The sequence below is a fragment of the Pseudoduganella aquatica genome (assembly GCF_009857595.1).
Classification (GTDB): Bacteria; Pseudomonadota; Gammaproteobacteria; order Burkholderiales; family Burkholderiaceae_D; genus Rugamonas; species Rugamonas aquatica_A.
Genome location: NZ_WWCU01000004.1, coordinates 1 through 57,671, shown reverse-complemented (window position 1 = coordinate 57,671; position 57,671 = coordinate 1). Strand labels below are relative to the sequence as shown.

The window sequence follows — 57,671 nt, the reverse complement described above, 5'->3', positions numbered from 1 at the left end:
GCGCGTCGCGTTCGGTGTAGAGCGGCAAGGCTGGCGTGTGGCGGGAATAGCTGTGCCGGTTGGCGTGGTTGGCCTCCTCCTCCAGCAGGCGGCCGCTGTCCGGCAGCAGCAGCTTGCACAGATCGTAGGTGGCCTCGCTGCAATATATCCTGCCCCGGAATCCGTCCCGCACCAGCAGCGGCAGATAGCCGCTATGGTCGAGATGGGCGTGGGTCAGCACCACCGCGCCGACGTCCGCCGGCGCCACCGGCAGCTTGTTCCAATTGCGCAGGCGCAACTGCTTGTAGCCCTGGAACAGGCCGCAGTCCAGCAGCATGCTGGCGCGGCCAGACGTGAGCAGGTATTTCGAGCCGGTCACTGTGCCGGTCGCCCCCAGGAATTGCAGTTGCATGGTCACTCCCTCCAACGCGCGCTGAAGCAGCCACATCACTTTATCGGGCGCCAGTGGGCGCGTCAGTAGCAAAATTTGATGCAGATCAAGACTAGCGCCAAAAACGCCGGCCAGGCGCACGCCCCACCCAATTGGCACGGCTGATGAAGGCGAATTTGATCTGCATCATGAAAGCTGCGGATTGCATTTGGTAGTCTGAAGTACTCTCCCATCGATTGCATGCGGCGAATTTCAAGGAGCTTGCCATGTCGTATAAATCCATACTGGTCCACGTTGATCAATCCCCCCACGCCAGCGCGCGCATCGAGTTCGCCGCCGAGCTGGCCCGCACCCATGAGGCGCACCTGACAGGCGCGGCGCTCACCGGCCTGGCCATGGACATCTACCGCAGCGGCGGCATGACCTGGGGCGCGCCGGTGCCGCAGGACGTATTCGACACGGTCAAGGAGGACAACCTGCAGGCGCTGGCGCTGTTCGAGAAGCTGGCCCAGGCGGCCGCCATCAGCTACGAAAGGCGCTACACCGACGACGATCCCGATTTCGGCCTGGTGCAGCAGGCGCACTACGCCGACCTGGTGGTGCTGAGCCAGAGCGACCCGGACTCCGGCGGCCCGCGCATGCTGCACACCCTGCCCGAATACGTGGCGCTGAACGGCGGCAGGCCGGTGCTGATGGTGCCCTACTCGGGCACATTCCGGCACCTGGACCGACACGCGCTGGTGGCCTGGGACGGCAGCCGCGCGGCCACGCGCGCCATCACGGACGCGTTGCCGCTGCTGCAGCGCAGCGGCCAGGTCACGCTGGCGGTGTTCGACGCGGAGCGGCAGTACGGCGTCCACGGCGACCTGCCCGGCGCCGATATCGCGCTGTTCCTCGCGCGGCACGGGGTCAAGGTGGAGGTGCAGCAGCACGCCACGGCGGGCGGCATCGACATCGGCGGCGCGCTGCTGTCGCTGGCCGCCGACCTCGGCGCCGACCTGCTGGTGATGGGCGCCTACGGCCACCAGCGCTGGAGCGAGATCATACTGGGCGGCGTGACGCGCCGTATCCTGCAATCGATGACGCTGCCCGTGCTGATGTCGCACTGAGCGGCGTTCGTCCCATCCCGGCAAGGAATTTCCATGGCCTATAAGAGCATCCTGGTGCACGCCGGCCAGTCCTTGCCGGCGGCCGGGCGCATGGCGCTGGCGGCGCGGCTCGCGCTGGCCTGCGATGCGCACCTGACAGGCCTGGCCTGCACGGGCCTGTCCCGCTACGCGCACGCCGGCGACGTCGCGCGGCTGCCGCCGCAGGCCGCCGAACGGCTGGCGTTGTGGCGTGCCGACGCTCACGCCGGCCTGGCGGCGTTTGAAGCCGCCGCAAGCCATTGCGGACTGATGCAATATGCGCCGCGCCTGGCGGAAGATACGGCGGAGGAAGCGCTGCTGCACCAGGCGGCATTCCACGACTTGCTCATCCTGGGCGCCAGCGGCCCCGACGAGGATCCGCATGGCGTCATCCGCGATCTGCCCCAGAATCTGCTGCTGCGCTGCGGCCGTCCGCTGCTGCTGGTGCCCGGCCAGGACGCCGCCGGAATGGCCGGGCTGCCCTTCCGCCACCCGCTGCTGGCCTGGGACGGCAGCCGTGAAGCGGCGCGTGCCATCAGCGACGCCTTGCCTTTGCTGAAAATGGCGCAGACCGCGACGCTGCTCCAGCTCAACGATCCGCATTCCGCGCGCGGGGACGAACCGGCGCCCGCCCCGGCCATGGCGCACTACCTGGCGCGGCACGGCGTCCGTGCCGACGTGCGCTGCGAACACACCAGCGGGCCGGTGGGCGACGCCCTGGCAGCCATCGCCAAGGAATCCGGCTGCGGCCTGCTGGTGATGGGCGGCTACGGACACCGCCGGCTCACCGAGACCCTGCTGGGCGGCGTCACCAGGACAGTGCTCGGCCGCGTGCCGCTTCCTGTCCTGATTTCGCACTAGCCGATCGTGCTTTCCGGCAGCGCCGGCCCGGCGGGCTGCGTGGCCGGATAACCTACGGTCTGCGCCAGGATGACGCGCTGCGCCGGCAGCAGCCCCATGACGCTGGCCAGCTCCGCCTGGTCGAACCAGGCGCGCGCCACCGTCGCCATGCCTTCCGCCGCGCAGAACAGATACACGTTCTGGCTGATATGGCCCGCGTCTATGCCGGCGTGCAGCAGGCGTTCGGCGTGGTCTTCGCTGGCCAGCCGCTCCAGATTGGCCACGTAGAGCAGATTGACGGGTGCGCTGGCGACGAAGTCCTGCTTCCCGGTCGCGGCGCGGATATCCTCCCGGCCGCAAAGGATGAGGCTGGGCGCGGCCGCGTCGTAGCGGTACCAGCCGCTGGCCATCGCCACGTAGACGTCGATCTCCTGGGCGTTGGACACCGACGGCGCCGTGCGGCAGCGCTCGGCGGGCCGGTTGATGCCGAACGCCGCCCACAGCAGCCGCGACAGCCGGTAGCGCGACAAGTCCCTGGAACTGAACAGGCGCTGCGACTTGCGCATATTGAGCATATCGACCAGGGCGATGCCCAGCGGTCCGATGTCCGCGTCCAGCTCGAATGCCTTCGCGCCCACCAGGCTCAGCGAACCGCCCTGCGCGGCGTCCTCCGCAGCGGCGGCGCCTTCGTGGCCGTGCCGCGGCGCCGGCCCGGCAACCGGCAGTTGCCGCAGCAAGGCCTGGATCAGATTGGCACGGCTGACCATGCCATCCAGGCGGCCGCCGCTCACCACCGGCAGGCGCTTGAGGTCATGCGCCTCCATCAGCGCCGACACCTGCTCCAGCGGCGTATCCGGCGCCACGCAGATCACGGCCGTGCTCATCGCGTCCCCGGCCAGGCAGTCCGCCGCGGTCCAGCCGCCCTTCCCGGCGCGGCGCAACAGGTCGCTCTCGGTCAATATTCCCAGCAGCTTGCCGTCCGCATCCACCACCGGCAGTCCGCTGATGCGGTGCTTGAGCATCAGGCCGACCACACGGTGCAGCGTGGCCTCCGGCCCCACCGTCACCAGCAGGCGGGCCATGACATCGGCGGCTATCATGGCCGCCTCCAGGGGGAAGTGCTGTGCATGCTTGACTCCTGCAGGTGAATAATCGTTGTCCACTATGACCGCTGACCGCGCCCGCATCCATGATCTGGATCAAATTTCCGCGTGCCGCCGCCGCGAGGCGGCTTCCGGCGGCATTGGCCGAATTTGATTTAGATCAACAAACCGCCATGTCCGCCTTGCTACCATGAATTCCCCGCCCCTCCCGCGTGAACTCCATGAGCCAAACGTCCGAACAGCAGCATGCAGGCCTGGCCAGCGCGGAAGCGGCCCGCCGCCTGCTGCGCGACGGCCCCAACGCCATGCCCACGGACGGCGCAGGCTGGAAGCGCATCCTGGGCCGGACCGCGCGCGAACCCATGTTTGTGCTTCTGCTGGCGGCGGCCGTGCTGTACCTGATACTGGGCGAGCCGGCCGAAGGCATGGTGCTGCTGGCCATGTTCGCCGCCACGCTGGGCATGACCTTGTACCAGGAAGGCAAGACGGCGCGCGCGCTGGAAAGCCTGCGCAAGCTGAGCAATCCGCAGGCCCTGGTGCTGCGCGACGGCCAGCGCCGGCAAATCGACAGCAACGGGCTGGTGGAAGGCGACCTGCTCCTGCTGTCCGAAGGCGACCGCGTGCCCGCCGACGGCCAGCTCCTCTCCGGCCCCGGTCTGCTGTCCGACGAGTCGCTGCTGACCGGGGAAGCAGTGAGCGTGCCCAAGCAGCCGGTGGCCGAGCCGCTGCCGCCCGCCCCGCCCGGCGGCGACGGCCTGCCTTTCGTCTACGCCGGGAGCCTGGTGGTCCAGGGCCACGGCATGGTGCGCGTGACCGCCACCGGCCCGCGCAGCGCGGTCGGCGGCATAGGCGCCGCCCTGCATGGGCTGGAGCCCGAGGTCGCGCCGCTGCAGCGCCAGGTCCAGCAGCTCGCGGGCCGTTTCGCCGTGCTCGGCATGGGCCTGAGCGTGCTGCTGGTGCTGCTGGCCGGTTTCAAGCATGGGCAGTGGCTGGAAGCGCTCTTGGCCGGCATCGCCCTGGCCATGTCCGCCTTGCCCGAGGAGTTTCCCGTGGTGCTAACCGTGTTTCCGGCGCTGGGCGCCTGGCGGCTGGCGCACGCCAAGGTGCTGACCCGGCGCCTGGCCGCGCTCGACACCCTGGGCGCAGCCACCGTGCTGTGCATGGACAAGACCGGCACACTGACCGAAAACCGCATGGCGGTGGCGGCCCTGCAAACTGACGATGGACAGCGCCTGGACCTCGCTGCGCCAGGCTCGGCGCCAGCCCTGCCCGAAGCATTCCACCTGACGGCTGAATGCGCCGTGCTCGCCAGCAGCGCCGGCGCCGCCGACCCGATGGAACAGGCCATCCACCGCCTGGGCGCGGCGGCCCTGGCCGGCAGCGTCCACTTGCACCCGGACTGGAAATTGACGCATGAATACGGCTTCTCGCCGGCCACGCGCTGTGTTTGCCATGTCTGGCACAGCGGCAGCGGCTATGTGATGGCCGCCAAGGGCGCGCCGGAAGCGATCGCCGCGCTCTGCCGCATGAACGGGCCGGAAACGCGCGCCATGCAGCACGCCGCCGAGGCCATGGCAGCCAGCGGCTTGCGCGTGCTGGCGCTCGCCGGCTCGCGGACTGAAGCGATGCCGGCGGCGGGCTGGCCCGCCAGCGCGGCCAGCCTGGACCTGCAATACGCCGGCCTGATCGCCCTGCGCGACCCCTTGTGCGCCGATGTGCCCGCAGCGGTACAGGCTTGCCGCGCGGCCGGCGTGCGGCTGGTGATGGTGACCGGCGACTATCCCGCCACGGCGGCCGCGGTGGGCCGCCAGGCCGGCATGGAAGCCGGCGGCATACTGTCCGGCGACGAGATGGCGCAGCTGGACGACGCGGACCTGGCCGCGCGCCTGCGCAGCGTCAGCATCTGCGCCCGCATTGCGCCCGAGCAGAAACTGCGCATCGTGCGCGCCCTGCAGGCCGGCGGCGAGATCGTGGCCATGACCGGCGACGGCGTGAACGACGCGCCCGCCCTGCGCGCCGCCCACGTCGGCATCGCCATGGGCGGGCGCGGCACCGACGTGGCGCGCGAAGCGGCCGCCATGGTGCTGCTGGACGACCGCTTTGCCTCCATTGTGCAGGCCATAGCGGCGGGCCGGCGCATCTATGCCAATATGCGAAAGTCGCTGGCCTATGTGATGGCAGTCCATGCGCCGATAGCCGGCATGGCGCTGTTACCGGTGCTGCTGGGCTGGCCCATCGTGCTCTACCCCATGCACATCGTATTCCTGGAGCTGATTATCGACCCGGCCTGCTCGCTGGCGTTTGAAAACGAGCCGCCTGATCCTGACTTGATGCAGCGCCCGCCGCGCCAGGCCGGCGCGCCTATCTTCGGCCGCAAGGAACTCTGGCTGGCGATGCGGCAGGGCCTGTACACGCTGGCGCTGACCGTGGCGGCCTACGCTTGGGCCTTGTCCGCCATGCCGCCCGAAAGCGCGCGCACCATCGGCTTTGCAGTGCTAGTGACAGGCAACCTGCTGCTGATGCTGGCCAGCCGTAACAGCGGATCGGAGCGCCGCCTGCTGCTGCGCGGCGAGAACCGCATGCTCTGGACCTTGTGCGGCGCCGCAGTGGTGCTGCTGGCGGCGGCCATCTATGTGCCGCCTTTGGCCGGGCTGTTCCGCCTGGCGCCGCTGGGGCCAGGTGCGCTGGCCGCCGTGGCCGGCATAGGCGCGGTCCAGCTGGCAGTGCTTTCGCTGCCGCGAAATAAAAAAAGCCCCTGAAGCCAGGGGCTTCAGGGGCTCTTGTAGCGAAGAAGCTAGTCTTACACTCGCACGGAATCGGCCACGTTACGGAATTCTTCGATCTGGTCGAAGTTCATGTAACGGTAGATGTCGTCCGCGTTGTCGGCGATCACGCCGATGTGCGACATGTATTCCGCCTTGGTCGGAATGCGGCCCAGGGCCGAGCACACCGCTGCCAGTTCGGCCGAGCCGAGGTAGACGTTGGTGTCGATGCCCAGGCGGTTCGGGAAGTTGCGGGTCGAAGTCGACATCACGGTGGCGCCCTTGCGGATCTGCGCCTGGTTACCCATGCACAGCGAGCAGCCCGGCATTTCCATGCGCGCGCCGGTGCGGCCCAGGGTGCCGTAGTGGCCTTCGGAGGTCAGCACTTGCGCGTCCATCTTGGTCGGCGGAGCGATCCACAGGCGCACTGGAATATCGGACTTCCCTTCCAGTACCTTGGAGGCGGCGCGGAAGTGGCCGATGTTGGTCATGCAGGAACCAACGAACACGTCGTCGATCTTCGCGCCGGCCACGTCGCCCAGGGTCTTCACATCGTCCGGGTCGTTCGGGCAGGCCACCACCGGCTCGTGGATGTCGGCCAGGTCGATTTCGATCACGGCGGCGTATTCCGCATCCGCGTCCGGCGCCAGCAGCTCAGGGTTGGCCAGCCATGCTTCCATGGCCTTGATGCGGCGCTCCAGGGTGCGCTTGTCCAGGTAGCCGGTCGCGATCATCCACTTCATCAGCGTGATGTTCGAGTTCATGTACTCGATGATAGGCTCTTTATCCAGGTGCACCGTGCAGCCGGCGGCGGAACGCTCTGCCGACGCGTCGGACAGTTCGAACGCCTGCTCGACCTTCAGCTTGGGCAGGCCTTCGATTTCCAGGATGCGGCCGGAGAAGATGTTCTTCTTGCCCTTTTTGTCCACGGTCAGCATGCCCTGGCGGATGGCGTACAGCGGAATGGCGTTGACCAGGTCGCGCAGGGTGACGCCGGGCTGCATCTCGCCCTTGAAGCGCACCAGCACGGATTCAGGCATATCCAGCGGCATCACGCCGGTGGCGGCGGCGAAGGCCACCAGGCCGGAACCCGCAGGGAAGGAAATACCGATGGGGAAACGGGTGTGCGAGTCGCCGCCGGTGCCCACGGTGTCCGGCAGCAGCAGGCGGTTCAGCCACGAGTGGATCACGCCGTCGCCCGGACGCAGGGCCACGCCGCCACGGTTTTCAATGAAGGCCGGCAGTTCGCGGTGGGTCTTGACGTCCACCACTTTCGGGTAGGCGGCGGTGTGGCAGAAGGACTGCATCACCAGGTCGGCCGAGAAGCCCAGGCAGGCCAGGTCTTTCAGCTCGTCGCGGGTCATCGGGCCGGTGGTGTCCTGGGAGCCGACGGTGGTCATCTTCGGTTCGCAGTAGGTGCCTGGGCGGATGCCCTGGCCTTCCGGCATGCCGCATGCGCGGCCAACCATTTTCTGCGCCAGCGAGTAGCCGCGGCCGGTGTCGACCGGGTTTTGCGGCAGGCGGAACAGGGTCGACGGCGCCAGGCCCAGCGCTTCGCGGGCCTTGGTGGTCAGGCCACGGCCGATGATCAGCGGAATGCGGCCGCCGGCGCGCACTTCGTCGAACAGCACGTCGGACTTGACGGTGAATTCGGCGATGACGACGCCGTTTTTCAGCGCTTTGCCGTCATATGGACGCAGTTCGATCACGTCGCCCATTTCCATCTGCGACACGTCCAGTTCGATAGGCAGTGCGCCTGCGTCTTCCATGGTGTTGTAGAAGATCGGGGCGATCTTGGCGCCCAGGCACACGCCGCCGAAACGCTTGTTCGGGATGAAAGGAATGTCTTCGCCGGTGAACCACAGCACCGAGTTGGTGGCGGACTTGCGGGACGAGCCGGTGCCAACCACGTCGCCCACGTAGGCGACCAGGTTGCCCTTGGCTTTCAGCGCTTCCAGCTGCTTCAGCGGGCCGATTTTGCCCGGTTCTTCAGGATTGATGCCTGGACGCGGGTTTTTCAGCATGGCCAGCGCGTGCAGCGGAATGTCTGGACGGGTGGTGGCGTCCGGCGCCGGCGACAGGTCGTCGGTATTGGTTTCGCCGGAGACCTTGAACACGGTCAGGGTCAGGCTTTGCGGTACTTCAGGACGCGAGGTGAACCACTCGGCGTCGGCCCAGGACTGGATCACTTCCTTGGCGCGTGCGCTGCCCTGGTCGGCCAGCTCTTTCACGTCGTGGAAGTAGTCGAACATCAGCAGGGTCTTTTTCAGGCCTTCGGCCGCGACCTGGCCAACCACTGCGTCGTCCAGCAGGTCGATCATGGGCTTGATGTTGAAGCCGCCCAGCATGGTGCCCAGCAGGCGGGTCGCCAGTTCGCGCGACACCAGCGGGCTGGTTTCGCTGCCCTTGGCAACGGCGGCCAGGAAGGCGCATTTGACCTTGGCGGCGTCGTCCACGCCGGCAGGCACGCGGTAGGTGATCAGGTCGACCAGGAAGGCTTCTTCGCCGGCCGGCGGGTTTTTCAGGAGTTCGACCAGTTCCGAGGTCTGGGCAGCGGAAAGCGGCAGCGCGGGAATGCCGAGGGAAGCACGTTCGGCGACGTGGTCGCGGTAGGCAGCTAGCATGAAAAACTCCTTCAGTTTTGGTTAATAGCGGCGGACGCCGGGACGCATCCGCCAGTTCTGTACGCTATTGTACCTCAACAACTCTTCTATAAGACATAAGACAAACTAAAGGTGTACTTTTTTCCTCACAGCCGCCGGTCCGCCCCCGCCTTACTTAACCAGCGGCGCCGGCATGGTGCGCCCGCCCTGGTTCAGCACCAGCACATGGCTGCCGTCCGGGTTCTTGGTGAAATTGACCTGGGCATCGACAACCTTGACAAAAAAGTTAGTGTCGCTGGTGGCAAACAATTCGAACGGCGGCTGGTTGGTGGCCTGGGCGATGAACTTCTCTCCCTCGCGCCGCACCTCGATAATGAAGTTGGGCGCCAGCTGGTATTTGCCGACGTAGCTGTCCAGCACCGCCGGCGCGACCTTGACTTCAACCCGCGCCGGCAGCGCGGCGGCGTCACCGGTGCGCGGATAGACGGTCGAATTGCCGTCCCGGGACACGGTCACCCGCGTGACGGCGCCCTTGGCGTCGCGCGCAAAATCTGCGGTGATCAGCGATTTGCCGACGAAGAAGCCATTCTCCGAATGCGGGCGCAGCAAGGTGGTGTTGCCGCCGCTGCGCGCCATCGACAGCCGTCCGTTCTCGACGCGGATGGTGCGCGTTTCAGGGCCAGGGCCGCCGTACACGCCGGCGAAGGCCGCCAGCGCCTTGGCGTCCAGCGTGATCTCCTTGTATTCGGTGTAGGGTTTGCCGATGGCCAGCGCGGCCGCCTTCATGGCCATCATCTCCGGCGCCACGTTGCCGGAATCGGCATTGCCCAGCACGACCACATACACCTTCTCCTGCGGCAGGCGCAGGGCGTAAGTGGCGAAACCGTTGATGCCGCCGCCGTGCCCTATCATCGGGCTGCCCTTCAGGTTGCCGATGGCCCAGCCATAGCCATAGTTGGTGGATTTGCCGTCCGCCAGCGTGTACGGGGTAAACGCCATTTTCCAGCTGGCCGGCTTGAGCAGCTTGCCCTGCGCGATCGCCTGGTCCCAGCGGTTCAAGTCGTCCACGGTCGACACCAGGGAGCCCGCCGCATACGGCAGCGCCATGCTCAGCGGAGCGGAAGGCTCGAAGGCGTCGCCCTTCTTGCTGTAGCCGGCCGCGCGCAGCGGCGGCGTACGCTCGTAGCCTTCGTAGGCGGTCTGGGTCATGCCCAGCGGGACGAAGATGCGCTGTTCGACAAACTTGGCGTAGCTCTGGCCCGAAATCTTTTCGATAATCGCGCCGAGCAGGAAATAGCCCGAGTTGTTGTAGGCGTAGCGCGAGCCCGGCTCGAACTCCAGCGGGTCGTTCTTGAAGGTGTCTATCATCTGCGCCACCGTCAGATCGGTGTTCATGGCGGCCATGAAACCGGGCTTGCTGGTGTAGCTGACGATGCCCGAGGTATGCGTCAGCAGGTGTTCGATCGTGATCCTCTTGCCCTTCGTCGGATAGTCCGGCAGGTGCTTGGTGATGTCATCCTGGACCGACAGCTTGCCCTCGTCGGCCAGCATCAGGATGGACACGGCGGTGAACTGCTTGGTGATCGATCCCAGGCGCAGCGACATCTCCGGCGTCATGGCCTGCTTCTTCTCGATATTGGCCATGCCGTAGGCCTTGCGCAGCAGCGGCTTGCCATCACGCGCCACCAGCACGGTGATGCCGGGATCGGTGGCCTTGTAGTTGGAACCGATGACGGCGTCGAAGCGCTCAGCGAACGATGGGTCAGCCGCGGCCGCGGCCACCGGCGCCTCCTGCGCGGCGAGGTAGGGCGTTTGCAGCAGGATCAGCGTGGCGACGAAGATGGCCGAAGGCTTGAACATGTATTTTGACTCCTTGGATTGAAGTGGCGGCCGCACTATGCGGAAGGCCCGGGAATCATAATATATTTTTTGCAAGCCGTGACCAGCGGGCAATGCGACGAACCAGCTTGAAACCCTGGTCCGCCATGGCGCAGCCCAGCACCGTGCGCAGCCTGTGCACGCCACCCAGGCCGCCCACGGGTACTTCGGCGCCGCACCGTGCGCGCGGGGCTGGCGGACACGGGGAGCGGGGGCCGGCACGTCCCCGAAAAGATCTGCTCAAACATCAAGTCACTCCTCGTATATCGTTCAGTCTTATCCAGGTCAACGCGTCTGCAGCTCGCGCCGCATGGGCAGCGGCACGATGTCCAGCCGCACGTCGCGGATGGAGTATGCGGAGGAAGTGGATGAAGGATAGGCGAGCGTCTGCGGCGTGCGCGTGAAGCGGAAGCCGAAGGCGGTTTCAGGTGCGGTGCTGCGCGGATCGCCGCTGGCCAGGCCAAAGGCTTCCTGCTGGTCGCTATCGACCAGGCGCTCCATCAGGTCCAGCACTGCGTTGTTGCCCAGGATGTCATTGCTGTACAGCGGCCCCTTGTTCGAGGGCGGATCGCCGGCTGCGATGGCGGCTTCCTTGTCCGGCCCGGGCTTGTGCACGCCCGTGGCCAGGTCCAGCTGGTCGCCGTGATCGAGGTAGCTCAGCTTGACCGCGCGCGCGCCGAATGCGCCGGCCACCGGCGCAGCCGCCGCTTCCGACAGGTCCACCATCAGCACGCCCTTGTAGCCTATCACCTCGGCCTGGCGCTGCTGCCGCACCACCAGCGCGCTGTTCTCGTCCACGCCGAAGCCCACACGGTAGCCCTTGTTCATCATGGCCGGCACCATGCGCGCCAGCCGTCCACGGATCAGGAAATGCTGGTCGATGAAAACGCCGCCGCCGATGAAGCCCAGGCCCGGCGACAGCGATTTTTCAGGCTGCAGGCCGCGCCGCAGCGCGTCCCACACCGGCGGCGCGTCGTCGAACATGGTGGTGCTCATGATGGCTGCGCCGGCGCTGGTGCCTGCCACCATGCCGCCACGGCGGTACATGTCCCACATGGCCTTCAGCGCAGCCGTCCTGCTGCCGTCCGCGCGCAGCAGCGCTTGCGTGATGCGGCCCTGGTCGCCGCCGGCGAAATACACGCCGCCGGCTTCGCGTATGCGCTGCGCCAGCGCCGCGTCCTCGGCGGCCTGGCGGTAGTCGCTTCCCGCCATGCGCGGCGCAATGGGGGCGATGAACGGATCGGCGCCGTAGCGGCGCAGCGCAGCTGCAATCTGCTCGCCGGAACGCGCGGGGTTGCCTGCGGCGGTGGGCAGCACGGCGATGCGCGCGCCCGGTCCGCCGGACAGCGCCACGATGCGGGACCAGACGTCGGCATTGTCGGCGCGCAGTGCGCCGCCCACGATGACCAGCGTGCCTGCCGGGGCGGCGGCCGGCTCCGACGATGCAGCGGCAACGGCAGTGGCAGCGGCAGCGGCAGCGGCTTCCACCCCGAACGCAGCGCCCGGCAACAGCATGCATGCCGCCATGGCCGCAATAGCCGGCACCGCACGGCCGGCAAACTTGATAACCATCCGGTTCTCCTAGATTAAGCCGCGCCGACGGAGCCGCCGGCGCGGTCTGCCATTCTAGCGGAAGCTGTAACTCACGCTGGCAAAAGCGCTGCGTCCGCGCGGGTCCGTATAGGTCGGATCATAGCCAGCCAGGAAGTAATAAGCCTGGTTGGAATACGGGGGCGCGGTGTCCGCCAGGTTCAGCACGCCGGCGCGCAGCTTGAGCTGCTTGCTCAGGCTCCAGCTGGCGGTCAGGTCCCACAGCGAATAGGCCTTCACGCGGCGCGACGGCAGCACCTTGTCGCTGGCCGGGTCATACGTGGTGTTCTGGTCCTGGTAGCCGGACGAGAACTGGTTCGCCAGCGTTACGCTCGCCGGTCCCTGGTCCCAGCCGAAGCTGATGCGGTGGCGCCAGCGCTGTATCACCTGGTCGTTCAGGAACAGGCCCAGATTGCTGCGGGTGGCCTCCAGGGGGCCGAACTGGCGGTCGTATTTGACGATCAGCGTACCGCTCAAATTGCTGCTGAAACGGCCCACGCTGGTCTGCGCGCCCTTGTAGTCATAGCCCAGGTCCAACCCGGCGGTATTGAGCTTGCCCTGGTTTTCCTTCTGCAGCAGGATGTTGGTGATAAAGCCGTCCGCATCGCGCTGGATGTACTTGCCGTTGTACTTGGCCGGATTGTCGACGATGATCTGCTCGCCCAGCGTGCTGATGACGTCGGACTTGCGGATGTTCCAGTAGTCGGCGCTGAAGGACAGGCCCGCGCCCGCGTCCAGCACCGCGCCCAGCGAGAACTGGCGCGACTTTTCCGGCTTCAGGTTGGGGTTGGAGCGGCGCTCCACCGGCCATTGGTCGGTACAGCCGTCTATGCTGTCCAGGCCCTGCTTCACGCACTGCGGGTCGGTCAGGAAGCTGGACGCGCTGCCGTAGGTGGTGGGACGCTTCAGGTCCGCCAGCGACGGCGCGCGGAAGCCGGTGCCGGCCGAACCGCGCAGCACAAGTTCGCGCGCAGGCTGCCAGCGCACGCCCAGCTTGGGATTGGTGGTGGAGCCCACTTCGCTGTAGCGGTCGTGGCGCAGCGCGGCCTGCAATTCGAGCTGCTTGGTAAGCGGCGCGTTGATTTCGGCGTAGGCCGAGCGCACGGTGCGGCTGTCGTCCGTGGCTTTCAGGTCGGTGGTCGATCCCGCAGCCAGGCCGGAATCGCGGTCGCCTGCGATGTTATTCGACAGCAGCAGCTTGGACGGCGTGAACGTGGTGTGCTCGCGCCGCAGTTCTGCGCCCAGCGCCAGGGCCAGGTCGCCTCCCTCCAGCGCCATCAGGGCTTTGGACATCTTGCCGTCCAGCGCAGTCGACGTGCCCCTGGATTTGCGCGCCTCGTCATTGACCTTGATGCTGTTGATCAGGTCGCGCCCCGCCTGGCTGGACGGGCCGAAGGGGTTGATGGCGCCGGAGCGCACGCCCGCCTCGAAGCGGTCGTAGAGCACATAGCCGTCCACGTATTTGTCCACCGCCTTGTTCTCGGCGCGGGACAGGCCTGCGTCGTAGTCCCAGCCGCCCAGCGTGCCGTTCGCGCCCAGCACCAGGCGCTGCGCGTCGCTGGTCACTTCGTTGCTGCGGTTGCCCGCCTCCGTCATGCGGTAGCGGATGCCGCTGAAGGTCGTCGGCAGGCCCGATCCGGTCAGCGCGGCACGGTATTTTTCCGGCAGCAGGCTGACCGGCAGATTGCGGATGCGCTGCGGATTGGGGCTGAGCACATAACGGCTCTCGGCCTGCGACTGCACCAGTTCGAAGAACAGCTGGTTGTCCGCATCCAGCTGCAAGGTGGCGCGGCCGACGAAGCCGATCTTGCTCGCTTCCGGGTAGATCTCGGTGTCTTCCATGTAGTCGTAGCTGCAACCGAGCTTGCCGCCCGGGCCGGAAGGCGCGTACACCGTGGCCGGCGGCGCGCAGTCCGGCGCGGCCGGGTTGATGCGGGTGGCGGTGCTGCCCACAGCCAGCACACCGGCCTTGATCAGCGCATTGCGCTGCGCGGACGAGATGTCGATATTGGCCGGATAGGTGTTGCTGGACATGAGCGCGGGCAGATTGGCCGCCAGCGGACGCTCCTTGATGAAGTCGCGCTGGCCGGAGCGCAGCGAGTCCAGCTTCTGCACGTCCAGCACGCCGAACACGTTGAAGCGGTCCGTGGCCAGGCTGCCGAAGCCGCCGCTGACGCTGGCCGTGCGCTTGCCCGCGCCGCCTTCCTGCGTGCCTGCCGCCGAGGCGTTCAGGTCCAGGCCAGTGTAGTCCTTACGGGTGATGAAATTGATCACGCCGCCGATGGCGTCGGTGCCGTAGATGGCCGAAGCGCCGTCCTTCAGCACTTCCACACGCTGGATGGCCCCGGCCGGGATGTTGTTCAGGTCCACGCCCGCGTTGTCGCCGGGCGAGGCAAAGTTGGCCAGTCGGCGGCCGTTCAACAGCACCAGCGTGGAGGACACGCCGATGCCGCGCAGGTTGGCGCCGTTGAAGCCGCGCTGGCCCGAGGTGCCGTCCGTGATACTGGCGCCGTCCGACAGCGGCGCCGTGTTGGCGCTGATGTTCTTCAGCAGCTCGGCGGCCGTGGTCACGCCGGACTTGTCGATGTCTTCGCGCTTGATCACCTGCACCGGCAGCGCCGTTTCGGCGTCGATGCGCTTGATGGAGGAGCCGGTGATTTCCACCCGCTGGATCGCCTGGGCCGGCGCGGCGCTCTGCGCATGGGCGCCGGCGGCAGCCGCACCCAGGCCGACGGCCAGCGCCAGGCGTATGGAACAGGACAGCACATTTGCTTTGGGCATGGCTCCGCCCGTCTCGTGACACAGACTCATTGCAACTCCCTTGGATTTTAGTTGTGGATACCGCTGTTGGAACCGCTTGCGCCTCTTATCTGGCGTTCTTTTTTGGCCGCGCGGGCAAGGCCGCGTCGGCGCCGTAGAGGTAGGCCGAAATTGCTTCGGTCAGGCGGGCGGCCTTCTCCACATTGTCCTTGTTTGAAACCATGAGCGACACCACCAGCGCTTCGATCAGCGCCACTGCCGCCGTCGAGCTGCTGGGCAGCACCGGATGGCTGCTCTGCGCGTACAGCACGTGGTCCGCCAGCTCAGCCAGCGGCGAGGCCGGCGAGTCCGTCAGCGAAACAATGCTGGCCTGGCGGCTGCGCGCGAAATTGGCCAGCCTTATCACGTCCAGCGCATAGCGCGGGAAAGAAATCACGATCAGCACATCCTTGGCGGTGATGGTGGCCAGGTGGCCGGCCGCCACTTCGGTGCCGCCATGCCCCGCCACTTCCACCACGTGCGGACAGAAAGGCTGCAAATGCATGGCCAGCAGGCCGGCCAGGTGGGTGGACAGGCCGAAGCCCATCACATAGACCGTGCCTGCGCGCGTCAGCTTGTGCACCACCTTGTCCATTTCGCTCAGCGCCAGGCCCTTGCCGGTGGCGCCGATATTGGCGGCGGCGAATTCCAGGCTCTCGGTGGCGGGCGACGCCGCGCCTTCGCGCCGCTCTATATTGTTGCGCAGCTTTTCCACCGGCTGCAGCACGCCCTGCAGAACCTCGGCCACCGCGCCGCGCATGGCCGCGTAGTTCTTGAAGCCGATGTCGCGCGCAAAGCGGCTGATGGTGGCGGTGGACACCTGGCAGCTCTCGGCCAGTTCTTCAATGCCCAGCGCCGTCACGCGCACCTGGTTGCGCAGCAGGTAGTCCGCAATGGTCCGGTAGGAGGACGACCCCTCGCCAAGCACGCGTATCAGCGCCTGGCCCAGCTCAGAATGGGCGAAGGCCACTTCGGGCGACTGCGATTCGTGGGCGGACTTTTTCATACGGCGTATTCCTGTTGCGATCATCGATAGCGCAACTGTACGCATAACAAAAACAAAACTCAAACATTTTCTGTAAATTTATTTACATGAATTTACTTTGTGAAAAAATTGCTACATAATCGGCCGCACTTCAACACTCAGGTCCACAAAAAAGGCACACCATGCGAACAGAAAAACACATTATTTCGGCGCCCCAGAGCAGCGCCCGGTTCGAGCTCACCGCTTACCGCTTCGGCACGCCGGGCAGCGGCAGGAAGGCCTACATCCAGGCGGCGCTGCATGCGGACGAAGTGCCCGGCATGCTGGTGGCGCAGTTCCTGCGCAAGCAGCTGGAGGCGCTGGAGGCGGAGGGCAAGGTGCGCGGCGAAATCATCCTGGTGCCGGCGGCCAATCCCATCGGCCTGTCGCAAGCTATCCACGGCGCGCCGTTCGGCCGCTTCGACCTGGGCACGGGCGTCAACTTCAACCGGGCCTACAAGCATGTGGCGGAGGAGCTGAAAGTCGCGCTGCATGGCCGGCTCGGCGCGGACGCAGAAGACAATGTGCGCGCAATACGCCGGGCCGCGCTGGAGTCGGTGGCGGCATGGCAGCCGCGCTCGGACGGCGAGGCGCACAAGAAGCTGCTGCTGGAAATGGCCATCGACGCGGACATTGTGCTGGACCTGCATTGCGACAACGAGGCCGTGCTCCATATCTACGCCGGCACGCCGCTGGCGGACCCGGTGGCGCCGCTAGCGCGCCTGATGGGCGCGCACGCCGTGCTGCTGTCCACCGCCGCCGGAGGCGACCCGTTCGATGAAGCATGCAGCCGCCTGTGGTGGGACTTGCAGGCCCACTTCGGCGACGCCACCCCCATTCCGCCGGCCTGCATGGCCGCCACGGTGGAACTGCGCGGAGAGATGGACGTGGGCTACGAACTGGCGCAACAGGACGCAAACGCGCTTCTGCGCTTCCTCGCGGGCGCGGACGTGCTGGCCGGCGAACCGGACGCCCTGCCCCTGCCGCTGCCTTTGGCATTGTGCGCCGCCACGCCGCTGGAAGGCGTTGAGCCCCTGCTGGCGCCGCACGCGGGCGTGCTTGTGTACACGCGCGCCCTGGGGGAACGGGTGCGCGCAGGGGACGCGCTGGCGGACATCATCGACCCCGCCAGCGGCGCCGCCACTACCGTGCGCTGCACCGTGGACGGCGTGTTCTTCGCCCGCAGCGCGCACCGCCATGTGCTGCGCGGCTGGAACATCGGCAAGGTGGCGGGCGCACAGGCCTTCCGCTCCGGCGACCTGCTCAGCCAATAGGAATGCCATGAAACTGCGCCTCCCCAACACCTACGTACTGGTCTTCGCCATCCTGGCGCTGATCGCCCTGTCCACCTGGATTATCCCGGGCGGCAAATACGACACCCACCTGGTCAACGGCAAGCAGCTGATCAACCCGGCCACCTTCCACTACATTGACAGCAACCCTCAAGGCCTGCCCGCGCTGCTGATGGCGCCCATCAGGGGCTTTGCCGAAGCGGGCCTGATCATCGGCTTCATCCTCATCGTCGGCGGCGCCTTCGCCGTTCTGCAAAAGACCGAAGCCATCGACGCGCTGATCAAATCCATCGCCCGCGCGCACGAGCACTCGCGCTTTGTGCGCGCAGCGCTGATCCCGGTCTTCATCACCCTGTTCTCGCTGGGCGGGGCGACATTCGGCATGAACGAGGAAGCGATTCCCTTCATCCTCATCTTCGTTCCGCTGGCGCTCGCGCTGGGCTACGACACCATCACCGGCGTATCGATTCCCTTCCTCGGTTCGCAGGTTGGCTTCGGGGCCGCCTTCCTTAACCCGTTCAACGTCGGCATCGCACAAGGTATCGCCGGCGTGCCGGTGTTCTCCGGCCTGCACTACCGGCTGATCTGCTGGCTGGCGGCGACGGCCATCACCGCGCTCTTCCTTATGTGGTACGCGGCCCGCATCAAGCGCCACCCGCAACTCAGCCCCACCTACCTGCTCGACCTGGAAAAACGCGCCGAAAACCAGGGCGGCCTGGCCAGCCTGGAAGGAATGACGGCCAAACACAAGCTGGTACTGTGGGTATTTGCCGCATCGCTCGCGGGCATGGTGCTGGGAGTGGTGCAGTTCGGCTGGTATATAGAACAGATCGCCGCGCTGTTCCTGGTGATGGGCATTGTCATCGGCGTAATCGGCGGCCTGGATTCGGACGGGCTGGTGGCGGCCTTCGTGCACGGCGCGCGCGACCTGGTGGGCACTGCGCTGATCATCGCGCTGGCTCGCGGCACCATGATACTGGCACGCGACGCCAATATTATCGACACCATGCTGCACGGCCTGATGCCGCTGGTGCAGTCCTCCAGCCCCGTGTTCGCCGCGCAGAAAATGTTCGGCATCCAGACCGTGATCAACTTCTTCATCCACTCCGGCACCGGCCAGGCCTCGCTGACCATGCCCATCATGGCGCCGCTGGCGGACCTGGTGGGCATCACGCGACAGACCGCCGTCCTGGCCTTCCAGTTCGGCGAGCTGACCACCGCCATCATCCCCACGTCCGGCATCACCGTCGGCGTGCTTGCGCTGGCGCGCGTGCCCTGGATTACCTGGGCCAGGTGGCTGCTGCCGCTGCAGCTGGCCTACGTGGCCATGGCCTTGCTGCTGCTGATTCCACCGAGCCTATCGTCCTGGAGCTGAGGCGGTGTCTGCCTGCGCATGGCTTTTTCATAAGCGCCTTTGCAAAAAATCGCAACAACGCGCACCCCGCGCGGCAGGCATACTTCAATCCGTTCGTATCTTCTCTGACGCCTGAGTAACCTCTAACTCAGGCGTGTTCCGCGCCAGGCACAGCCTGGCGTTTTTTTTACCGTTCAAGAAAGCGCCACATGCCATCCCAGGCGCGCCCCACGTCCCGCGCGGTGAACTGGCCGTGATTGGCGCCGGGCAGCGGCAAGAGCACATTGCGCACGCCGGCGCGCGACAGCGCTTCATGCAGCGCCGCCGATTGCGCAAACGGCACAACCGGGTCCGCCGTGCCGTGTATCGTGAACACCGGCGGCAGGCCTGGCCGAACATGGCGCAGTGGCGATACGCTGGCGGCGAGCCCTTCACGGTCCGCCGCGCCGCCCAGCCACTCGACTGCGAAATTGCGCTTCCCTTCGCCACTCAACAGCGCCGCCACGTCGCTGACGCCAAACCAGTTCACCACCGCCGCTATCCGTGGAGCTGCCTCGGCGCCGCCGTTCCAGCGCACCGAATCTCCCCCGGCGCAGGCGCGGTCCAGGGGCGACTCGGCAGGCAGCATGGCGGCGATCAGCGCCAGATGCCCGCCGGCGGAATCGCCCGACAACACGATGGATGATGTGTCTATGCCATAGCCGCCACCCTGGCGCGCCAGCCACTTCACGGCGCAGCGCGCATCCTCCACGGCAGCGGGCGCCGGCGCAACGGCGGCCGTGCGGTAATCGACATTGGCCACCGCGTAGCCGCGCGCGAGCCAGGGAAGCAGCAGCAGCGCGGCCTGCTCCTTGCGGCCCGATACCCATCCGCCGCCGTGGAAGTAGACCACCAGGCCGGGCTTCACCGCTGGGGCGCGGGGCAGATACAGGTCCAGCTTCAGCTCCGTGCCGGACGCCACCCGGTAGACCAGGTCCGGCTTGACGCCGTAGGCATAGCCGGCGTATTCGGCAAAACCCGCGCTTTCCTGCGCGGTGCCCTGGCCGGGAACCAACGCAGACAGCAACGCCCATGCCGCCACCCGGCGGCGCATCTCCTTGCGCATGCTCTTCTCCGTTGAAATTACAGTTTCAGTTCGAGGCCGCGACGCGCGCACCAGGCGGCAAACCAGCACAAGGCCAGCGTGTAGACCAGCGCCCTGCCCACCCCCACCCATGGCGCCATGGTCCACTCCTGTATCAAGGCGCCCAGGCCGGTGAGCAGCAGCAAGGGCTTGAGCAGCGCCTGCACGCCGGCATACACCAGCAGCGGATTGCGGCCTGCGCCGGCGGCGATCCGCGCCTTCCAGTCCAGCCGCTCCACCAGCAGCGACAAGGCGGCCAGCAGCAGCGCCCCGGCCGCAACGCCGCCCGCGTAATAGCTCAGCGTGGCCCTGCCCTTCTGGATGCCGCCTTCGTACGGGTTGAGCGCAAAGGCCAGCAGCAGCGCCCAGCAGCCCCATTGCGCCAGCATGCGCCACGGCGCCTCGTCCTGCCGCAGCTTGAGCAGCATGTCGCCCGCCAGGGTGCCGGGGATAACGATGAACAGATACTGCAGGAAGGCCGTCTGCATCAGCTCAGGCCAGGGCGACGCCTGCCAGAGCCAGTGCGCCCAGCCCGGCTCACCGTGCCCCAGGCGCAGCGCCAGCAGCAGGGCCAGGAACAGCAGCCGCAGCTCGGGCCGCGTGCGCGTGGCCAGCCACAGCAAGCCTGCGGCCAGCGCGGCATTGGCCAGCACCAGCATGATGATGTCGCTGCGGGCGATGGAGAACGGAGCGCCGTGCGCGTCGCGGAACAGCGCCATAAGCACGGCGGCGCCTGCAAGGCCGGCGGCGCGCACGCCCAGCTGTGCGGCACGGCTCCAGTGGCGCGGCAGGCGGGCCAGCAGCGGGAACAGCAAGGAAAAGCCGGCCAGCGCGAACAGCGCGCCCTGCCACGGCTCGGGGAAATGAACGATATGAGGGGCGATATGGCGCACGTAGATGGCGAAGGCCGCCATCATCGCGGCACGCTGCACCACGCCCGCCGCCAGTTGGCGGCACGACAGGCCTTTGCGGGCCTGCGCGTCCAGCGCGAGCGGCAACGCCACGCCCATGGCAAACAGGAACAGGGGAAAGATCAGGTCGACCCAGGTGATCCCCAATACCGTGGGCGCAAAAACATGGCTGGGCGGCGGGTTCTGCGCATGGTACATCCACCACGGCAGAACCCCGGACGGCAGCAGGCCGGAAAGCACCATGCCCGCCATCGCCAGGCCGCGCAGCGCATCGAGGGCAGGGTTGCGGTCGGCAGCCATCCCCTTGCCCCGCCTTAGTAGCGCGCCTTCAGGCTGAGGTAGAACTGGCGGCCGTTGGCATAGAAGCCCAGCGGCATCTCCTCGGTGATGGCGTAGTAGCGGCGCACCGGATTGAGCAGGTTGCTGCCGTCCAGCGTGAGCGACAGCGTGTCGTTCAGCTTGTAGCTGACCGATGCGGACAGCGAGCCTTGCGCGGCGGCGTAATTGGCGCCGGTGCGCACCAGCGTGGTCGGGTTGACGGTGTCCACGCCGTTGCCTGAGAAGCCGATCGAGTACCTGGTGCGGTAGTTCCACGCCAGGCTGGCGCTGAACTTGTTGTCCTCGTAGATGGCGCGCAGGTTGTAGGTGTACTTCGAGGTGTACACCAGCGGGATGCCCGCTTCATCCTTGCTGCTCACGTAGGTGACGTTGCCCAGCAAGCCGAAGCCGGCGCCGATGGGATGTTCCGCCGACAGCTCGACGCCGTTCAGCTTGGCCTTCTTGCCGCTGAAGGAGGACACCGTGTAGTCCGAATACGAGGTCGCCGCGTCCTTGGTGTTGGCGAACTTGGTGATATCGAACAGGCGCTGGATGGAGGTGCCCGGCTTCACGTAGTCGTGGATGTGCTGCGTGAAGATGCTGCCCGCTACATAGGCGCGCGGCGCGTAGTACCAGCCCAGCGAAGCGTCCACGTTGTTGGACGTGATCGGCTTCAGGTAAGGATTGCCCGCCGACGCGGTCAGCGTGGTGTCGTTCACGCCGGACAGCGAACCGGCTAGCTGGCTGAAGTTCGGACGGCCCAGCGTGCGCGACGCCGAGAAGCGGCCGATCAGGTTGTGCGCCACGTCCCAGCGCAGGTTCAGGCTGGGCAGCAGGTTGGTGTAGGTGTTCTCCACCGTGCCGGGCAGGTAGCCGGTCAGGCGCGACGAGGTGATGGCGCCTGCCGACACCAGCGTGCCCGTGCCCGGCGTGCAGGCAGTGGACAGCGCTGGACAGGCTTGGGCGTTGTTGTTCAGCGAGCGGTAGAAGTCGGACTTGACCTCGGTGCGCACCCAGCGCAGGCCCGCGTTGCCGCTGACGCTGCCCATCTCGAATTCCTGCATCGCGTAAGCGGCGCGGTTGCCTTCCTTGATGGTGGCGCTGGAACCCCAGTTCTTGTTCAGCACCGGATCGTAATTGAGGTTGGCATTGCCCCAGTCGATCAGCGTCTGCGTGTCGTAGCGCGGCAGGTTGCGCGGGAAGTTGCCGCTCAGTTCACTGGCGTAGTCGCCGGGGAAGGTCTGCGTCGGCAGAGCCCAGGTGGCGTATGGATAGTTGGCGTCCATATTGGCTTGCGACGCGCCGCCGTTGCCCACGCCGGGCTTGTTGTACAGGCCGGAGACGCTGACCTTGTCGTTGATGTGCGAGCTGCCGCGCAGGCCGAATTTGGCCGTGGTCAGCACGCCCGTGTCCAGGCGCAGCGCGGCGTCCAGGTGGCCGTAGTCTTCCTTGTCCACCGTGTAGATGGCCGCGCCCACGTTGGGCAGCAGGCGGTAGTTCTTCATATTGGACAAGTCGGTGCCGGTCACCGCCCAGTCGGCCGGCGCGCGGCCGTCGTCATTGAGCTTGTAGGTCACGCCCTTGTCGAAGATTTCGTACAGCGCGCCGGGCTGGCCTGCGGTTTCGCCGGTGCCCTTGGTGGAGCCGGCCTTGCCGCTCACGGTCAGCGTGCTGGTCGGCTTCCACTTCACGTCGATATCGTAATAGCCGGCGGTGGACTTGGCGCCGGTGCGCGCCTGGTGCGCGAACTGCAGCGTGTTGCCGTCCTTGCGGGCCGGGTTGGGCAGGATGGTCGCGGCGGTAATGACGTCGCCGACGATGGTGTAGTCCTTGATCAAGCCGCCGTTGTTGACGATGGTGGCCAGTTCGGCGAAGGCCGAGGTGTTGTAGTTGTCCGCGGACAGCGAGGACTTGAACACGTTCAGGTTCACGTCCAGCGCGCTGTTCGGCTTGAACTGCAGGCCCACATAGCCGCCCTGCCGCTCGCGCACGCCTTCAAAGAAGGCGGAGTTCAGCTGGTTGGGCAGGCGCTTGCCTTTCAGCGCCGCGTCGCCGCCCTTGGTCGGATCGGCCGCAGCCTGGGTGCTCAGGTATTGGCCCTGGCCGAAGTTTTCCTGGCCGTCGCGGCGCAGATGACGCTCTTCCTTGAAGGCCTGTACCAGCACGCCCATGGTGCCGGCTTCGTTCTTCCAGTTCAGCAGGCCGCTCAGCTGGGGGTCGGTGGTGCCGGCCAGCGTGGAATGGGCCATGCCGAGCGACACTTCGCCCACCAGTCGCTTCTTCTGGTCCAGCGGACGGCGCGTGATGATGTCCACGTTGCCGGCGATGCCGCCTTCAACGATGTCTGCGCGGCCGTTCTTGTAGACGATGGCCTGGCCGATCAGCTGCGAAGGCAGCATGCCGAAGCTGATGCCGCGCGTGTTGGTGTTCTGGTCGCCGATGTACCAGTCGCCGGAGCTGAGGGAGTGGCCGTTCAGCGTGGTCAGGTTCAGGAACGGCGGCGTGCCGCGAATGGCGATGCGTTCCGCTTCGTCGAAGGCCAGTGCCGAGTTGTAGGTGATGTTGACCCCGGCCAGGCGGGACAGCGAGTCCGCGATATTCTTGTCCGGCATTTTGCCGATGTCCTCGGCCGTCACCACTTCAATATTGCTGTCCGCGTTCTTCTTGACGTTGATCGACTTTTCCAGCGAAGCGCGTATGCCGGTTACTTCGACCGACTGTACGGCCGCAGCGGGCGCCTGCGTCTGCGCATGGACCGGCATGGCCAGGCCCAGCAACGCTATGGAAACCGAAGCTGCAATCGGGGTCTTCTTCAAATTCATCCACCATTCTCCCAGGAGTTATTTTTCTACGAGACTCAAACTTAATCCATGTGGTCTATTTTTGCAAATACAAAATAGACCACATTGGTATTTATTTGGAAAGCTGTTGCGTCTGCAGCAGTTCTTTGCGGCGATCCAGCAGCACTTCCACCCGTTTGTAGACCACTGGTGCGGACAAAATGCGGCCTGCCACCACCGGCGCGTCCAGGTAGCGCCAAGTAACGCCGTCGTGGCCTATGGCGCGGTAGGCGCCCGCCGGCAGGCGCGGCACCGGCCAGCGCTGCAGCCCGCCCACCGGCTTGCCCGCGTGCCGCAGCGCCACCGAATGCTGGCGCCAGCCCGCGCCGAAACGGGGCGAAACAGCCGGACCGCTCTGCTTGTAGAAGTCCGTCAGCTGGGCCTCGTACAGGTCCAGCACGCCCCTGCTGTACCACAGCACATGGCCGCCGCTGCCGGTGCTGCGCGCCAGCTCGATGGAACGGCGCAGCTGGTCCCAGCTCGAGTCCGGACCTTCGCCGACGATGCGTATGCCGGCCAACATGTCGCGCAGGCGCCCGCCGCCCTCATCCCGCATGGCGGCCACTTGCTCGTGCCAGGTTTTTTCATAAGCCTCGTAGCCGACGCGGTAGACCTGCGGTACAAATTCGTCCCAGCCCTTGGACCAGCGCGCCCACGCCGGCCAGTCCAGCATGTAGTGGTCGCGCGCCCAGGGGTGCGTGGCGGGGCTGAGCGAGACCAGCAGGCCCGGACGGCGCGCCCGCAGTTCCTGCACGAAGCGCTTGCCGAACTCGTTCACCTTCTCGGCACGCCAGCGCACCCACTCCTTGTCCAGATGGTCTGCCGGCGGACGCTGGCCGCCGTGATCGGCCGCGTAGGCTTGCTGGGTGTACTCGTCGTAGCCCATGGTGACGTAGGGCCAGACCACGTGGTCGTCCAGCTGCACGCCGTCCAGGTCGTACTTCTCGACCGCCTCCAGCACCAAGTCGAGCAGGAAACGCTGCGCTTCCGGATGCAGCGGGTTAAGCCACACAAAGCCGTTCGGCGCCACTTCGCCGCCGTCCTTGTCGCGGCTCAGCCACTCGGGCTTTTTGCGGCGCAGGTCGTTAATGGTGTCCTTGTAGGCCGCCATAAAGCCGTATTCAAACCAGGCAATGTAGACCAATCCATTGCGGTGGGCCGAAATCAGCGCCTCCTGCAGCAGGTCGCGCGGCGGCGCCTGGCGTGCCGCCGGGCTGTCGCTCGGATCCTGCGCCATGAGCGCTGGCCGCTGGCGCACGCCTACGGTCCGCTCCAGCACATCGGACGGAAACTGCGCGTAGCCGTTCTTCCAGGATTCCACATAGACCGTGTTCATGCCGATGGCACGCAGGCGCGCCATGGTGGCCTCCGTATCGGCCGGAGTGCGCAGCGCGCTGTTGGCCGTGGTGGTAAGCCAGGTGCCGCGCACCTCGGCCTGCGGCGTGGCCTCCGCTGCAGCGGCACCGGCACCGGCCGCAGCCAGCATCAGCAACGGCGCCGCCAGGCGCCAGGAGGAAAAACGGGGGAAAGCGGGTTTTGTCATGACATCTCCGAGATTAAACTAGACCTATTCTTTTAATTAATAGTACCATTGGCACACGACATTTTGTTCAAGAATTGTCCAAGACTACAAAATCATGACAAAAACCACGAATTTCCATACCACTAGCGCAATTTCGGCCTACTTTCACCACACCGTGCTGCAGGGCGAACGCGATAGCTGCCGGCCCGCCGAAGGCGCGCGATGAAAGCCCTGCTCACTTTCGGCGAAGCGCTGATCGAATTGCTGCAAGACCCGTCCGGCCTGGATCTGTACCACCGTAACGCCGGCGGTGCGCCCGCCAATGTCGCGGTGGGCTTTGCGCGCCTGCGCGGCCAATCCTTCTTCATCGGCATGCTGGGCGCAGATGATTTCGGCAAGTTCCTGCTGGCGCAGCTGCAGCACTACGACGTCGACACGCGCTATGTGCGCCGCACCGCCGCCGCCACCACAACGCTGGCGGTGGTGGCGCTGGATGCGGGCGGAGACCGCAGCTTCAGCTTCTACCGCCCGCCCTCCGCCGACCTGCTGTTTACAGCGGACGATCTCGATCCGGCCGCCTTCATCCCCAAGCCCTATTTCCACTTCTGCTCCAACAGCCTGACGCACGAGCCGGCGCGCAGCGCCACCTGGCGCGCACTGGAACTGGCCGAGGAGAACGGCTGCCTGACCAGTTTCGATGTCAACTGGCGGCCCGCGCTGTGGCCGCAGGACGGTGGCGACGGCGGCGCGGCCCGCATGATACGCGAGGTTATGCCGCGCGCCCACCTGCTGAAGTTCAGCGCCGGCGAGTGGGCCTGGCTGTGCGGAGACGCGCCTCAGGAGGCGCTGGAGGCGCACTGCTTCGCCGGCGCCACGGAGCTGATCGTCATCACCGACGGCGGCCAGGCGGTGCGCACGGTGACGCGCAAGGGCAGCGCGTACCACCGTGTGCCGCCGCTGGCGGTGGTCGACACGACGGCCGCAGGCGATGCCTTTGTCGCAGCGCTGCTGCGCCAGCTGGCCTGCCACGACATCGAACCGGACCAGCTGCGCAAGCGGCTGGAGAGTCCAACCTGGCTGGCCGTGCAGATCGCCTTCGCAGTACGCTGCGCATCGCTCGCCTGCACGCGCTACGGCGCTTTCAGCGCCCTGCCCACGCTGGCGCAATACCACAAGACCGAATAGAGCCGGCGCAACCGCACCGGTGCCATATGTTGTACAACAGCTTGAGGAACATTGATGAAGTGCTTCAAACCGATACTACTGGCACTGGCGCTGGCCGCGTGCTCATCCCCCCACCACGGCTACGTGGACCAGCCGGGCAGCGATGCACTGGCCACCTACGTCATCGCGCCGCCGCCCGGCGTGGACAAGCTGTTCGCCAGCGTGCCGCCTCCTGTCATCGACGGAACCACAGCCACTGAAACGGTTAAAACCGCCATATCTGGCTACCAGGCCTACCAGATCAACCAGGACGTCCAGCTCTTTTCAGGGCAGCTGAACCACACCAAGGGCGCCGCCATCAACGTCCTCAGCTTCAAGACCGGCGACAGCAGCGGCGTGGAGCTGGTTCCGATAGAACGTTCGACCGGGCAGTTCAGCATGGAGACGGTGTCGGCCTCGGCCAACCGCCAGATCGACAAGGGCGTGCCGGTGCTGGCCGCCGTCAATGCCGACTTCTTCAATACCTTCAACGGCTGGAACGTCGGCATGATGAAGCTCAACGGCGTCACCTACGGCGGCGCATCGCCCAAGGCCGAGGGCGCCGTGCTGGTGAAGAACGACGGCAGCATCGACATTGTGGACAAGCTGCCCGACTTCTCGCTGCGCTGGACGCGCAACCAGGGCGAGTCCGGCCTGGTGAAAGAGGTCTCCTACTTCGACCGCGAAAACGCGCGCAATAACGCGGTGCGCCAGGCCGGCGGCACCGTATCCATCTACCCCGGCGACAACTTCCGCGGCGCTGTCGATTTGCGCGGCAAGTCCGCCTATCTGCTGGCGCCCGAGGTCAACAACGTCACCGTGGTGGCCAACCCGGACGGCAAGCCACTGGTGCAGTTTGCGCCATTCAAGGGCAAGCTGACGGCACAGGCGCCGCAAAGCGCGGCCTACATCGTGCCATCGGGCAGCGCGCTGCTCGTGCTCGATGGCCCGGCAGGAACGGCCCCGTGGAAGGCCGGCGACGAGATCGCCGTGGACTACCAGACCACCGACGCCGAGTGGAACAATGTCAAGTACGCGCTGGGCGCGGGCTCGACGCCGGGCAGCGGCGCCGCCACGGCGCAGCTGCTGGTCAAGGACGGCAAGCTGGCCGACGGCGCAGCCAATGAAGTGCTGGTCAGTAGCCGCACCATGTTCGGCCTGCGCGCGGACGGCTCCGCCTTCCTTGCCGTGGTGGACAAGCCGGCCGGCTCGCCCACCGACGGCGTCACGTTCAGGAAACTGGGGCAGATCGCCCTCGCCTACGGCGCGGTCAAGGCCATCAACCTCGATGGCGGCGGCTCCTCCGAAATCGCAATGCGCGCCCCCGGCGAAAAATACACCCACGCGATCAACCAGCCCTCCGACGGCATCGAGCGCCCGGTGGGGAACAAGTGGGGCCTGGTCATCAAGGGCAGCAAGGTGCGCTATCCGAACGGCGTGAACGTGATGCCCAGGGACGTGACGCTGCTGGCGGGCTCCGATTACCGCTTCAAAGCGGTCGGCTATAACGGCGACAGCTACTTTTCCACACCCGGCAGCCTGAGTTTCGGCACCAGCAAGGCCACGCTGGGGCAAGTCGTCGCAGCCACCGGCCAGTTCCGCGCCAGCGAGGTGGAGGACGAAGGCTATATGGTCGCCGCACTGGGCGAGGACAAAGGCGCCGCGCGGCTCAGGATCACCAAAAGCCCGGACACGCTGATTTTCGACCGCAGCGACGTGTCGCTGAACGGCGGCGAGCAGCTGGCTGTGCTGCCAGTCATGCTCAAGGACGGCGCACCGGTGCAGTACAGCCCATCCGTTTTGCAGTATCAGCTCAGCACCCAGGGCCTGGGCGAATTGGACAGCAAGACCGGCGTGTTCACCGCCGCCAAGGTATTCGGCAAACAGCTGACCATCACCGTCCGATACGGCGCCTTGAGCGCATCGACGACGGTCAGCATCGGCGTGCCGCCGGCCATCGTCGAAGATTTTGAAGCGGGCGCCGGCACCTATGCGGCCAGCGGCGCGAGGCAGAAGTCGGCCACGCTGGGGCTGGCCGGCGCCGAGTCGTTTGCCGGGAAAAATTCGCTCAAACTGAGCTGGGTTGCCGATCCCGCCCAGCCGGGCACGTTCGGCGCCTACCTGGCCGATCCGGCAAAAGCGACCACGCTCAAAGGCTATCCCAAAGCCCTGGGCGTGAACGTGTTCATTCCGCCCGCGCTGGCCGGCAAAAACTGGTGGGTGCGCGGCCAGCTGCGCGACGCGGACAACAAGGCCGTCACCATCGACTACAACAACTCGGGCGACGCGCTGCCACAAACCGGCTGGACCTTCATGCGCGCGGCGATACCGGAAGGCTTCCGCGCCCCCTTCCGCTTCGACCAGCCCTTCCGCTTCCTCGTGCTCAACACACCGGAGCGCATCGACAGTTTCGTCTACCTCGACAACTTCACCGCGATCTACAGCGCCGACACGGACTTGCAAGGCCCCGCCGTGCAGGTCACGCCGGCGAACCGCGCCACGGTCAACGCCAGCGCCATCACGATCGAGCTGCAGGCACAGGACGTCTCCGGCATCGACATGACCCGCCTTGAGCTCAAGCTCGACGGCGTGGACATTGCCGCCCCCATCAGCAACAACGGCCGCGACGCCTTCAAGGTGGCCCTGCCCGGCCTGGCCGACGGCTGGCACAAGATCAGCTACCGCACGTTCGACATCAATGGCAATGTGGGCGCCGGCGAATCGCTGTTCAACGTCGATACCGGCGCCACCCGCTTCTACGTGGAGGACAAGATCGACACGGTCTATCCGTCCGGCCGCTTCGATTTCCCCTTGAAAGCAGTCAAAGGCGCCCCGGCGGACAGCCTGACACTGACGCTGCAGTACGACAGCACCAAGGCCAGCCTGGAGGTGGTGCCGGCCGACGCCAGTCCGGCCGGCGTGACCAGCCGGGCCGGCTACTGGGAAGGAACGTTCAGCAACTTCAAGGGCGACCTGTCCACGCTGGCCTTGATACGGCTGAACGTGTTCGACTACGTGGCCGGCGGCGCGGTGTCCGTGGTAGTGGGCGGCACGGTGAACGGCAAGCCTTACATTGCGCCCGTCATTCGCAAGGACATCACAGGCAAATACCGCGTGCTGACCAAGCTGGCGCAGCTGGGCAAGCCCGGCACGCTGCAAATCGTGGACAGCAGCGGCCGTCCCGCAGCAGGCGTGACCGTGGAGCAGCTGGAATACAACGCGGCTTCCGGCGCCGTGTCAAAGCAGACCAGGCTGGGCGTGACCAACGACAAGGGTGAAATCGCCTATTCGCCGGCTGCTGGCACCGCGAGCGCACAGGTCTACTTCCGTGTGTTCGACGCGGCAGGCTCCCCGGGCGCCTCGCTGCTCTCGCCCGTGATCGTCGTACCCGAGCGCCTGGGCGCGGCGCCGCGTTATGTGCGGCTCAGCCCTGCAGCTCGCCAGGACGCCGTCAACGTCAGCTGGATGACGGCCACCAGCGCGCGCAGCAACTGGATACGCTACGGCGAATCCCCCGCGCTGGAACGCGTGCTGGACGCATCCGAAACCGAAGTGCTGCCCTACTTCTACGGCGCCGAATCCGGCGTGGTGCGCGTCAGCCACGCCAGCCTGCCGAACCTGAAGCCCGGCACCGTCTACTACTACCAGGCGGGCAACGAGAGCGCGGCGGGAGAGGTGATGAGCTTCCGCACGGATGACCGCGACGACGACGTGCGCCTCTACCTGTTCGGCGACACGCAGACCAATACCGACGGCAATATCCGCGACGGCGCCCCGCTGGTCAGCGAACTGTATGCCAAGATGCAGGCGCAGCTGCCCAACCCGGACCTGATCCTGCATGTGGGCGACATGACCGACGACGGCAGCGACTACCAGATGCAGCGACAGTTCTTCGAGGCGCTGGAAGGCGGCGGCCGCATGGGATCGGCGCTGTTCGTGCCCGCGCAGGGCAACCACGAGGTGTACAACGAGGGGCGCAGCAAGTTCCAGTCGCTGTTCCGCACGCCGGCCAACGGCCCCCTCGCCGCCGACAAACAGGCCATCTACAGCTTCGACTACGGCAATATGCACATTGCGGTGATTACGACGGAGCTGTTCACGGACGCCGAATGGAAGACCATGATGGACTGGCTGGCTGCGGACATGCAGGCCTCATCCAGGACGTGGAGAGTGCTGATGATGCACAGGCCCGCCTACGAAGGCAATGCCGACTCGGGCAATGAATTCTCCCGCCGCTTTGTGCCGGAGGCGGCCGACCGCGCCGGCATAGACCTGGTCATCGCCGGGCACGACCACCAGTATGCGCGCAGCGTTCCCGTCACGGCCGGGAAACCGGACGGCCGGGGCGTCACCTACCTGATCGCCGGATCGGATTCCGCCAAGTTCTACAACGCCAGCAGCCGCACCGGCATGCCCGCCATCGCCGACGTGCTGTACGACGACGATATCCAGACCTACACCACGCTGCACGTGCAGGGCAACCGCATGAATATCCTCACGCGCAATATCTACGGCAAGGTCATCGACCAGGCAACGCTGGCGCCCAGGAAATCGCGCTGATAAAAACGCCACGCGCCGCATAAAGCGGCGCGTGGCGGATGCTGCGGGGAAGAGACGGTGCTCAGGCGCCGCTGTACTAGGCTTGCGGCGCCATGGCCTCTGCAAACCATTGCGTGACCAGCTCCGTGCGAGTGATGGCCGTACCCACCGTGACAGCCCAGGCACCGGCCTGGCGTGCCTGCACCACCTGCTCCGGAGTATGGATGCGGCCCTCGGCCATGACGCGCGGCAGCGTGGCGGCCAGCGTGGAGATCAGCGCATAGTCCGGCTCCTGCGGCACTTCGCCGCCGGTGTAGCCGGACAAGGTGGTGCCGACAATGTCGAAACCCAGCGCATGCGCGGCCAGCGCGTCCTCACTGCTGGAGCAGTCGGCCATGGCCCAGGCGCCGCCGGCGTGGATGGCCGCCAGCAGGTCCGCCACAGGCACCGGACGCGCACGCGCCGTGGCGTCCACCGCCACAATGTCGGCGCCCGCAGCGATCAGCGCGGCCACATCGTCAAGGAAAGGCGTGATGCGCACTGGCGAGTCGTCCAGGTCATATTTCACGATGCCGATAACGGGCACGGAAATGAACGGCCGCACCGCAGCCACGCGGGCCGCGCCCTCGATGCGCACGGCGCCGGCGCCGCCCATCACCGCCGCCATGGCGAAGCGGCTCACCACGTCGTGGCTGTCCAGCGGGCCGTCATCGACTGGCTGGCAAGAAACCACAAGCCTGCCGGCCATCACCTCGTCCAGCCTGCGCAGGCGGCGCTGCTTGTCCACGCTCATGCCGCACCATCCTCCGCGCCGTCCGCAGCACCGTCGGCGGATGCAGGGCGCAGCACGTTGACTTCGAAGCGGTAGCGGTCGGCGCGATACAAGCTCTTGCCGTACTCGAAGATCTTGCCGCTGCTGGTGATAACCTGGCGCTCCACCAGCAGCGCGGGGCTGAACGGCGCCACGTCGAGCAGGTCAGCCTCGTCCTCGTTAAGCACCGTGGCGTGGATCTGCTGCGTGGCCGACTTGATGTGCAGCTGGTAGTTGCGCTCGATGAGTTCATACAGCGAGTGCGTGGCCAGCAGCGTGGGATCGAAGTCCGGCACCGATTCGCGCACCAGGTACACGGTCTCCAGCGCCATCGGCTCGTCGTTGGCGAAACGCAGGCGGCGAATCTCGATCGCCTCCGCGCCCGGCATCATCTTGAGCTTCTGCGCCAGCTTGGCGCCTGCGCGCATCACGCGGGTGGAGAGCACCTCGCTGGACGGCGTGAGGCCGCGCTCGCGCATGTCCTCGGAAAACGAAATCAACTGCAGCTGCTTGACCAGCGCCTGGCCCGACACAAAAGTGCCGGCGCCCTGCTTGCGCTGCAACAGGCCATCCTTCTCCAGGTCGCGCAGGCTGCGGCGCAGCGTCTCGCGGGCCACGCCCAGGCGCTCGGCCAGTTCCCTTTCAGACGGCAGGCGGACGCCCTCGCCGTTCTGCTGTATCAGGTTCAGCAGGTTCTGTTTGAGCATGTCGCGCTTTTGGGCGCGGTCCAATTTCTCGGCTTTTTCCAAAGGCATTCTCCATGAAGGTAGGTCGGATTGGTACATTTTAGCATCAGAAAACACACAAAAGTAGACCAGTGGATTATTTTTAGACGAATATCGATATTTCCAGCATTTTTCTATACCATTGGTATATTATTGATGAACTGACCTTGTGAACCACTACAACTATGCCCAACAAGCTGATACGCCCCGCCCTGGCCGCCTGCGCACTGCTGTGCAGCCAGGCCGCCATGGCGGCGCAGCAGGTGCAATTCTGGACCATGCAGCTCTCGCCCCACAACGACGCCTATATACAAGGCGTGATCGGCGCATTCGAACGCAGCCATCCCGGCGTGTCCATCAAATGGATCGACGTGCCCTGGGCCGAGATGGAACGCAAGACGCTGGCGGCATTGGCTGCGCGCTCCGCGCCGGACGTGGTCAATCTGAATCCGCAATTCGCCGCCAAGCTGGCTGAATTCGGCGCGCTGGCCAATCCGGAAGCCTATCTGTCGCCGGAGCAGGTGCAGGCCTTCCTGCCCGCCGTGTGGCGCGCCAACCGGCTGGACGGCAAGACCTTCGCCATGCCCTGGTATTTGAACACCAACGTCACGCTGTACAACAAGGACATGCTGGCCCGTTCCGGTTCCGCCCTGCCGGCCACCATGGAGCAACTGGCTCCCGCCGCGCGCGCCATCAAGCAGCGCACCGGCAGCTACGCCTACTTCCCCGCGCTGGACGCCAGCACGCCGCTGGAGGCGCTGGTCGCAGCCGGCAATCCCCTGCTCAGCGCGGACGGCTGCAGTCCAGGCTATACCAATGCAGGCGGATCGCGCCTGTTCGAGACCTACCGCATGCTGTACCAGGACGGCCTGGTGCCCAGGAACGTGGTCACCGAAGGCCACCGCAAGGCCGTCGAGATGTTCCTGTCCGGCGAAGTGGCCATGGTGAGCACCGGCATGCAGTTCCTTGGCTATATAAAGAACACCAACCCCGGCATCTACGGACAGATAGGCGTGGCGCCGCAGATCGGCTCGGGCAGCGCGCCAGCCAGCATTGCGGCCATGAATATCGCGGTGCTGGAGAGTTCCGGCGCCAAGCACGCCGCCTTCGCCTTCGCGCAGTTCCTCACCAACGCCGCCAACCAGACCGAGTTCGCCAAGCGCGTGCCGGTGCTGCCGTCCACCACGGCCAGCTACAGCGACGCCTTCTTCAGCGCTCCGCTGGGCGATCCTCTGATGGAGGCGGCGCGCGCACTGTCCGTTCAGCAGGTGAAGACCGGCGCTGTGCTGGTGCCGCCGGTGCGCAAATACAGCAAGCTGCGCGTGAGCTATGCGCGCAATCTGCAGGCCGTCATGCTGGGCAAGCAGACCACGCCGCAGGCCATGCGCGCGCTGGACAAGGAATGGCGCGCCGTCCTGGGGTGCGGAGCATGACGCGCGCCTGCTACGCCGTTGACGTGGGCGGCACCAAGATCGCCGCCGCGCTGGTTGACGAAACCGGACGCGAACTGGCGGCCTGCCGCCGCCCTACCAATGCCGCCCAAGGCGGAGCAGCCGTGCTGGAAGCCATGGCGGCTTGCATCGACGAGCTGTCGGCGACGCTGGCCGCAGGGTATACCGGGCATGGCTACACCGTAGCGGGCATAGGCATCTCCGCCGCCGGCGTGATCGATCCGGTGCGTGCAGCAGTGGCCGACGCGACGGATGCCATGCCGGGCTGGAAAGGCACGGAGCTGGGCGCGTGGTTCAGCCAGCGCTACGGAATGCCTGTGTATGCAGCCAACGACGTGCACTGCGCGCTGCTGGGAGAACTGTGGCTCAACCCCGCGCTGGCGGGCCGCCAGGGCACGGTTGCGATGCTGGCGCTGGGTACGGGCCTGGGCGGCGCCATCGCGGTCCAGGGCCGCATCCAGGCGGGCAAACACTTCCTGGCCGGCCACTTCGGCCGGGCGCTGGTCTACGACGCCAGCAGCGGCAAGGCCGTGCCGGTGGAATCGCTGGTATCCGGCACCGGATTACAGAACCTTTACAGGCGCGGGCACAGCGCGCAGGCCGGACAGGACGGCGCGGCAATCATGCGCCTGGCGGCCAGTGGCGACGTTGCTGCATCGTCCGCGCTGTCCACCTGGCTGGACCACCTCGCCCTCCAGCTGCACAACATTTACTGGACCTGCGACCCAGAAGTGCTGCTGCTGGGCGGCGGCGTAACCGACACGCGCCAGCTCTGGTGGGACACGCTGCTTGAACGCGTCGCCGCGCTGGGAGCCAGCCTCGATATCCAGCCCGCCGCTCTGGGCAACCGCGCCGGCATTGCCGGCGCCGCCAAACTGGTTTGGAATGCCGACGAAAAGCTATGAGAAAACTGGACCACCCTTTACTGCCCTATCTGTTCCTGCTGCCCGCTTGCGGCATCGTGGGCATGTTCGTCATCTACCCGGCCTTGCAGGCGATCGCGCTGAGCTTCACCAGCTTCAATATGATCACGCCGCCCGCCTTTGCCGGCCTGGCCAACTACCGCACGCTGTGGGAAGACCCCTTCTTCTGGTCAGCCTTGCGCAACACATTGCTCTACCTGGCGCTGGTGGTGCCGGTGCTGGTGACGCTGCCCATCTTCCTGGCCATGCTGGTGAACCGCGCGCTGCCCGGCATCACGCTGTTCCGCGCCGCGCTCTACCTGCCCGCCATCACCTCGCTGGTGATCAGCGGCCTGATATGGAAGTGGGTGTATGAAGAAAAAGGCATCCTGAACTACTTCCTGCTGGCCACGGGCCTGACGGACAACCCGGTTGCCTTCCTGACCGATCCCGCGCATGCGCTGTTCAGCGTCATGGCGGTCACGGTCTGGGGCGGCATGGGCTATTACATGGTGATCTACCTGGCGGGCCTGCAATCAATCCCGCGCCACCTGTACGAAGTGGCCGAGGTGGAAGGCGTGAGCAAATGGCAGCAGACGCTGCACATCACCATACCGCTGCTCAAGCCCTCGGTGGCGGTGGTCACCGTCATGTCCTCCATCTCCGCCATGAAGGTGTTCGAGGAAGTGTACGTCATGACGCAGGGCGGCCCGCTGGATTCGAGCAAGACGCTGGTCTACTACATCTATCAATCCGCATTCGAGGAATTCGACATGGGCTACGCATCGGCCATCGGCGTGGTGCTGTTCGGGATCACGCTCGTGTTCTCGCTGATTAATCTGCGCCTGCTGGGAAGGAAAGCCTGATATGGCAACGTCCTTCCGCCGCCAGCGCTTGCTGGGCAACGCGCTGCGCTACCTTGCGCTCACGCTCCTGACGCTGCTCACCATCGGGCCTTTCCTGTGGCTGCTGTCCACGTCGCTGAAGTCCGGCGCAGAGAATATCTTCGCCTACCCGCCGCAACTGCTTCCCGCCCAGCCCACGCTGGACAACTACCGCCGCGTGCTCGATACGCAGCCGTTCCTGCAATACCTGAAGAACAGCATCATCGTCGCCGTGCTGGCCGTTGTATGCAACCTGCTGTTCTCGTCGCTGGCCGCCTACCCGCTGGCGCGCATGCGCTTCAGGGGCAAGGGCCTGGTCTTCGGCGTGCTGCTGGCGTCCATGATGATTCCCTTCCAGCTGCTGATGATCCCCGTCTACCAGCTGGCAATCTGGCTTGGCCTGCAAAACAGCTATCTGGGCCTGGTGCTGCCGCACGCCTGCACTGCCTTCGGCATCTTCTTCATGCGCCAGGCGTTCTCCACGCTGCCGGATGCGCTGGAAGAATCCGCGCTGATGGAAGGCGTATCGCGGCTGAAGATCTGGTGGTACGTGCTGCTGCCGCTGGTGAAGCCCTCGCTGGCAACGCTGGCCGTGTTCAGCTTCATCGGCGTGTGGGGCGACTTCCTGTGGCCGCTGATTATTGTCGACCAGCCCGCGCTGTTTACGCTGCCGCTGGGCGTGAACCGGCTGTCCAGTACTTTCTCGCTGGACTGGCGCCTGGTGGCCGCCGGCGCTGTCTTCTCGGTGCTGCCGATCCTGCTGTTCTTCGGCTTCACACAACGTTATTTCATTGAAGGTGCATTAAAAGGAGCGGTAAAGGGATGAGCAGTATGGACACAAGCACAAGCAGCCGCACCGGCGTCAGCGTGGTGGTGCAAACGCACTGGGACCGCGAATGGTATCTGCCGCATCAGACTTTTATCGCGCGGCTGATCCACGTGATGGACCAGGTGGCAGGGCAGCTGGAATCCGGCGCGCTGCAAAGCTTCCTGTTCGACGGCCAGACCGCCGCCATGGAAGACCTGCTGGGGCACTGCGAGCCCGAGCTGGCCGGGCGCGTGCGCAAGCTGGTGCGCGAGCAGCGCATCGTACTGGGACCGTGGTACGTGATGGCGGACCAGTTCCTGTGCGCGGGCGAAGCGCTGCTGCGCAACCTTGAAATCGGCATTGCCGACGCCGAGGCGCTGGGCAATTGCCAGCGCGTGGGCTACCTGCCGGACACATTCGGCCATATCAGCCAGATGCCGCAGATACTGGCTTCCTTCGGCATCCACTCCGCCGTCATGTGGCGCGGCGTGGACATTTCCGCCTCCGAATTCGACTGGCATGCGCCGGACGGCACCGTCGTGCCTTCGGTGTTTTTGACCCAAGGCTACTACCAGCATCCGTTCAACGTGGAGAACTGGCAAGCGGCGCTGGACACCTACCTGGGCCAGATCGGCCCGCGCAGCCAGGGCGCGCCGCTGCTGCTCACGCAGGGCGGCGACCACCTGGTATCGACCAGCCACCTGGCCGAACGCATCGCCCAATACAACGCCGCGCAGCCGCAGTACCTGCTGAAACAGGACACGCTGGCGGGCTATGTGGACGCGGCCCTGGCGGCCCATCCCGACCGCATCGCGGTGCACGGCGAGCTACGCCAGAACGCGCAGGCCTTCGTGCTGCCGGACGTGCTGTCCACCCGGCGCTACCTCAAGCGCCTGAACCAGGAAGCGGAAGACCGCCTGCTGGGCGTGGTCGAGCCGCTGTATGCGCAGCTCGCGCTGCCGGGCGCGCATCCGGCGCGCTACCTGGAGCAATGCTGGCGGCTGCTGATCCAGCAGCAGGCGCACGATTCCATCTGCGGCTGCAGCGTGGACGAAGTGCACACTGAAATGGAAGGCCGCTACGTGCTGCTGAGCCAGAAGCTGGACGCGCTCACCGAACGCGCAGCGGCAGGCGCCGGCATGATAGCCCTTGCCGCGCACGCCCATTCGGGCAACCCGTTTGCCGACGACGGCAGCTTCACGCTGTTCAACCCGCAGCCGCATCCCTTCAGCGGCTGGCAGAAGCACACGCTGTTCCTGGCGGGCGATGCGGCCGGCGCGCTCGATCTGCGCGGCCCCGAGGGCGCCATCAGCCACGCCATCCTGGATGTGACGCCGCACAGCATCCTGCGCTCGCCGCTGGACGACTTCCCGGACAAGCTCCACGGCCATCTCTACCGCGTGGCGATACGCTGCGAGCTGCCCGGCATGGGCGCCCTCGCCTGCACCGCGCAGCCCGCAGCCGAGGGGCGCGCGGCGGAAGGCCTGGCAACCAGTGCGGCCAGCATCGAACACGCCGCTACCGAACTGCGTTTCGCCGACGGCCGCCTGTACTGGACCGACAAGCGCAGCGGCGCCACCACCTCCGATCCGCTGGCGCTGCTGCATGAATTGGACGCGGGCGACAGCTACAACTACTCCCCTCCGCCGCAGCAAAGCACCGTCCTGCAAGACCGCTTCGAACTGCTGGGCGTCCGCAGCAACGGCCCCGTTCAGGAGATGACGCTGGCCATCCGCATGACTGTGCCCGCGCGCCTGGCGGAGGACCGCAGCGGCCCGTCCGGCCAGACTGAGAACACCGGAACCCTGCGCCTGCGCCTGTGGGAAGACAGCACGGCCATCGAGTGCCTGCTGGACTGGACCAATCAGGCATGCGACCAACGCACCCGTTTGCTGCTGCCGGTAGCGGACACGCTGGCCCACACCGCCAGCGACAGCGCCTTCAGCTGGGAGCAGCGCCCCGTGGTGCTGGCGGACTACCCCGCGCAGCCATCGCGCCGCGAAATGCCGGTATGCGTTTATCCAAGCTACAGCGCCATCGCCGCAGGCGACCTGGCCTTCGCGCACCGCGCCATGCAGGAATACGAAGTGCTGCAGGCCGGCGGACGCCGCTGGCTCGGCGTCACGCTGGTGCGCAGTGTAGGCTGGCTGTCTCGCCGCGACCTGGTGACGCGTGGCGTGGGCGCGGGTCCAGACCTCGCCACGCCGGGCGCCCAATGCCTTGGCGCCGAACGCTACGAATTCAGCTTCAGCCGCGTGGCCGATGCCGCCGAGTCGCCGCAGCAGGTACTGGCCCAGGCGCTCCGCCTGCGGCGCGCGCCAGTGCTGCTACGCGGCCACAGCCAGCAATGGCGCCAGCCCTTCGAGCTAGGCAATCCCGCCCTGCAGAACGCCGCCCTGCGCCGCATGCAGGTTCCGGCGAGCGGCGATGCCGAGCTGGAGCTGCGGATCTGGAACCCCACTGGCGTCCCGCAGGAACTGCGCACCGCAGGCACAGCCTGGCGCCGCGTGCGCGCAGACGGCACACCGGCAGAAGGCGGCAACGTCGTCGCGCCGCACGCCATCGCCACCTTCCGGAGGCCTGCATGAGCCCGCGCCGCATCGCCGCCCTGCCGGTTGACGGCCGCCCCGCCGTGCGCGAGCAGGTACAAATGCTGGCGGCCCTGGCGGGCTGGCAGCTGGCCATGCCTGAAGTGAATCAGCTCGGCCACCTGAAGCGCCCGGCGGACCGGCAGCAACTGGCCGACTGGCTGCTGGCGCAGGCGCCGCACGCCGATGGCTTCGTCCTGTCGCTGGACATGCTGGCCTACGGCGGCCTGGTGCCGTCCCGCTTCATCCCGGACACGCTGGCCGAGCTGGAAGCCTGGCTGGACCTGGTGCCGCGCCTGAAAGCCGCCGCCCCCGGCAAGCCGGTGTATGCGTTTGCCGCCACCATGCGCATCTCGAACAACAACGTCAACCAGGAAGAAAAGGATTACTGGTCCGAGTACGGGCAGCTGATCTGGAACTGGTCCTATACAACGGACCAGGCCAACCAGCTCGGCGCCAGCATCGAAGCTGCGCTGGCGGCCGCCGCCGCCATTCCGGACGCGATCCGCAGCGACTACCTGGCCACGCGCGAACGCAACCTGCAGCTCACGCTGCGCGCGCTGGACATGGCGGCAAGCGGCCTGATAGACCGCCTCGTGCTGCCGCAAGACGACACCGCCGAATACGGCTTCAATATCGCCGAACGGCGCCTGCTGGAGCGGCGCATTGCGGAGCTGGGCCTGTCCGGCAAGGTGCTGGTCTATCCGGGTGCGGATGAAGTCATGCATACGCTGTGCGCGCACATGGTGGCGGCGCACAGCGCAGAACCGCCGCTGTCCTTCTACGTGCATTGCAGCGACCCGCAGCACGTGGGCAGCCTGCGCGCGCTGTACGAAGACCGGCCAGTGCTCGATGCCGTCGCCAGCCAGATAGCCGCAGCCGGCGCGCGCCAGGTGGACAGCAGCGCCGAGGCGGACGTGATCCTGGCCGTGCACACACGCGGCGGACAGCAAGGCGACTGGGCCATGCGCAAGCCACTGCCCGATCCGCAGCCGCTTGCCTCTGGCTGGCTGGAGCAGCTGGCCGCTTGGCACGCGCAAGCCAAGCCGGTTGCGGTGGCCGACCTGGCCTACGCCAACGGCGGCGACCCGATGCTCATCGCCCAGCTGCCGCAGGCGCTGCCCTTGAACACGCTCGCGGCCTACGCGGCCTGGAACACGGCCAGCAACAGCATAGGCAGCCTGGTGGCGCAATGCGTGCTTGCGCGCGGGCGCCGCCACACCGCCGCCAACCGCGAAGTGCTTGCGCTGCGGCTGCTGGAAGATGTGCTGTACCAATCCGTGTTGCGCCAGACCGTGCGCACAGCCATCGACGAAGACGCGTGCAGTGCAGAACACCTGCGCAGCCTTGTTGAATTGACTTACACCAGCCACGCCAACGCCTGGGCAAGCGCACAAGGCCTGGGTTGGCAGGTGCGTGAAGTCTATCTGCCGTGGGACCGCACATTCGAAATCGGCCTGCGCCTGCAAGCGGCGGAGGCATCGGCATGATAGCGCGCATCGATACCGAAATCGCCGTGATCGGCGCCAGCCTGGGTGGCGTGCTCGCTGCATGGCAGGCGGCGCAGCAGGGCCTCCGGGTGCTGCTGGCAGCCGAATATGCATGGCTGGGCGGGCAATTGACCAGCCAGGGCGTGCCGCCGGACGAGCATCCGCTGATTGAATCCGGCGGCGCCAGCGCCAGCTACATGGCCATGCGCACCGCGCTGCGCGCGCACTATCTGGCCCAGCCCGGGTTCCGCGACAACACGGCCATGACGGAAGGCTGCAATCCGGGCGACGGCTGGGTGAGCCGGCTTTGCGTGGAACCCGCCGTCGCGGCGGAGTATATAGAGCAGCTGCTGGCCCCGCACATCGCGTCAGGCCGCATGCGCATACTGCGCGGCGTGCGCCTGTGCAGCGCGCAGCGTGCGGGCCGCACCATCGTCAGCGCCACCGTCATCGACGGCGAGGGACTGCGCACCGATATCCACGCGCCCTGGTTCCTGGACGGAACCGATACCGGCGCACTGATCAAGGCAGCCGGCCTGCCCTACCGCCTGGGCAAGGAAGCGCGCAGCGAGTTCGGCGAACCGGACGCGCCGGAGACGGCGGACCGCAACGACCAGCAGCCCGTCACCGTGGTCATGGCCCTGCGCCGGGAGGCAAGCGCCTCGGCCGCAGCAGCCGAAGCGCCGCCGGGCTACGCCTTCTGGTCGCGCTACCTGGTGCCGCACTACGGCTACGCGCAGTTCAGCGAGTACATCCCCGGCAGCGGGCGCGGGCAAGCCGTGCGCCTGCCGCTGTTCGGCAGCGGCGCCACGCTGGACCTGTGGCGCTACCGCCGCGTGGTCAGCGCCGCCAACTGGCAGCCGCCGCGCAGCGAGGTGTCGCTGGTGAACTGGGCGCAGAACGACTACGCGCTGCATCCGCTGCTGGACGGCGGCATGGATGAAGCAGACGTGGTGGCCGCCGCGCGCGAGCTGTCGCTTTGCCTGCTGCACTGGCTGCGCACCGAGGCGCCGCGTCCGGACGGCGGCGCCGGCTACCCGGAACTGGCGCTGGCGCCCGACGTGCTGGCCACGCCGGACGGCCTGGCGCAGCAAGTGTATGTGCGCGAATCGCGCCGCATCATCGGCCTGGCCTGCCTGTCGCAGGCTGACATCCTGCCCGGCGGCGCGACTGCAACGCCTGGCAGCGATGCAGACTCGCACAACGTCGGCGTCGCCTGGTACAACATGGACATCCACCCAACGGTGGTGTCCGGCCACGGCGTGAACGCCCGCGTGCGCCCGTTCGAGCTGCCGCTTGGCAGCTTCATTCCGGCCGATTGCAACAACCTGATCCCGGCGTGCAAGAACATCAGCGTGACCCACCTGGTGAACGCCTGCACCCGCGTCCACCCGGCCGAATGGCTGATCGGTGAAGTGGCGGGCCTGCTCGCCGTGTTTGCGCTCGGCTGCGGCCAGCCGCTCGCCGCCATCCACGGCAGCGCCGAACTGCGGGCCGCCTTCCGCCAGCAGCTGCGCGCAGCCGGGATTCCGCTGGAATGGGACCGCGCGCTGCTGGCCCGCCTGCCCGATATTCAACACTGATACGAACTACGCATGTCTACACTTTCTCTGCAAGGCATCAAGAAGCGCTTCGGCGCGCACCAGACCATCCACGGCGTGGACCTCGAGGTGGAAGCGGGCGAATTCGTCGTCTTCGTCGGCCCCTCGGGCTGCGGCAAGTCCACGCTGCTGCGCATGATCGCAGGCCTGGAGGACGTATCCGAAGGCAGCATCCGCATCGGCGGCATGGACGTTACCCGCTCCGCCCCGAGCGCGCGCGACGTGGCCATGGTGTTCCAGTCCTACGCGCTTTACCCGCACATGACGGTGCGCCAGAACCTGAGCTTCGGCATGCGCATGCGCAAGGTGGACAGAGCCGTCATCGCCGCCAAGCTGGAACGCGCCGCCGCCATCCTGCAGCTGCAGCCCTACATGGAGCGCAAGCCCGCCGAACTGTCAGGCGGCCAGTGCCAGCGCGTGGCCATCGGCCGCGCCCTGGTGCAGGAGCCCTCCGTGTTCCTGTTCGACGAGCCGCTGTCCAACCTGGACGCCGAGCTGCGCCTGCGCATGCGCATCGAGATCAGTGCGCTGCACCGCGAGCTGGGCAAAACCATGGTCTACGTCACGCACGACCAGGTGGAAGCCATGACCTTGGCCGACAAAATGGTGGTGCTGCGCGCGGGCCGGATAGAACAGGTGGGCCATCCGCTCGACCTGTACGCCAATCCCTGCAACGAATTCGTCGCAGGTTTCGTCGGTGCGCCCGCGATGAATATGCTGGCGGGCCAGTACCGCGCGGAAGGCGCGAACGCCGCCATCACGTTGGACGGCGGCGCGCTGCTGGACTGCGCGCTGGCAGCGCAAGGCGCGGCGGCGGGCGGCGCCTGCAAGGCCGGCGTGCGCCCCGAACACTGGCAGATAGGCGGCGACGGCCTGCTCCTGGCAACCGTGACCGTGGTTGAACGGCTGGGTGCAAGCAGCTATATCCACGCGGTTTGCGGCCAGCACACGCTGTGCGTGGAAACGCGCGCCGCCCATGCGCCGTTGGCGGGAGACAGCATATCGCTCACGCCCTTGCCCGGCATGGTCTACCTGTTTGACGACGCGGGCCGCACCATCTCCGCGCCCAAAGCGGCAGGCACGCGCTGATGGACCAGGTAAGTCTCGCGAACGGCCTGCTGCACTGTGTCGTGGCGCTGCGCGGCGCGGAGCTGCGCAGCCTGGCCGACGCCGGCGGCGAGGAATATCTGTGGCAGCGCGATCCCGCCGTGTGGGAGGACAGCGCGCCCATCCTGTTCCCTGTGGTGGGCCGCTTGAAGGACGGCGGCTACCGCCACGCAGGCAAGCGCTACGAGCTGCCCATACACGGCTTTGCGCGCCACTGCCGCTTTGCAGTACGGGAGACGCAAGCAGACAGCGTGCTGCTGGAACTGCAAAGTACGCCGGCCACGCTGGCCTGCTATCCGTTTGCGTTCACATTGACCGTGCGCTTCACGCTCGAAAAGAACTGCCTGCGCGTGGTCTACAACGTCCACAACACCGGCGCCGAAAACATGTACTTCTCTCTCGGCTCGCATCCGGGATTCAGGCTACCCCAGGATGGCGGCGCCAGCTGGCGCCTGCTGTTTTCCGAATCGCCACAGCAAGTGCGCCAGCTCGATGGCCCCTTGCTGGGCGCTGCATCCCGCCCCTATTCCCTTGGCCCCGGCAACAGCCTGCCGCTGTCCCCCGGACTGTTCGACGACGACGCCCTGATCTTCACGCAGATGCATGCGCGGCATGTGGCGCTGGCGCGCGCGGACGGCGCCACCCGGCTGGTGCTCGACACCGGCGGCGCCCCCGACCTGGGCATATGGTCCCGGCCCGGCGCCTCCTACATCTGCATCGAACCCTGGCATGGCTATGACGACAGCGCCGCCGTCTCCGGCGAACTGCGCGACAAGCCCGGCATAGTCGAACTGGCCGCCGGCGCCACCTTTTCCACTCATTACGCCATCACCGTGCATCCCAGCACGTGAGGGCGCTGCAAGCGCGTGCCGGCGGGCGACCACGCGTTCCATCGGCCGGATGCCGGGTCCGGCCCTTTGACGTCTGATGTTCAGCAGATTGGAGAAGGTATGAAGAAAACGCAGCGATACATAGCAATGCTGGCGGCCTGCCTCGGCCTGGCAGCCATCCCCGCCATGGCGGACGTGGTGCGGGTCGACACGTCCACCTGGTTCAAGCGCACCACCGCCGACTCGTCCACGCTGGCGGCGGCGGACAAATGCTGGGTCAACGCCGGCAGCATGCTGGGCGCGGGCAGCGCCTCCCCGGTTGTCGCCAACCACTACGCCGCCACGCTGGACACACCGCTCGCAGGCTGCGCCTTCAGCACCGGCTACTTCTTCGCGCCGCACGTGGCCTGGGTGCAGGACCCGGTGGCTCCGCCGGCCCAGGACCCTGCGCAGGTATGGTACTTCGGGACGCTGGGCACGAATGCCAAGGTGGCGGACGACCAGCTCGCGCCACTGACCATCGCAGCGGGCGGAAACAAATTCTGGAAGAGTAACAACCCCGAAATCTTCACCGGCACCGGCTGGCTGATGCAGAACAGCCGCACCGACGCCACGCGCGGCGGCCAGGCCAACCAGCTCACCGGCTGCAGCAGCGCCTACTTCTTCCACATCAACCAGACCGGAGGCACCGCCTATGTGCACCTGCTGGCCTCCAATCCGCAAGCGGGCGGCGTAACGCTCTCGGCGAAAGGTTCGGCCTACACCAACGCCACCAAGCCGCTGAACGGCAAGGGCACGGGCCAGAGTTACTACGTGTCCAAGGACTGGCGCGACGGCAGCTACGCGGTCAACTTCAGCAACCGCGCCGTGGCCTCGCTGCAGGCCACGGAGATCGCCAAGGTGGCCATGTCGGCCAACAACATGGCGGACGGCCGCTTTGAAATCTGCACCACCGGCGGCGTCTACCTCTACACCGTGGTCACCACCACCGGCACCACGTCCGACGCCATCAACAAGAGCCAGGGCGCGGCGGCGCCGGGCGACATCTACTCTACCGGTCCCAATACCTATGGCCGCGAAGGCGGCGTGTATGCCGCGTCCGAAATGACGGGGCTGACCAATGTGGTGCTGCCGGCCGGCAGCGGCCAGTACATCGGTTTCTCCTTCGACACCACGGCCAAGTACAACAGCCATCTGCATGAGCAGACCGTGGCTGCCGACACGCGGCTGTCCGATTCGGCTACCCGCACCTTCGGCAACTACGGCCACAAATTCGACACCACGCTGCGCCTGTTCAACACCACCAGCGCCGCGCGCGATGTGCGCATCTCCTTCGCATCGAGCTACACGGCGGCGACCAACACGCCGTCGTTCACCTTCAGTTCGCCGGCCAGCTTCAACGGCGTCAAGCTGGACTTGTGGACCACGCCCACCCAGCCGCGCCAGGTGATCGGCACCTACACGGTGCCGGCCAACAGCTACTTTGACGCGCGGCTGCTGGTCTATATCGCCGGCCTGGGCGTGACCAACCAGCAGTTGGTGGTGGAGGCGCTCTAAAGAAAGCGGGGAAGCGGCGGGCCTTAATCCGGCCCGCCCCTCAGCGCGGCAGGCGACGACGCCAGTCCCGGCACCCGCGCCAAGCCCTGGCGCACCCTGGAACGGGCCAGCGCCGCGCCCCTGGCGCCCGGCGACACGCTGCGGCTGGCGCGCGGCGACGCCTTCACCGGCACGCTGACACTGCGCAGTTCCGGCACCGAGGCCGCGCCCATCTCAGTCACGGCCTACGGCAAGGGCTGCGCGCCGCGCCTGATGAACCCCTATTTCGCGGAGAGCTACGGCCGCTCCATCGAAGTGCTGGGCAGCCAGCAGCACAAGAACGTCACCCAGCTGGCGGCGCTGTTCGTGGACAAGGACGCGTCCCATGTCCTGATACGCAACAACGAGTTTTCCAACGCGGCGGTCGGCGTGCGCGTGCGCGGCAGCCACTCGGTGGTGACGCACAACTACTTCCACGACGCGGCCAAGATCACGGAGCAATGGGGCGCGATCGCCATCGCCATCGTCGGGCCGCATTCCGCGACCACCACATCCATATCCACCACAACCAGTCGCGCAATGTGAAAGGCGGCTTCCTGGAGATCGCGGTGGGCAGGAGCAATGACGTGCTGATAGACCATAACGTCAGCGACGACGTGGATAAATTCGTCGGCGCTTCCCGCGTAAAGAATATCGAAATCCGCAACAACACCGTGCGGCGTACCCGCCTGCCGCATATCCGCAAGGAAGCCGAATTCCCCTTGTCCACCGTGTTCTGGAGCTTCAATGACAAGGGCGACGACGAGTTCCACGTCAGCCGCAACCTGTTCGTGGTGGATGCAAGCCAGCGCCTGTGCAAGGGACCGGACCGCAAGCTGGGCATTGCGCCGCGCACGCGCGAAGGCAACCAGTACTACAGCATCAACGGCGGCATGGACACCGTGCTGGGGCAGCCGCTGCTTCCTTCCGAGACGGTGGCGGCGCCAAGCTTTGTCAACCCGGCGGCAGGCGACTACCGCCTGAAAGGCGCGCCGCTGGCCAAGGACTACGTGGGCGCCTACCCTCCCGGCCAGCCCCGCTGGCGCGCCGGCCTGCTGCGCGCAGCGGACTAGCGCGGGCGGCGCAGTGCTGCCGCGCGCGTGGAAGGCATGCAGGCTGCGGGGCAGCCGCCCCTCAAATTATGAAACTTGACAGACGCCTTTATGTTTCCTTGCTTTCTAAGCGCACTTCCCGCACAGCGGCTTGGGCCGCAATTAGAATTCGCGATGCCCGCACCAGTCTCCCCGCGCCGCTCAACCTTTTCCCGAATGCCGACATGAAGACCTCCATCCGCCTGCTGCCCCTCCTGCTGGGCAGCCTGTTCGCCTGCAGTCTCGCCCACAGCGCCGATTTCTACGTTTCCGAAAACGGCAACGACAAGAACGACGGCAAAAGCCCCAACACGCCCTTCCTGACCTTGCAGCACGCGGACGGCGCGCTCAAGCCGGGCGACACGGTCTGGGTCATGGCCGGCACCTACCGCAGCGCCAGGAGCGAAAAGGACGCCACCGCCCTGCTGGAAATCCGCAGCTCGGGCAAGCCCGATGCGTGGATCACCTGGCGCGCCTATCCCGGCGCCAGGCCGGAACTGGTGGCGCAGGGCGTGTGGCACGCGATCCTGCTGAACGCGTCCTACATCAAGATCGATGGCCTGACGCTGACCGGCAACAACGGCAACGTGCGCCAGGCCGATGCGGAAGCGAACGGCGAGATGGACCTCAAGGCCAGCCTGGCCGCGTGGAAGGCCGAGGGCGAAATGAACGCCGCGATGGACGACGCCACACCGGACCAGGGACCGGGCGCGGCCAGCGCGCCGAAAAAGCCCCAGGCCAAGCCACGGAGCTTGCCGAAGGCCTACCAGCGCATCAGCCCCCTGTGCAGCGCAAACGGCATCAGCGCCGACTTCCGGGGCAAGAAGGAGTTCCACCACCACTACGTGCTGAGCAACCTGGTGGTGCGCGACTTCGGCACCGGCGGCATCAATATGATGGACACCGACTACTACACCATCGAGAACTCCGAGGTCTACAACAACGCCTGGTACAGCCCCTACGGCGGATCCGGCATCTCGCAGCTGCGCGGCCGCGACTTCGACCAGGCCAGCGGCTACCACAATATCATCCGCAACAACCGCGTCTACAACAACAAGTGCCTGGTGCGCTTGTACTACCTGGACCTGTTCAGCGACGGCAACGGCATCATCCTCGACAGCCTGTACGACTATGCAGGCGCCACCCTGGTCGAGAACCTTTCCTACAACAACGGCGGCGCCGGCATCCACGTATTCCGTTCGCACAAGGCCCGCATCGACATTGTGAACAACACGGTGTGGCGCAACCAGCAGATGTGGCGGCTGTACGATATCGGCGCGCACGATGCGACCAATATCAACATCCTCAACAACATCGTGGTGGCCGACAAGTACCGCCAGGTGAACGGCAAGCCGATGGCCGGCGTGCGCTACGACCACAACCTGTATTTCGGCAGCCCGCAGGTGGAGGCCAAAGGCCCCAACGACCGTTTCGCCGACCCGCTGCTCGCGCTGCCGTCCACCAACCGCAAGGACGGCGATTTCTCGCTGCTGCCGGGCAGCCCTGCCATCGACAGCGCCGGCCGCCGCAGCGGCGCCAGCTTCCCCCCCGCAAGCTTCCTCCATGGAGCGGAAATGAAACTGATACTTGCCGCTGCCCTCACCACGACGGCGTAGCGGACCGACAGAACACCCACATTGTGGAAAGTCCGCAACACATGCCAACTGCTTTTTTTGCAACAATGTGACGCGGCTTTTACACTGAGCCAGCCGCGCAGGCCCTGGCGCCCGCGCGCCGCACAACGCTCAGACACTGAAACCACTTACGAGGACTGATCGCATGAAAATACCTGGCACGCACAAGGCGTCTGCATTCCGCCGCTCCCGCTGCACCCATGCCGTATTGCTCGCGCTCGGCAGCATGGGCTTGAGCGTTTACGCGCAAACCATGCCGCGCGTGGAAATTACCGGCTCCAGTATCAAGCGCATCGAGGGCGAGGCGGCGCTGCCGGTCGAAATCATCAAGCGCGAAGATATCGACAAGTCCGGCGTGACCACTGCAGCCGAACTGCTGCAAAAGATCTCCTCGAATGTGGGCGGCCTCACCGACGGCGCCAGCGTCAGCGACGTCATGGGCGGCCAGCGTGGCTTTAACGGCGCCAACCTGCGCGGCCTGGGCGTCTCGAGCACGCTGGTGCTGCTGAACGGCCGCCGCATGGCCAACTTCGCCAGCCCCGGCGACAATTCCGGGGTCGACCTGAACAACATTCCGGCCGGCGCCATCCAGCGCGTGGAAGTGCTCAAGGACGGCGCGTCGGCGATCTACGGCACCGACGCCATGGGCGGCGTGATCAACTTCATCACCCGCAAGGATTACCAGGGCGGCGATGCCAGCCTGTATGCGCTGGGCACCGACGAAGGCGGCGGCGGCAAAAAGTCCGCGTCGCTGTCCGGCGGCTTTGGCGCCTTGAGCACCGACCGTTTCAATGTGTTCGGCGCGCTGGACCTGCAGCGGACGGACAGGCTGGCCAGCTCGCAACGCGAATTCATGCAGGAATACAGCCTGCCCGACCGCTTGTCGCCGCAGCTGTCGAGCTACTCCTTCCCGGCCAACGTCGACCTGACCGCCGCCCAGCTGGCGACCCTGAACAAGTCGGGCTACCTGAAGGGCGCCGGCCCCGGCGGCACCTATGTGCCATCGCAGGGGCGGCGCGTCAATTTCGGCAGGAGCAGCTGCGTGAACGGCAGTCCGAACGTGGTGCGTCCGCTCGGCCCCGGCGGTTCGGAAGGCTGCTCGTTCAACTATATGGGCGACTCGGAAGTCTATCCGGAGTCCAAAAAACAGAGCTTCGTCGGCCGCGCCACCGCGCTGGTGGGCGACAACCACCAGGTGTTTGCGGAAGTTTTGCTGAGCAAAGCCGAGACCAGCTACGCCGCCTCGCCCGCCACCTCCAGCAGCATCAGCGCCAGCAACGGCATCCTCCTGCCAGCCGATCTGCAAGCCAAGACCGGCATCACCACCCCCGTCACCTTCCGCTTCCGCCTGTCGGACGCCGGCCGCCGCACCTCGGAGGTGACGAGCAAAGCGTCGCGATTCGTGGTGGGCGCGGCCGGCAAGGCAGGCGACTGGGAATACGACGCGGCCTACAACCACAGCGTGAACAAGGCCACCGACCTGGATATCGACGGCTGGGTGTCGCGCACCAAGATGCTGGCAGGCATCGCCAGCGGCAAGTACAACCCCTTTGTCCCGGCCACGGACGACTCGGGCCGCAAGTTCATGGATTCGATCAAGATCAACGGCGCGGCGCGCATTTCCAAAGGCACCAGCGACAGCGTGGACGGCAAGCTGACGCGCTCGCTGATGGCGCTGCCCGGCGGCGATGTCATGCTGGCCGTGGGCGCCGAACTGCGGCGCGAGAAGACCGCGTTCACCTCCACCGAAGCGCTGCGCACCAACGACGTCCAGGGCGACCGCGCCAGCTCCGACGAATTGCTGGCCGACTCGTCCAACTCGCGCGACATCGCCGGCATCTACACCGAGATCAATGCGCCCTTCAGCAAGGAATGGGAAGGCCAGTTCGCGATCCGCCATGACCGCTACAAGGCCGTGCACGATCCGCTGACCAAGTTGTCCGCGCCGCAACTGAGCACCACCAATCCGAAAATCGCCGTGAGCTACCGTCCGAACAAGGAAGTGCTGGGCCGCGCTTCCTACGGCACCGGCTTCCGCGCGCCGTCGATTGCCGAACTGTTCCTGCCGGTACGTTCCGGCACCACGGCCAGCTTCGTGAAAGACCCGGTGTCGGGCGAAGTTGCCCAGTTCGATCTGGACCGCTACGGCAATCCAAAGCTGAAGCCGGAAAAGTCCAAACAGTTCTCGGCCGGCCTGGTCGTGGAACCTAACCAGAACTGGAACGCCAGTCTGGACTACTGGATCATCCGAAAAACCGACATCATTTCGGAAATCGGCGAGCAGACCGTGTTCGACAACCCGGTCTACTACAACGATCCGAAAATCGTGGTGCGCGACGAGGACGGTTTGGTTTCCTACCTGCAGTTCAAGAAAGAAAACCGTGGCAAGCTCAACACCTCGGGCCTCGATATCGCGGTGAACTGGCGCGGCGATGCGACCTCCATGGGCCGCTTCAGCGCCAGCCTGAACGGCACGCTGGTCACACAGTACAAATTCCAGTCCGATCCAAACTCACCGATGGCCGATGGCCTGGGCGTATTCCGCGATGACAAGGCCGTGCAGCGCTGGCGTCACAAGGTCAATCTGGACTGGACCCAGGGTCCGGTCAACCTAAGCCTGGGCAACACCTTCTTCTCCAGCTATACCGACCAGAACGTGCCGGGCCTGGCCGACCCGGGCTGGAACGACCGCAAGGTGAAAGCCTATTCGCTGTGGGATCTGACGGGCAGCTACGCGTTCACCAAGCAGCTCAAACTGCGCGCCGGCGTCATCAACCTGGCAGACACGCCGCCGCCGTTCACCAACCAGTCGCGCTACTTTGAAGTGACGTGGGATCCGACCTACGGCGACCCGCGCGGCCGCTCGATGTTCGCCAACCTGCAGTACAAGTTCTGAGCCTTCCCTGATGGCGCCCTGTCCTGCCAGCCGGCAGGCAGGGCTGCCCTTCCCCTTAATTCTTTTTCTCAGGCGCAGGTTTCTCCGGTTGGGTCGGCTTATCCTGCTGGCTTTGCTGCCCTTGCATCATGCGCATCGCGTCTTTCGCCGCCTGGCTGTCCGGATTCATGCCGGCCGCCTGCATCGCATTGCGTACCGCGTCGTTGCCGGTCACGCCGCCGAAGGTGTAGCGCAGGCCCATGTAGAGGCGCCGCTGGTGCACCTGCACGTCGGTGCGTTCGCGCAGGGTGGCGGTGTCGACGCGGAAGCGCTGGTCGGTGGTCTGCAACACATCATTGGCGCGGATATTGAGCGACAGGCGCGGCGAGAACTTGTGCTCCAGCGCCAGGTTCACGATGCTGAACGGCTCGCGGTAGCCTTCGCCCGACAACTGCTTGCCCTGGCGGAAAGTCATGAAGGTCAGCGTGTCTTCCGGCGTGATCGTCCACTGCGCCCCGCCCTGCAGGTGCAGGGACGGCGTGCGGCGCTTCTCGCCGCTCACGCCGAGCGTGCCCAGGCGGTCCTGCTCGATAAAGCCCCAGTTACCATTGAACATAAAGCGGATGGCGGGCAGCGAGATGCCGTTCCACTTCATGTTCGGCGGCACCATGGCCATGATGGAGAACTCCACGCCGCCCGCCTGGCGGTCACCCTCGTTTGCCTTGGTGGTCAGCAGCGCCGTGGGGCTGATGAAGGTGCGGCGCTCGGTAATGACGTCCGACTCGTGGCGCATGTAGCCGCGCAGGCTGGCGGGCATCAGGCCCATGATCTTGGTCTCGTAGCCCAGCTCCAGCGAGTGCAGCTTGACCGGATGCAGGCGCGGATTGCCGGACGTGACGGCGTATTCGTTGACGTAGTTGACGAAGGGGTTCAGGTCGCCCGAGGCCGGGCGCGAGATGCGGTCCGAGTACGAGAAGCGCAGGTTCGAGAACTTGTCCAGCTTGTAGGTCAGGAACAGGCTGGGCAGGTAGTTGGTGTAGCTGTTGCCGGCCTGGACGTTGGTGGTCACCTGGTCAAGGTTCAGTTCGGTGTGCTCCACGCGCAGGCCGCCCTTGAAGGACCACAGCGCATTGATCGGCAATTCATAGGTCGAGTAGGCGGCGGTGACATCCTGCTCCAGGTCGAACAGATTGCTGCGCTTCGTGTCCACAGCGCCGTTGTCCAGGAACAGGTAGCGGTAATCGCTGGACTGGCGCGTGCGCTGCCAGCGGGCGCCCGCAGTCAGGAAGCCGGGGCCGGCCTTGCCCGAATAGTCCGTGCTCAGGTCGGTCAGGCGCACGCGGGTTTCCACGTTCTGGGTGTAGTTGCGCAGCACCGGTCCGCCCGCTGGCAGCAGGACAGGCTGGTACATGGCCGCCGTGTCCACATTGTTGGTGTTGGACGAATGCCGCAGGTCGGCCTTCAAGCTTTCGCCGTCGGTGCTGAAGCGCCGCTCCCAGCCGGCCACCACTTCGTGGTTGAGGGCGTCGCCGCTGGCGCTGCGGCGGGTCAGGTAATCCACCAGGGGCGCGCTGCCGGTGCCGAAGTCCGTCAGGTGCTCGCTGCTGCGGGAGTCATTGCCGCGCTTGTTCAAGGACAGCGAGCCGGTTAGCGTGTCGCGCTCGTTGAAATTGTAGCGGCCACCTACGCCACCCTGGATGAAGTCGGTGAGTCCGCTGCGCTGCGCGGTCTGGCGCAAACGGCTGACGCTGCCGCTCGCCGGATCGATGCGCTCGCGCGTGCTCTCGGTGTCGGTCTCATTGCCGTCGCGGCGGTAGTTGAACGTGCCGTTCACCGACGCATAACCGGCGCTGTAGCTGCCGTTGGCGAAGGCGTTCTTGCGCCCTGCCGGGCCGACGTTGCCGGCGACGGTGCCATTGCCGCCCGGCTTGGTGTAGCGGCGCGAGATCAGGTTGAGGATGGGGCCGCCGCCCGCTTCGTTGCCAAATTCCGCGCCCGGGTTGTTAATCACCTGCACCGACTCGAAGTTCTCGGCCGGCAACGCATTGATGGCTGCGGCGCGGTTCTCACCTTGCATCTGGGCGGTCGGTTTGCCGTCGACCAGCACGGTGACGCGCTCGCTGCCGCGCAGCCGCACCGTGCCGTTGGGGTCCACGCTCACGGAGGGCACGTTGTTGAGCACGTCGCCCACCGAGGCGCCCGCCGTGCTGGCGTCGGCCTTGACGTCGTACACTTGGCGGTCGATGCGGTTGCTCTGCCGCTCGCTGACCACATTCACAACCGCTGCCGGCGGCACCTCCTGGGTTGCAGGCGCGGGCTGAGCCGCAGGCTGCGCGGCCAGCTTGGCCGCAGCCGGCTTCGCTTCTTCCTTGGCTTTCGGCGGCGTGGCCTCGGTTGTCTGAGCCTGCGCTTGCCAACTCAGAAGCAGCGCGGCGATGGTGGAGGAAAGGACGGACAGGGACGGACGGGAGGACGTATGCATGTGAGGAGGGCAGCAATGACGATAGGAAATTAGTTCGCAACGATACCATTTTCCTTATCGGCAAGCTAGTAAAAAGGCAACACTGCCGTAGGACCAGATGAAGGCCTTCCGCCCTTGCTATCTGCGAAAATCGCGGCACACTCAAACCTGTACAACGTGCCGTATGTTGACCACTTGGTAGAAGGGAGTACGAATGAGGATCATCAACTTTTCTGATGCCCGCAACAGCCTTCGCGCTGTCATCGACCAAGTGCTTGAGGATGCGGACGTCACCATCATCTCGCGTAGAGATGCGCCGGACGCGGTAGTCATGTCTCTCGATCATTACACCAGCCTGAGCGGTTGCTGGTCCAGGCGCATCGACGAGTCAAACCGGCTGGAGTACCAAGTGCATGAGGACGCGCTCCTCATCATTTCCTGCCGATATCACCACGCGTAAAGAATCCCACTCATCTTCTGGTCCATACCGTTATGGCTTCTGCAAGCCTGCGGTTTATCGCCGCGAGCTGCAGTTCATCGGCTCCGAGCTGCAATTCATCCCAGTTGGGCTGCCAAGTGAATTGACGACCTGACATACTCAATTCACCAGATGCACTTATGCCCTAATCCCCGTGAAGCCCATCACCATGAAACTTCTAATAATTTTCTCAAGTATCTTCGGACTGCTAATCGGCGGATGCCAACATAACCCAAGCCAGCGCACTGCCCCGGATGCGATTCAGGTGCAGACTGATGGCCTTTTTGAGAAGCTAGTCGCCGTCAGGCGAGATATCCACCAGCACCCTGAAGTTGCGGGCCATGAATCTCGAACTGCAGCGACAATATCCGCGCACTTAATTGCAATCGGACTGGAAGTTCAGGCTGGGCAATACGGACACAGCGTTATCGGAATACTGCGCGGCGGGCATCCGGGAAAGACGGTTGCATGGCGAGCCGAGCTTGATGCGCTTCCTGGCGATTTCCGTGATCCAGCGCTCTTCAGGTCGCAGAATCCCGGTGTTCACCATGCATGCGGACACGATGTCCACATCGCGATTGCTCTAGGCATCGCAGAGGTCCTTGCGAAGCAGCGGGACTCCTTGCATGGAACGGTTGTCTTCGTGTTCCAGCCGGAAGAGGAGACCTTCAAGGGCGCAAAGGCCCTGATGGACCGGGGCATTTTCTCGTCCATCACACCGGATGAGATCTACGGCCTGCACGTTGCGCCATTGCCCGTTGGACAGATAGTGGTCCGGGCGGACGAGATGTATGCATATGCGCGGCGAGTCAGCATCAGGCTGAAAAACGAATTGTCGAAGGTGGACATCGTGCAGTTGACGAAGAACCTGAACAGTGAGCTGTCCCGGAGCCGGACTGGCGCGAAGCCTTGGCAGCTTCAGGATATTAGCGATCCTGCGATCGGATTGACGTCGCCGAGTAATGCGTTCCAGGACTACCTGATCATGGATGCGACCTTCGACGCTCGCACCGAAAACGGAGACCTTGTTCTCGACTTCAATTTATATGAGACAACCGCATCGCAGTTGGGGGGCATCATTTCTCGCGTCGAGCGCGTGATTGATGCCAGCGGCCACAAGCGCCAATTAGTTTCCGTGTCGTACGTACAGGAGAATCCCACTGTGCTCAACAACGCCGCACTGACGCGCTTTGCCATCCGCACACTGCAGCGAAGCCGCAGCGTCGGTGCTGTCAGGCCAACTTTTGGGCAGGTACCGTTCTTCAATGATGACTTCGCCTACTTTCAACAGAAAATTCCGGGTGTGTACTTTTTCCTCGGCGGATCAAATGCCGGGAAAGGTCTTATTGCGATGAACCATGCTCCGGATTTTCAAGTGGACGAAGAAAGCATCCGGGTCGGAGTAAGCAGCTTCTCGTCCTTGCTCGTTGCGCGGCTAGGAACGCCTGGCCAGGCTGAGCAAGAACCGCCGGCCGATGGGGCAATATCGATAGCACTGTTTGATGCGCACACTTATCACAGAAAATCACATCGCGAATAAATAGGAAAACCGGGCAACAAAGCAATCATGCGCTTGTCCGGCGCGCTACTATGGCCAGTCCACCCGTGAGGGGCCCCTGAACAGGAGATGGACATGAAACTCGCAAGTTACGCCGCGCGTGCGCAAGCAGTAGTGCTGGCCTTGTTATTGCCAGCCATAGCCCAGGCCGACCCCTACACGTTCAACTACATCAATATCATGACGGAGTGGCAGTACAGCTCCGGTGGCACGATCTCCGCCATCAACAACAGCAACCAGGTAACCGGGTATGTGAGCTTCGGGCCGGAATTGCCAGGCGCCCCTTTTCTGTTCGATAAGCACGGGACCGCTTACCTCGGAAGCCAGCTTGCCAATATCCATGACATCAACGATGCCGGCGTCATGGCAGGCACCGCGCCCGGCGGCACGGCCGCGCTGCTGGCCAATGGACAGACAAGCACCCTGCTCAACGATGGCCGCTCATCCACAGCGCTTGCCATCAACAACCACGGCGTGGCCGTGGGCTACGCCATGAATACCGGCGTGTTCAGCTACCATGCCATGGTGTACAACAATGGCGCTGTAACCGAACTGGGGACGCTGGGCGGCCGCGATTCGTTTGCCACCGACATCAACGACGCTGGCGTGATCGTTGGGAATTCACATACCAGCGACTCCAATTTCGCCACGCATGCCTTTATTTACAAAGACGGCGTTATGACCGACCTCGGCGTGCCGGCGGGCGCCACAGCCAGCGCCGCGTTGAGCGTCGCCGACGACGGATCGGTGCTCGGGACAGCTTATCTCCCCAATGGCACGGCCAAGGGTTTCCTTTACCACGACGGCGTGACGACGGACCTGAGCGGGATTTTCACGCGCTCGGTGGCCGACATGAACAGCACCGGTACCATACTCGGGGAGTCTGAAGAAGGCTTCATGCTATACAACAGGCTCGGCCAGGTGGTGGATCTGAGTCTCGTCGTCTCGCAGACAACCGGCTCCACACTCACCCAGGTGTTTGCTATCAGCGACAACGGTACGGTCGGAGGGGAAATCTGCGGCGACCTCGGTTGCACACTTGCCTTGATGATTCCTTCAGCAGTGCCGGAACCGGCGACATATGGGATGCTGCTGATTGGCTTGGGTGTGGTGGGCTGGCTGGGCCGGCGCGGCCAGGCCCGAAGCTATTCTTCGACCATGGGGACACCGACCTGGCGCTAGCAAGCTACAGCAAAAAAAAGGTTCTTCACGGATTTCCGGGAAACGCGGCTTTGATCTTCAGGAAAAAGAAGTCGGAGTCGCGGTAGCCATAGGCCATCCGTTTCATTACCTTGATCCGGTTGTTGATACCCTCAAGCTGGCCGGTATGCATAGGCCAGCGCACGCGGGCCAGTATGCCTCTCCAGTAGGTCTTCAAGCGCCTTGCGAAGCGGCTCAGTGACTCAATCTCACTCTCAGCAGCCATGCGCAGCCAAGTTTTCCAGCGGCAGCGACATTGCCAAGCCCCGCTGGGTTCCCATAGTTCCTTCAAACTAGCCTTCATGATGTATGTGGTCATCAAGGCTTTGTTCGCTGCCAGTAGTTCTTCAAGCTTGGGCCGTTGCTCTTCCGGGACGTTTTCTGGATTGCGCAGCAGCAGCCAG

General features: G+C 65.6%; 40 protein-coding genes (1 of these 40 running past the window's edge). 24 read left to right on the top strand and 16 right to left on the bottom strand.

Features of this window, described 5'->3' with window-relative positions; all coding sequences use genetic code 11:
- On the bottom strand, positions 1–391 hold the start of the coding sequence (locus tag GTP77_RS05390) for an MBL fold metallo-hydrolase RNA specificity domain-containing protein (RefSeq protein ID WP_161071163.1). The gene continues 971 nt to the left of window position 1, outside the view; the window shows 391 of its 1,362 coding nt (coding positions 1–391); the start codon lies at positions 389–391; its stop codon lies off the left edge, out of view.
- 245 nt (positions 392–636) lie between these two features.
- Here GTP77_RS05390 and GTP77_RS05385 point away from each other — a divergent pair, with 245 nt between their 5' ends.
- Positions 637–1,479: a universal stress protein gene (locus GTP77_RS05385; RefSeq protein ID WP_161071162.1), complete on the top strand. Its 843-nt coding sequence runs from the start codon at positions 637–639 to the stop codon at positions 1,477–1,479.
- Positions 1,480–1,512: 33 nt separating this feature from the next.
- Entirely contained in the window at positions 1,513–2,358 is an 846-nt protein-coding gene (locus GTP77_RS05380) for a universal stress protein (protein WP_161071161.1), read from the top strand.
- Here the strand turns inward: GTP77_RS05380 and GTP77_RS05375 are convergent.
- Entirely contained in the window at positions 2,355–3,437 is a 1,083-nt protein-coding gene (locus tag GTP77_RS05375) for a CBS domain-containing protein (protein ID WP_161071160.1), read from the bottom strand. The two genes, GTP77_RS05380 and GTP77_RS05375, sit on opposite strands and share 4 nt — an antisense overlap.
- A gap of 224 nt (positions 3,438–3,661) precedes the next feature.
- Between GTP77_RS05375 and GTP77_RS05370 the strand changes: the two genes are divergently transcribed.
- Complete coding sequence (locus GTP77_RS05370; RefSeq protein WP_161071159.1) at positions 3,662–6,199, top strand: cation-translocating P-type ATPase; 2,538 nt, start codon at positions 3,662–3,664, stop codon at positions 6,197–6,199.
- 41 nt (positions 6,200–6,240) lie between these two features.
- Here the strand turns inward: GTP77_RS05370 and GTP77_RS05365 are convergent, their stop codons facing one another.
- The 5 genes from GTP77_RS05365 to GTP77_RS05345 form a co-directional block, all read right to left on the bottom strand.
- Positions 6,241–8,826 (bottom strand): bifunctional aconitate hydratase 2/2-methylisocitrate dehydratase, encoded by a 2,586-nt coding sequence (locus GTP77_RS05365; RefSeq protein WP_161071158.1) that lies wholly within the window; start codon positions 8,824–8,826, stop codon positions 6,241–6,243.
- Positions 8,827–8,976: 150 nt separating this feature from the next.
- Positions 8,977–10,665 (bottom strand): serine hydrolase, encoded by a 1,689-nt coding sequence (locus GTP77_RS05360; RefSeq protein WP_161071157.1) that lies wholly within the window; start codon positions 10,663–10,665, stop codon positions 8,977–8,979.
- Between the two features lie 303 nt (positions 10,666–10,968).
- On the bottom strand, positions 10,969–12,255 hold the full coding sequence (locus tag GTP77_RS05355) for a cyanophycinase (RefSeq protein WP_229202092.1): 1,287 nt from the start codon (positions 12,253–12,255) through the stop codon (positions 10,969–10,971).
- 54 nt (positions 12,256–12,309) lie between these two features.
- The gene (locus GTP77_RS05350) at positions 12,310–15,054 is read right to left on the bottom strand and encodes a TonB-dependent receptor (protein WP_229202091.1); all 2,745 of its coding nucleotides are present in this window, start codon (positions 15,052–15,054) and stop codon (positions 12,310–12,312) included.
- Positions 15,055–15,139: 85 nt separating this feature from the next.
- A complete protein-coding gene (locus tag GTP77_RS05345) occupies positions 15,140–16,078 on the bottom strand; it encodes a MurR/RpiR family transcriptional regulator (protein WP_161071155.1) in 939 nt (312 codons plus the stop codon).
- A 161-nt stretch (positions 16,079–16,239) separates the two neighbouring features.
- On the opposite strand from GTP77_RS05345, the gene GTP77_RS05340 reads away from it, so the two are divergent.
- Both GTP77_RS05340 and GTP77_RS05335 read left to right on the top strand, forming a co-directional pair.
- Positions 16,240–17,370, top strand: coding sequence for a succinylglutamate desuccinylase/aspartoacylase family protein (locus GTP77_RS05340; protein WP_161071154.1), 1,131 nt, complete (start codon positions 16,240–16,242; stop codon positions 17,368–17,370).
- A gap of 7 nt (positions 17,371–17,377) precedes the next feature.
- Positions 17,378–18,763, top strand: a complete 1,386-nt coding sequence (locus tag GTP77_RS05335; protein WP_161071153.1) for a YfcC family protein — start codon at positions 17,378–17,380, stop codon at positions 18,761–18,763.
- 166 nt (positions 18,764–18,929) lie between these two features.
- Here GTP77_RS05335 and GTP77_RS05330 read toward each other — a convergent pair whose 3' ends face one another.
- The 4 genes from GTP77_RS05330 to GTP77_RS05315 form a co-directional block, all read right to left on the bottom strand.
- Positions 18,930–19,847 (bottom strand): alpha/beta hydrolase, encoded by a 918-nt coding sequence (locus GTP77_RS05330; RefSeq protein ID WP_161071152.1) that lies wholly within the window; start codon positions 19,845–19,847, stop codon positions 18,930–18,932.
- 17 nt (positions 19,848–19,864) lie between these two features.
- Complete coding sequence (locus tag GTP77_RS05325; RefSeq protein WP_161071151.1) at positions 19,865–21,076, bottom strand: DUF5009 domain-containing protein; 1,212 nt, start codon at positions 21,074–21,076, stop codon at positions 19,865–19,867.
- Positions 21,077–21,090: 14 nt separating this feature from the next.
- The gene (locus GTP77_RS05320) at positions 21,091–23,916 is read right to left on the bottom strand and encodes a TonB-dependent receptor (protein ID WP_161071150.1); all 2,826 of its coding nucleotides are present in this window, start codon (positions 23,914–23,916) and stop codon (positions 21,091–21,093) included.
- Between the two features lie 91 nt (positions 23,917–24,007).
- Complete coding sequence (locus GTP77_RS05315; RefSeq protein WP_161071149.1) at positions 24,008–25,477, bottom strand: glycoside hydrolase family 10-like protein; 1,470 nt, start codon at positions 25,475–25,477, stop codon at positions 24,008–24,010.
- Positions 25,478–25,678: 201 nt separating this feature from the next.
- Between GTP77_RS05315 and GTP77_RS05310 the strand changes: the two genes are divergently transcribed.
- On the top strand, positions 25,679–26,641 hold the full coding sequence (locus GTP77_RS05310; RefSeq protein ID WP_161071148.1) for a carbohydrate kinase family protein: 963 nt from the start codon (positions 25,679–25,681) through the stop codon (positions 26,639–26,641).
- Between the two features lie 54 nt (positions 26,642–26,695).
- Positions 26,696–31,219, top strand: a complete 4,524-nt coding sequence (locus GTP77_RS05305) for a phosphodiester glycosidase family protein (RefSeq protein WP_161071147.1) — start codon at positions 26,696–26,698, stop codon at positions 31,217–31,219.
- A gap of 76 nt (positions 31,220–31,295) precedes the next feature.
- Here GTP77_RS05305 and GTP77_RS05300 read toward each other — a convergent pair whose 3' ends face one another.
- Both GTP77_RS05300 and GTP77_RS05295 read right to left on the bottom strand, forming a co-directional pair.
- Positions 31,296–31,991, bottom strand: coding sequence for an N-acetylmannosamine-6-phosphate 2-epimerase (locus GTP77_RS05300; RefSeq protein ID WP_161071146.1), 696 nt, complete (start codon positions 31,989–31,991; stop codon positions 31,296–31,298).
- A complete protein-coding gene (locus GTP77_RS05295; protein WP_161071145.1) occupies positions 31,988–32,716 on the bottom strand; it encodes a GntR family transcriptional regulator in 729 nt (242 codons plus the stop codon). The genes GTP77_RS05300 and GTP77_RS05295 overlap by 4 nt, the downstream gene beginning before the upstream one ends.
- Positions 32,717–32,919: 203 nt before the next feature.
- Between GTP77_RS05295 and GTP77_RS05290 the strand changes: the two genes are divergently transcribed.
- From GTP77_RS05290 to GTP77_RS05245, 10 genes are all read left to right on the top strand, one after another.
- Positions 32,920–34,167: an ABC transporter substrate-binding protein gene (locus GTP77_RS05290; protein ID WP_161071144.1), complete on the top strand. Its 1,248-nt coding sequence runs from the start codon at positions 32,920–32,922 to the stop codon at positions 34,165–34,167.
- The gene (locus tag GTP77_RS05285) at positions 34,164–35,090 is read left to right on the top strand and encodes an ROK family protein (RefSeq protein ID WP_161071143.1); all 927 of its coding nucleotides are present in this window, start codon (positions 34,164–34,166) and stop codon (positions 35,088–35,090) included. The genes GTP77_RS05290 and GTP77_RS05285 overlap by 4 nt, the downstream gene beginning before the upstream one ends.
- A complete protein-coding gene (locus tag GTP77_RS05280; RefSeq protein ID WP_161071142.1) occupies positions 35,087–35,953 on the top strand; it encodes a carbohydrate ABC transporter permease in 867 nt (288 codons plus the stop codon). The genes GTP77_RS05285 and GTP77_RS05280 overlap by 4 nt, the downstream gene beginning before the upstream one ends.
- Position 35,954: 1 nt before the next feature.
- Positions 35,955–36,797: a carbohydrate ABC transporter permease gene (locus GTP77_RS05275; RefSeq protein ID WP_161071141.1), complete on the top strand. Its 843-nt coding sequence runs from the start codon at positions 35,955–35,957 to the stop codon at positions 36,795–36,797.
- A gap of 5 nt (positions 36,798–36,802) precedes the next feature.
- On the top strand, positions 36,803–39,367 hold the full coding sequence (locus tag GTP77_RS05270; protein WP_161071140.1) for a glycoside hydrolase family 38 N-terminal domain-containing protein: 2,565 nt from the start codon (positions 36,803–36,805) through the stop codon (positions 39,365–39,367).
- On the top strand, positions 39,364–40,857 hold the full coding sequence (locus tag GTP77_RS05265; protein WP_161071139.1) for a DUF4127 family protein: 1,494 nt from the start codon (positions 39,364–39,366) through the stop codon (positions 40,855–40,857). The genes GTP77_RS05270 and GTP77_RS05265 overlap by 4 nt, the downstream gene beginning before the upstream one ends.
- Positions 40,854–42,440, top strand: coding sequence for an FAD-dependent oxidoreductase (locus tag GTP77_RS05260; protein WP_161071138.1), 1,587 nt, complete (start codon positions 40,854–40,856; stop codon positions 42,438–42,440). Before GTP77_RS05265 ends, GTP77_RS05260 begins: the two co-directional genes overlap by 4 nt.
- Before the next feature lie 12 nt (positions 42,441–42,452).
- Positions 42,453–43,547: an ABC transporter ATP-binding protein gene (locus tag GTP77_RS05255; protein ID WP_161071137.1), complete on the top strand. Its 1,095-nt coding sequence runs from the start codon at positions 42,453–42,455 to the stop codon at positions 43,545–43,547.
- Entirely contained in the window at positions 43,547–44,416 is an 870-nt protein-coding gene (locus GTP77_RS05250; protein ID WP_161071136.1) for an aldose 1-epimerase family protein, read from the top strand. Before GTP77_RS05255 ends, GTP77_RS05250 begins: the two co-directional genes overlap by 1 nt.
- Before the next feature lie 99 nt (positions 44,417–44,515).
- On the top strand, positions 44,516–45,952 hold the full coding sequence (locus GTP77_RS05245; RefSeq protein ID WP_161071135.1) for a DUF3370 family protein: 1,437 nt from the start codon (positions 44,516–44,518) through the stop codon (positions 45,950–45,952).
- 23 nt (positions 45,953–45,975) lie between these two features.
- Here the strand turns inward: GTP77_RS05245 and GTP77_RS05240 are convergent, their stop codons facing one another.
- Entirely contained in the window at positions 45,976–46,173 is a 198-nt protein-coding gene (locus tag GTP77_RS05240; RefSeq protein WP_161071134.1) for a hypothetical protein, read from the bottom strand.
- Between the two features lie 31 nt (positions 46,174–46,204).
- Here GTP77_RS05240 and GTP77_RS05235 point away from each other — a divergent pair, with 31 nt between their 5' ends.
- The 4 genes from GTP77_RS05235 to GTP77_RS05220 all read left to right on the top strand — a co-directional run bounded on the left by GTP77_RS05235 (position 46,205) and on the right by GTP77_RS05220 (position 51,591).
- Positions 46,205–46,516, top strand: a complete 312-nt coding sequence (locus GTP77_RS05235) for a hypothetical protein (protein WP_161071133.1) — start codon at positions 46,205–46,207, stop codon at positions 46,514–46,516.
- Positions 46,432–47,043, top strand: coding sequence for a hypothetical protein (locus GTP77_RS05230; protein WP_161071132.1), 612 nt, complete (start codon positions 46,432–46,434; stop codon positions 47,041–47,043). Before GTP77_RS05235 ends, GTP77_RS05230 begins: the two co-directional genes overlap by 85 nt.
- A 203-nt stretch (positions 47,044–47,246) precedes the next feature.
- Positions 47,247–48,677, top strand: a complete 1,431-nt coding sequence (locus tag GTP77_RS05225; RefSeq protein WP_161071131.1) for a right-handed parallel beta-helix repeat-containing protein — start codon at positions 47,247–47,249, stop codon at positions 48,675–48,677.
- 163 nt (positions 48,678–48,840) lie between these two features.
- Positions 48,841–51,591, top strand: a complete 2,751-nt coding sequence (locus tag GTP77_RS05220) for a TonB-dependent receptor (RefSeq protein ID WP_161071130.1) — start codon at positions 48,841–48,843, stop codon at positions 51,589–51,591.
- 55 nt (positions 51,592–51,646) lie between these two features.
- On the opposite strand, the gene GTP77_RS05215 is transcribed toward GTP77_RS05220, so the two are convergent.
- Positions 51,647–54,052 carry an outer membrane beta-barrel family protein gene (locus tag GTP77_RS05215; RefSeq protein ID WP_161071129.1) on the bottom strand — a complete coding sequence of 802 codons (2,406 nt, stop codon included), beginning with the start codon at positions 54,050–54,052 and terminating at the stop codon, positions 51,647–51,649.
- A gap of 193 nt (positions 54,053–54,245) precedes the next feature.
- On the opposite strand from GTP77_RS05215, the gene GTP77_RS05210 reads away from it, so the two are divergent.
- The 3 genes from GTP77_RS05210 to GTP77_RS05200 all read left to right on the top strand — a co-directional run bounded on the left by GTP77_RS05210 (position 54,246) and on the right by GTP77_RS05200 (position 57,249).
- Positions 54,246–54,491, top strand: coding sequence for a type II toxin-antitoxin system prevent-host-death family antitoxin (locus GTP77_RS05210; protein WP_161071128.1), 246 nt, complete (start codon positions 54,246–54,248; stop codon positions 54,489–54,491).
- 187 nt (positions 54,492–54,678) lie between these two features.
- The gene (locus GTP77_RS05205; RefSeq protein ID WP_161071127.1) at positions 54,679–56,049 is read left to right on the top strand and encodes a M20 metallopeptidase family protein; all 1,371 of its coding nucleotides are present in this window, start codon (positions 54,679–54,681) and stop codon (positions 56,047–56,049) included.
- A gap of 93 nt (positions 56,050–56,142) precedes the next feature.
- Positions 56,143–57,249, top strand: a complete 1,107-nt coding sequence (locus GTP77_RS05200; protein WP_161071126.1) for an HAF repeat-containing PEP-CTERM protein — start codon at positions 56,143–56,145, stop codon at positions 57,247–57,249.
- A 25-nt stretch (positions 57,250–57,274) separates the two neighbouring features.
- Here the strand turns inward: GTP77_RS05200 and GTP77_RS05195 are convergent.
- Positions 57,275–57,671 (bottom strand): transposase (locus GTP77_RS05195; RefSeq protein WP_161071125.1); only part of this gene is annotated, 397 nt, incomplete at its 5' end.

What these genes read in the sequence shown, in the direction of transcription:
- GTP77_RS05385 (WP_161071162.1), top strand. Translation starts at nt 637, where the DNA reads ATGTCGTATAAATCCATACTGGTCCACGTTGATCAATCCCCCCACGCC.
- GTP77_RS05380 (WP_161071161.1), top strand. Translation starts at nt 1,513, where the DNA reads ATGGCCTATAAGAGCATCCTGGTGCACGCCGGCCAGTCCTTGCCGGCG.
- GTP77_RS05375 (WP_161071160.1), bottom strand. Translation starts at nt 3,437, where the DNA reads ATGATAGCCGCCGATGTCATGGCCCGCCTGCTGGTGACGGTGGGGCCG.
- GTP77_RS05370 (WP_161071159.1), top strand. Translation starts at nt 3,662, where the DNA reads ATGAGCCAAACGTCCGAACAGCAGCATGCAGGCCTGGCCAGCGCGGAA.
- GTP77_RS05365 (WP_161071158.1), bottom strand. Translation starts at nt 8,826, where the DNA reads ATGCTAGCTGCCTACCGCGACCACGTCGCCGAACGTGCTTCCCTCGGC.
- GTP77_RS05360 (WP_161071157.1), bottom strand. Translation starts at nt 10,665, where the DNA reads ATGTTCAAGCCTTCGGCCATCTTCGTCGCCACGCTGATCCTGCTGCAA.
- GTP77_RS05355 (WP_229202092.1), bottom strand. Translation starts at nt 12,255, where the DNA reads ATGGTTATCAAGTTTGCCGGCCGTGCGGTGCCGGCTATTGCGGCCATG.
- GTP77_RS05350 (WP_229202091.1), bottom strand. Translation starts at nt 15,054, where the DNA reads ATGCCCAAAGCAAATGTGCTGTCCTGTTCCATACGCCTGGCGCTGGCC.
- GTP77_RS05345 (WP_161071155.1), bottom strand. Translation starts at nt 16,078, where the DNA reads ATGAAAAAGTCCGCCCACGAATCGCAGTCGCCCGAAGTGGCCTTCGCC.
- GTP77_RS05340 (WP_161071154.1), top strand. Translation starts at nt 16,240, where the DNA reads ATGCGAACAGAAAAACACATTATTTCGGCGCCCCAGAGCAGCGCCCGG.
- GTP77_RS05335 (WP_161071153.1), top strand. Translation starts at nt 17,378, where the DNA reads ATGAAACTGCGCCTCCCCAACACCTACGTACTGGTCTTCGCCATCCTG.
- GTP77_RS05330 (WP_161071152.1), bottom strand. Translation starts at nt 19,847, where the DNA reads ATGCGCAAGGAGATGCGCCGCCGGGTGGCGGCATGGGCGTTGCTGTCT.
- GTP77_RS05325 (WP_161071151.1), bottom strand. Translation starts at nt 21,076, where the DNA reads ATGGCTGCCGACCGCAACCCTGCCCTCGATGCGCTGCGCGGCCTGGCG.
- GTP77_RS05320 (WP_161071150.1), bottom strand. Translation starts at nt 23,916, where the DNA reads ATGAATTTGAAGAAGACCCCGATTGCAGCTTCGGTTTCCATAGCGTTG.
- GTP77_RS05315 (WP_161071149.1), bottom strand. Translation starts at nt 25,477, where the DNA reads ATGACAAAACCCGCTTTCCCCCGTTTTTCCTCCTGGCGCCTGGCGGCG.
- GTP77_RS05310 (WP_161071148.1), top strand. Translation starts at nt 25,679, where the DNA reads ATGAAAGCCCTGCTCACTTTCGGCGAAGCGCTGATCGAATTGCTGCAA.
- GTP77_RS05305 (WP_161071147.1), top strand. Translation starts at nt 26,696, where the DNA reads ATGAAGTGCTTCAAACCGATACTACTGGCACTGGCGCTGGCCGCGTGC.
- GTP77_RS05300 (WP_161071146.1), bottom strand. Translation starts at nt 31,991, where the DNA reads ATGAGCGTGGACAAGCAGCGCCGCCTGCGCAGGCTGGACGAGGTGATG.
- GTP77_RS05295 (WP_161071145.1), bottom strand. Translation starts at nt 32,716, where the DNA reads ATGCTCAAACAGAACCTGCTGAACCTGATACAGCAGAACGGCGAGGGC.
- GTP77_RS05290 (WP_161071144.1), top strand. Translation starts at nt 32,920, where the DNA reads ATGCCCAACAAGCTGATACGCCCCGCCCTGGCCGCCTGCGCACTGCTG.
- GTP77_RS05285 (WP_161071143.1), top strand. Translation starts at nt 34,164, where the DNA reads ATGACGCGCGCCTGCTACGCCGTTGACGTGGGCGGCACCAAGATCGCC.
- GTP77_RS05280 (WP_161071142.1), top strand. Translation starts at nt 35,087, where the DNA reads ATGAGAAAACTGGACCACCCTTTACTGCCCTATCTGTTCCTGCTGCCC.
- GTP77_RS05275 (WP_161071141.1), top strand. Translation starts at nt 35,955, where the DNA reads ATGGCAACGTCCTTCCGCCGCCAGCGCTTGCTGGGCAACGCGCTGCGC.
- GTP77_RS05270 (WP_161071140.1), top strand. Translation starts at nt 36,803, where the DNA reads ATGGACACAAGCACAAGCAGCCGCACCGGCGTCAGCGTGGTGGTGCAA.
- GTP77_RS05265 (WP_161071139.1), top strand. Translation starts at nt 39,364, where the DNA reads ATGAGCCCGCGCCGCATCGCCGCCCTGCCGGTTGACGGCCGCCCCGCC.
- GTP77_RS05260 (WP_161071138.1), top strand. Translation starts at nt 40,854, where the DNA reads ATGATAGCGCGCATCGATACCGAAATCGCCGTGATCGGCGCCAGCCTG.
- GTP77_RS05255 (WP_161071137.1), top strand. Translation starts at nt 42,453, where the DNA reads ATGTCTACACTTTCTCTGCAAGGCATCAAGAAGCGCTTCGGCGCGCAC.
- GTP77_RS05250 (WP_161071136.1), top strand. Translation starts at nt 43,547, where the DNA reads ATGGACCAGGTAAGTCTCGCGAACGGCCTGCTGCACTGTGTCGTGGCG.
- GTP77_RS05245 (WP_161071135.1), top strand. Translation starts at nt 44,516, where the DNA reads ATGAAGAAAACGCAGCGATACATAGCAATGCTGGCGGCCTGCCTCGGC.
- GTP77_RS05235 (WP_161071133.1), top strand. Translation starts at nt 46,205, where the DNA reads ATGAACCCCTATTTCGCGGAGAGCTACGGCCGCTCCATCGAAGTGCTG.
- GTP77_RS05230 (WP_161071132.1), top strand. Translation starts at nt 46,432, where the DNA reads ATGGGGCGCGATCGCCATCGCCATCGTCGGGCCGCATTCCGCGACCAC.
- GTP77_RS05225 (WP_161071131.1), top strand. Translation starts at nt 47,247, where the DNA reads ATGAAGACCTCCATCCGCCTGCTGCCCCTCCTGCTGGGCAGCCTGTTC.
- GTP77_RS05220 (WP_161071130.1), top strand. Translation starts at nt 48,841, where the DNA reads ATGAAAATACCTGGCACGCACAAGGCGTCTGCATTCCGCCGCTCCCGC.
- GTP77_RS05215 (WP_161071129.1), bottom strand. Translation starts at nt 54,052, where the DNA reads ATGCATACGTCCTCCCGTCCGTCCCTGTCCGTCCTTTCCTCCACCATC.
- GTP77_RS05210 (WP_161071128.1), top strand. Translation starts at nt 54,246, where the DNA reads ATGAGGATCATCAACTTTTCTGATGCCCGCAACAGCCTTCGCGCTGTC.
- GTP77_RS05205 (WP_161071127.1), top strand. Translation starts at nt 54,679, where the DNA reads ATGAAACTTCTAATAATTTTCTCAAGTATCTTCGGACTGCTAATCGGC.
- GTP77_RS05200 (WP_161071126.1), top strand. Translation starts at nt 56,143, where the DNA reads ATGAAACTCGCAAGTTACGCCGCGCGTGCGCAAGCAGTAGTGCTGGCC.